The organism is Dyadobacter flavalbus (assembly GCF_006149045.1).
GTDB lineage: Bacteria > Bacteroidota > Bacteroidia > Cytophagales > Spirosomataceae > Dyadobacter > Dyadobacter flavalbus.
In genome coordinates, this window is sequence record NZ_VBSN01000049.1 from 230686 (window position 1) to 288356 (window position 57671).

General features: G+C 48.0%; 41 protein-coding genes (2 of these 41 only partly in view). 21 read left to right on the forward strand and 20 right to left on the reverse strand.

What is annotated here, in order from left to right:
- Together FEM33_RS16820 and FEM33_RS16825 are read left to right on the forward strand one after the other, a co-directional pair.
- On the forward strand, positions 1-745 hold the 3' portion of the coding sequence (locus FEM33_RS16820) for a DUF808 domain-containing protein (RefSeq protein WP_139013159.1). 131 nt of this gene lie to the left of the window's left edge; the window shows 745 of its 876 coding nt (coding positions 132-876); its start codon lies beyond the left edge, outside the window; its stop codon occupies positions 743-745.
- Between the two features lie 278 nt (positions 746-1023).
- Positions 1024-2256: a PQQ-dependent sugar dehydrogenase gene (locus FEM33_RS16825; protein WP_139013160.1), complete on the forward strand. Its 1233-nt coding sequence runs from the start codon at positions 1024-1026 to the stop codon at positions 2254-2256.
- 133 nt (positions 2257-2389) lie between these two features.
- Here FEM33_RS16825 and FEM33_RS16830 read toward each other — a convergent pair whose 3' ends face one another.
- The 4 genes from FEM33_RS16830 to FEM33_RS16845 form a co-directional block, all read right to left on the reverse strand.
- Positions 2390-3109, reverse strand: a complete 720-nt coding sequence (locus FEM33_RS16830; RefSeq protein WP_139013161.1) for a DUF4198 domain-containing protein — start codon at positions 3107-3109, stop codon at positions 2390-2392.
- 46 nt (positions 3110-3155) lie between these two features.
- Positions 3156-4460 carry a PepSY-associated TM helix domain-containing protein gene (locus FEM33_RS16835; protein ID WP_139013162.1) on the reverse strand — a complete coding sequence of 435 codons (1305 nt, stop codon included), beginning with the start codon at positions 4458-4460 and terminating at the stop codon, positions 3156-3158.
- Positions 4461-4573: 113 nt separating this feature from the next.
- Entirely contained in the window at positions 4574-5812 is a 1239-nt protein-coding gene (locus FEM33_RS16840) for a DUF4374 domain-containing protein (protein WP_139013163.1), read from the reverse strand.
- 44 nt (positions 5813-5856) lie between these two features.
- Complete coding sequence (locus FEM33_RS16845; protein WP_139013164.1) at positions 5857-8226, reverse strand: TonB-dependent receptor; 2370 nt, start codon at positions 8224-8226, stop codon at positions 5857-5859.
- Between the two features lie 517 nt (positions 8227-8743).
- Here FEM33_RS16845 and FEM33_RS16850 point away from each other — a divergent pair.
- The 6 genes from FEM33_RS16850 to FEM33_RS16875 all read left to right on the forward strand — a co-directional run bounded on the left by FEM33_RS16850 (position 8744) and on the right by FEM33_RS16875 (position 15961).
- On the forward strand, positions 8744-11743 hold the full coding sequence (locus FEM33_RS16850; protein ID WP_161597167.1) for a CBM96 family carbohydrate-binding protein: 3000 nt from the start codon (positions 8744-8746) through the stop codon (positions 11741-11743).
- A 245-nt stretch (positions 11744-11988) separates the two neighbouring features.
- On the forward strand, positions 11989-12393 hold the full coding sequence (locus FEM33_RS16855; protein WP_139013166.1) for a hypothetical protein: 405 nt from the start codon (positions 11989-11991) through the stop codon (positions 12391-12393).
- A 304-nt stretch (positions 12394-12697) separates the two neighbouring features.
- On the forward strand, positions 12698-13228 hold the full coding sequence (locus tag FEM33_RS16860; protein WP_139013167.1) for a DUF8453 domain-containing protein: 531 nt from the start codon (positions 12698-12700) through the stop codon (positions 13226-13228).
- Positions 13229-13476: 248 nt separating this feature from the next.
- Positions 13477-14058 (forward strand): cupin domain-containing protein, encoded by a 582-nt coding sequence (locus FEM33_RS16865; protein WP_139013168.1) that lies wholly within the window; start codon positions 13477-13479, stop codon positions 14056-14058.
- 54 nt (positions 14059-14112) lie between these two features.
- Positions 14113-15147: a sensor histidine kinase gene (locus FEM33_RS16870; RefSeq protein WP_229214284.1), complete on the forward strand. Its 1035-nt coding sequence runs from the start codon at positions 14113-14115 to the stop codon at positions 15145-15147.
- A gap of 40 nt (positions 15148-15187) precedes the next feature.
- Positions 15188-15961 carry a LytR/AlgR family response regulator transcription factor gene (locus FEM33_RS16875; RefSeq protein WP_139013169.1) on the forward strand — a complete coding sequence of 258 codons (774 nt, stop codon included), beginning with the start codon at positions 15188-15190 and terminating at the stop codon, positions 15959-15961.
- 23 nt (positions 15962-15984) lie between these two features.
- Here FEM33_RS16875 and FEM33_RS16880 read toward each other — a convergent pair whose 3' ends face one another.
- Both FEM33_RS16880 and FEM33_RS16885 read right to left on the reverse strand, forming a co-directional pair.
- Positions 15985-16890 carry a helix-turn-helix domain-containing protein gene (locus tag FEM33_RS16880; RefSeq protein WP_139013170.1) on the reverse strand — a complete coding sequence of 302 codons (906 nt, stop codon included), beginning with the start codon at positions 16888-16890 and terminating at the stop codon, positions 15985-15987.
- Positions 16891-16905: 15 nt separating this feature from the next.
- Positions 16906-17637, reverse strand: coding sequence for an SDR family NAD(P)-dependent oxidoreductase (locus FEM33_RS16885; RefSeq protein ID WP_229214285.1), 732 nt, complete (start codon positions 17635-17637; stop codon positions 16906-16908).
- Positions 17638-17893: 256 nt separating this feature from the next.
- On the opposite strand from FEM33_RS16885, the gene FEM33_RS16890 reads away from it, so the two are divergent.
- From FEM33_RS16890 to FEM33_RS16900, 3 genes are all read left to right on the forward strand, one after another.
- Positions 17894-18814 (forward strand): SDR family oxidoreductase, encoded by a 921-nt coding sequence (locus FEM33_RS16890; RefSeq protein ID WP_139013171.1) that lies wholly within the window; start codon positions 17894-17896, stop codon positions 18812-18814.
- Between the two features lie 86 nt (positions 18815-18900).
- Entirely contained in the window at positions 18901-19824 is a 924-nt protein-coding gene (locus FEM33_RS16895; protein WP_139013510.1) for a helix-turn-helix domain-containing protein, read from the forward strand.
- A gap of 355 nt (positions 19825-20179) precedes the next feature.
- Positions 20180-20407: a DUF1737 domain-containing protein gene (locus tag FEM33_RS16900; RefSeq protein WP_139013172.1), complete on the forward strand. Its 228-nt coding sequence runs from the start codon at positions 20180-20182 to the stop codon at positions 20405-20407.
- 596 nt (positions 20408-21003) lie between these two features.
- Here FEM33_RS16900 and FEM33_RS16905 read toward each other — a convergent pair.
- From FEM33_RS16905 to FEM33_RS16930, 6 genes are all read right to left on the reverse strand, one after another.
- Positions 21004-22482 (reverse strand): DUF1501 domain-containing protein, encoded by a 1479-nt coding sequence (locus tag FEM33_RS16905; RefSeq protein WP_139013173.1) that lies wholly within the window; start codon positions 22480-22482, stop codon positions 21004-21006.
- A gap of 12 nt (positions 22483-22494) precedes the next feature.
- Positions 22495-25758, reverse strand: a complete 3264-nt coding sequence (locus FEM33_RS16910) for a DUF1553 domain-containing protein (protein WP_139013174.1) — start codon at positions 25756-25758, stop codon at positions 22495-22497.
- A gap of 75 nt (positions 25759-25833) precedes the next feature.
- On the reverse strand, positions 25834-27552 hold the full coding sequence (locus tag FEM33_RS16915) for a RagB/SusD family nutrient uptake outer membrane protein (RefSeq protein ID WP_139013175.1): 1719 nt from the start codon (positions 27550-27552) through the stop codon (positions 25834-25836).
- Positions 27553-27563: 11 nt separating this feature from the next.
- Complete coding sequence (locus FEM33_RS16920; RefSeq protein ID WP_229214286.1) at positions 27564-31139, reverse strand: SusC/RagA family TonB-linked outer membrane protein; 3576 nt, start codon at positions 31137-31139, stop codon at positions 27564-27566.
- Between the two features lie 244 nt (positions 31140-31383).
- Positions 31384-32466 carry a FecR family protein gene (locus tag FEM33_RS16925; RefSeq protein WP_139013177.1) on the reverse strand — a complete coding sequence of 361 codons (1083 nt, stop codon included), beginning with the start codon at positions 32464-32466 and terminating at the stop codon, positions 31384-31386.
- Between the two features lie 118 nt (positions 32467-32584).
- Positions 32585-33160, reverse strand: a complete 576-nt coding sequence (locus FEM33_RS16930; protein ID WP_139013178.1) for an RNA polymerase sigma factor — start codon at positions 33158-33160, stop codon at positions 32585-32587.
- Between the two features lie 346 nt (positions 33161-33506).
- On the opposite strand from FEM33_RS16930, the gene FEM33_RS26435 reads away from it, so the two are divergent.
- Positions 33507-33653 carry a hypothetical protein gene (locus FEM33_RS26435; RefSeq protein ID WP_161597168.1) on the forward strand — a complete coding sequence of 49 codons (147 nt, stop codon included), beginning with the start codon at positions 33507-33509 and terminating at the stop codon, positions 33651-33653.
- A gap of 411 nt (positions 33654-34064) precedes the next feature.
- On the opposite strand, the gene FEM33_RS16935 is transcribed toward FEM33_RS26435, so the two are convergent.
- The 4 genes from FEM33_RS16935 to FEM33_RS16950 form a co-directional block, all read right to left on the reverse strand.
- Positions 34065-35681, reverse strand: coding sequence for a RagB/SusD family nutrient uptake outer membrane protein (locus tag FEM33_RS16935; RefSeq protein WP_139013179.1), 1617 nt, complete (start codon positions 35679-35681; stop codon positions 34065-34067).
- 15 nt (positions 35682-35696) lie between these two features.
- Entirely contained in the window at positions 35697-38960 is a 3264-nt protein-coding gene (locus FEM33_RS16940) for a TonB-dependent receptor (protein ID WP_201747777.1), read from the reverse strand.
- Positions 38961-39217: 257 nt separating this feature from the next.
- Positions 39218-40408 carry a FecR family protein gene (locus FEM33_RS16945; protein WP_139013180.1) on the reverse strand — a complete coding sequence of 397 codons (1191 nt, stop codon included), beginning with the start codon at positions 40406-40408 and terminating at the stop codon, positions 39218-39220.
- 150 nt (positions 40409-40558) lie between these two features.
- Positions 40559-41152, reverse strand: coding sequence for an RNA polymerase sigma factor (locus FEM33_RS16950; RefSeq protein ID WP_161597169.1), 594 nt, complete (start codon positions 41150-41152; stop codon positions 40559-40561).
- Positions 41153-41412: 260 nt separating this feature from the next.
- On the opposite strand from FEM33_RS16950, the gene FEM33_RS16955 reads away from it, so the two are divergent.
- Together FEM33_RS16955 and FEM33_RS16960 are read left to right on the forward strand one after the other, a co-directional pair.
- Positions 41413-42498: a Gfo/Idh/MocA family protein gene (locus tag FEM33_RS16955; protein WP_139013182.1), complete on the forward strand. Its 1086-nt coding sequence runs from the start codon at positions 41413-41415 to the stop codon at positions 42496-42498.
- A gap of 43 nt (positions 42499-42541) precedes the next feature.
- The gene (locus tag FEM33_RS16960; protein ID WP_139013183.1) at positions 42542-44233 is read left to right on the forward strand and encodes a GMC oxidoreductase; all 1692 of its coding nucleotides are present in this window, start codon (positions 42542-42544) and stop codon (positions 44231-44233) included.
- 114 nt (positions 44234-44347) lie between these two features.
- Here the strand turns inward: FEM33_RS16960 and FEM33_RS16965 are convergent, their stop codons facing one another.
- Together FEM33_RS16965 and FEM33_RS16970 are read right to left on the reverse strand one after the other, a co-directional pair.
- On the reverse strand, positions 44348-45262 hold the full coding sequence (locus tag FEM33_RS16965; RefSeq protein WP_139013184.1) for a helix-turn-helix domain-containing protein: 915 nt from the start codon (positions 45260-45262) through the stop codon (positions 44348-44350).
- A 76-nt stretch (positions 45263-45338) separates the two neighbouring features.
- Positions 45339-46133: an SDR family oxidoreductase gene (locus tag FEM33_RS16970; protein ID WP_139013185.1), complete on the reverse strand. Its 795-nt coding sequence runs from the start codon at positions 46131-46133 to the stop codon at positions 45339-45341.
- Positions 46134-46454: 321 nt separating this feature from the next.
- Between FEM33_RS16970 and FEM33_RS16975 the strand changes: the two genes are divergently transcribed.
- The 7 genes from FEM33_RS16975 to FEM33_RS17005 all read left to right on the forward strand — a co-directional run bounded on the left by FEM33_RS16975 (position 46455) and on the right by FEM33_RS17005 (position 56457).
- Positions 46455-47453, forward strand: coding sequence for an exonuclease/endonuclease/phosphatase family protein (locus FEM33_RS16975; RefSeq protein WP_201747778.1), 999 nt, complete (start codon positions 46455-46457; stop codon positions 47451-47453).
- 132 nt (positions 47454-47585) lie between these two features.
- Positions 47586-48746, forward strand: coding sequence for a glycosyltransferase (locus FEM33_RS16980; protein WP_139013187.1), 1161 nt, complete (start codon positions 47586-47588; stop codon positions 48744-48746).
- 33 nt (positions 48747-48779) lie between these two features.
- On the forward strand, positions 48780-49760 hold the full coding sequence (locus tag FEM33_RS16985) for a lysylphosphatidylglycerol synthase transmembrane domain-containing protein (protein WP_161597170.1): 981 nt from the start codon (positions 48780-48782) through the stop codon (positions 49758-49760).
- Entirely contained in the window at positions 49760-50935 is a 1176-nt protein-coding gene (locus FEM33_RS16990; protein ID WP_139013189.1) for a glycosyltransferase family 4 protein, read from the forward strand. Before FEM33_RS16985 ends, FEM33_RS16990 begins: the two co-directional genes overlap by 1 nt.
- A gap of 124 nt (positions 50936-51059) precedes the next feature.
- Positions 51060-53690 carry a CBM96 family carbohydrate-binding protein gene (locus FEM33_RS16995; RefSeq protein ID WP_139013190.1) on the forward strand — a complete coding sequence of 877 codons (2631 nt, stop codon included), beginning with the start codon at positions 51060-51062 and terminating at the stop codon, positions 53688-53690.
- Between the two features lie 136 nt (positions 53691-53826).
- Positions 53827-54180: a hypothetical protein gene (locus FEM33_RS17000; RefSeq protein WP_139013191.1), complete on the forward strand. Its 354-nt coding sequence runs from the start codon at positions 53827-53829 to the stop codon at positions 54178-54180.
- A gap of 117 nt (positions 54181-54297) precedes the next feature.
- Positions 54298-56457 (forward strand): CBM96 family carbohydrate-binding protein, encoded by a 2160-nt coding sequence (locus FEM33_RS17005; protein ID WP_139013192.1) that lies wholly within the window; start codon positions 54298-54300, stop codon positions 56455-56457.
- Positions 56458-56687: 230 nt separating this feature from the next.
- On the opposite strand, the gene FEM33_RS17010 is transcribed toward FEM33_RS17005, so the two are convergent.
- Together FEM33_RS17010 and FEM33_RS17015 are read right to left on the reverse strand one after the other, a co-directional pair.
- The gene (locus tag FEM33_RS17010) at positions 56688-57602 is read right to left on the reverse strand and encodes a helix-turn-helix domain-containing protein (protein WP_139013193.1); all 915 of its coding nucleotides are present in this window, start codon (positions 57600-57602) and stop codon (positions 56688-56690) included.
- A 34-nt stretch (positions 57603-57636) separates the two neighbouring features.
- A protein-coding gene (locus FEM33_RS17015; protein ID WP_139013194.1) for an SDR family oxidoreductase crosses the window boundary here: on the reverse strand, positions 57637-57671 show its end. The gene runs 703 nt beyond the window's last position; the window shows 35 of its 738 coding nt (coding positions 704-738); its start codon lies beyond the right edge, outside the window; the stop codon is at positions 57637-57639.

Here is a 57671-nt window from a genome sequence, read left to right on the forward strand (position 1 = left end):
AGCAACCGGTTTTTTGTCCGAGCGGGAATTGCCGGTTTTGTGGGCCATTACAAAAGGCTCACTGCTTAACAAGCTCATTATCGTCCCTTTGGCCTTGCTGCTGAATGTGTTCTTACCGTCGGCCATCACGTACATTCTGCTTTTGGGAGGACTTTATCTGGCCTATGAAGGTGTCGAAAAAATAATCGAGTACTTTTTTCATCATCCCAAAAGCGAACATTCCGTCATAAAAGAAGTGGAACCCGAAACGCAGACGATTGACGTTGATACCGAAAAGGCAAAAATCAAATCGGCCGTAACAACCGACTTTATCCTGTCCATAGAAATCGTGATCATTGCGCTGGGCAGTGTTATAGATGAAAATCTCACCATACAGATTCTGACGGTTTCAGTAGTTGCATTGCTGGCGACCGTTGGCGTTTACGGCATTGTTGCGCTGATTGTAAGATCGGACGATGCCGGCTACAAGCTGATTAAAAAGTCGAACGATAAAGGGTTCTTTTCAAAACTGGGCCATTTACTGGTCAAGGCACTTCCTGTCATGATCAAGGTGCTGGGTGCGGTGGGAACCGTAGCCTTATTGTTGGTGTCAGGCGGAATCTTTGTCCATAATATCGAATATTTTCACCATCTTTTTCCCGGGCTTCCGACTACGATCAAAGAACTGGGAATCGGCATCGTTGCCGGACTGATCGCTTTCGTGGTTATTACGGGTTTCAAGAAACTGGTTTCCCTCGCAAAGTAGAATTGCAGAGTCTTTTTATGAAAACTTTCATGCTGCTGATCCGCGGCTGATGCCTTGTGTATCTGCAGCAAGATTTTTATCCGGTGCGCGCAGGTCTTTTCCTGCTTAACAGCATTGATAATCAATTTTTTTTGCCAGCAGAAATTCATTACTGAATCCCTTAATAATGTGAATTCATTTTTGATACAATAAAACGATTTTTACATTTGCAGGGATGAGGTGTACATGATCATGTACGTATACAACTCAATTTCCAAACCTGTTAACTTCCAAAAACAATGACAAAATATGTTTTGCTGATTGCGGCAGCTGCTGCTTTTTCTCTTGCATCCTGCCAGAAAGAATCATCGGAGACTTCCGAAACTGCACAAAAGGACAGCACCGGTGCACCCGTTGAAACCCAGAAAGCCAATTCGGACTATAAACCCTCATTTGAAGGCCAGACCCGGATCGGAAGTGTGAAATCCGCTACTGCCTACGAAGGCAAAGTCCTGAGCAGCGAACTCCAGAATCCATGGGGCATAACCACTTTACCTGACGGCCGACTGATCATTACCGAAAAAGCCGGAACCATGCGCATTGCGACCACGGACGGGAAAGTCAGTGCGCCCATCACCGGGATTCCTGCCGTAAATTCCGAAGGCCAGGGAGGCTTGCTGGGCATCCGCGTTGATCCCGAATTTGAAAAGAACAGAATGGTTTACTGGGTATTCTCACAGGCGCTGCCCGACGGCAACCTCACGGCCGTAGCCAAGGGCAAGTTATCTGCAGATGAAAAGAAAATAGAAGGCGCCAAGGTTATTTATCAGGCCACGCCGGCATATGCCAGCAATCTTCACTACGGCGGACGTATTCTTTTTGACAAAAATGGCGACCTTATCATTAGTACCGGAGAACGTTCCGACACGGTTACCAGGCCGCAGGCACAGCATCTGAACTCCGCCCTGGGAAAAGTGATCCGGATTACCAAAGAGGGCAAGCCTGTTTCAGGCAATCCGTTTGAAGGAAAATCCGGCGCCAGACCGGAGCTGTATTCTTACGGACACCGCAATGTACAGGGACTCGCTTTTCATCCGGAAACCGGAGATTTGTGGGAAGTGGAATTCGGACCGAGAGGCGGCGATGAACTTAACCGCATTGAGCCGGGAAAAAATTACGGCTGGCCAACAATCACTTACGGTATCGAGTACAGCGGCAAGAAAATCGGTGACTCTATTCAGGTAAAAGAAGGAATGGAACAGCCTGTTTATTACTGGGACCCGGTTATTTCTCCGAGCGGAATCACCTTTTACAGCGGCGACAGCATTCCGGAGTGGAAAAACAATCTGTTCATCGGCGGACTGAGCAGCATGCACATAGCCAGGCTTGTCATCGAAAACAATAAAGTCGTAGGGGAAGAAAGGCTTCTTGCCAGTGAAGGACAACGTTTCCGCGACATCACGGAAGGAAAAGACGGCGCCTTGTATGCCGTTACGGACCAGGGAAGATTATACCGCGTTTACAAAAAGTAAGCAGTTTTTTGGTATAAATAAAAAGCCATTTACTGTAAACAGATCCTGCATGAGAATCTGCTTGCAGTAAATGGCTTTTTTAATCAGAGCGGATCATAACTTTTAAAATTATATAACCATTCAGAAACAGCTGCTACTGCACGTCAATCAGCAAGGTGGCGCTTCTCCAGATGGATTTGTATGGCTTGCCGAAATGATCGCCCTCCGCTTTTTCACTGGCCGAGGCCTCGATTTTGTAAGTACCGGGCCATACCGGTACAAATTCCGCCGCTCCGCCTGCATCCGAACGGACATGCCTGTTCCAGCCGCTCGGAGATGCAATGCTTACCTGCATTTTTTCAGCGGGCTTGTTCTTCAACAGGGTCGTAAGATTTACAGACTGGTTTGTTCTGAACGTTCCGGAGGCATCGGCAAAGACGTTGATCTCGTTTTCATTAAAGGAAGCTTCATTTCCGGTCAGCGATTTTCCTACTTTAACGACGGCACTGGCATTGAACTGGTAAACCGTGGAACCGCCCAGCTCCCTGGCCGCCTTGCTGATCGTCAGGGTATATACGCCGTCCTGTTTCGGAGTAAATTCCGAAGTAAAGTGATCCCCGGCCGCTACGGTCGCCAGCTTTGTCTTTTGCTTGTCGGGCGCAATGAGCCAAAGCTCGAACTCTTTCACATCCGAATACCAGTCACCGATTTTTTCCGGTTTGTCGTCCGGCTCGGCATAAATGATTTTCACCGTCTGCTTCTGTCCGGCTTTTCCAACGGTGTTGGTTTCTATCCAGAGTGCATGGGCAAAAAGGCTGCCGGCACTCGACAGCAATACGATAACAAACACTATCAGATTTTTCAGGGTAGTCATATGTACTGTATTTTTTTAATCAATTGAATTGTAAACAAAACTGGTCTTATGCATTTCCGGGGTTATTTCCCGTCGGAGCTATTTTAGTAAATGCCACCGTATTCTGAACTTTGGGCCTGAAAGCCAGCTTCGCAGCAACAGGTTCATTCAAAGAAACCCCATTGTCCCTACTCCCTTTCTCCTTTCTCCCCTTCTCCCGCTTCTTCTTGCTTTTCCCGAATCCCTTGCGGTTCCACCAGATTATAAAACCGGTTACAGGCAGGCTGGCACCGATCAAAGTAGAGAGAAACGCCAGCACTTTCCCCGGAAACCCCAGGATGCTTCCGACATGAATATCGTAATTCATGCGGCGGAGCTTCGATCCGAAAGCCGCTTCTTCATACGGGCCGCCGAAAACCTTGTCACGCGGAAGTTCTTTTAATGTATGCTGGTCAAAAACATAACCGCGGTTGTTATAGAACTGGCCGCTGTTCGGATAAACCGTTACATATATGGGCGAAGTGGCTTTTGCAGCCTCCGGAAATGTATAGTAAAACCCTTCTGATTTCGGATGTTTGGAAATGACGTGGTTCCAGGCTTTGTCCATGGCCTGCTGCGGCGTATAATATTTGCCGGCCATCAGCGAGTCCGACTTTGTATCACGCGCTCTTCCCGGCAGAGAATCACCGCCGGAAGTAACCCAGTACAGCCCTTCACTGTACCACTGGATGCCGTAAACCATGCCGGTTAAAGCAATAGCCAGCAAAAATAAGAGCGAGTAAAACCCAAGTACATTGTGCAGATCAAGGTTTACACGCTTGAAAGAAGCACCCCATTTGATTTTAAAGCTTTTATCAACCGTACTTTGCGTCCATTTTTTGGGATACCACCAGATCAGCCCGGTAATGAGCAGAATGACAAACACCAGCGTACCGTAATTGACAACCGGACGGCCGATTTCGAAAGGCAGCCACAAGAAGCGGTGTCCGTTCAGCACCCAGCGAAAGAAATTGGTTTCACCTTTCCTGTGCACTTCCCTGCTGATCACTTTTCCGGTATAAGGGTTTATTTTCAGCGTTATGTTCGGCCCGCGCCGCTCGCCGAGGGCCAGATAAATGCTGCGCCCCTGCTGGTAAGTAGCGTACGAAACTTTCATATCCGGGTAGGAAGCAGCGGCTATTTGCATCAGTCGGGACGGCATGATTACGGGTTTATCCTGCCTTTCGATTTTGGTTTCAGGTTCCAGCATCCCGGTGATTTCTTCATTAAAAACCCAGACACAACCGGTGATGCAGACAATAAAAACGATTATTCCGGAAATCAGGCCCAGCCATAAATGAAGCCAGTTATTTACTTTTTTAAATGTTGTCATAAAAGGAACGGCAAATGATCAGAAGATTTAAATACGCGCCATGAAAACAAACTGCTATTATAAAGCCCGTCGCCGGAAAAGCGGAAAGGCTTTATGATGACAATGGCAAATCTTTACTTTACTTTCACAATGGCCGTGATGGCGCCGCCTTCCACTTTAAGGCCCTGCCTGGCCGTTGCAGTAGCAATGTCAATGGCATATACCCAGCTTCCCGCGTCCGTATTTATTCCTACGAATATCGTTTTGCCGTCGGCGCTGACCGTGTTGTTGTTGTAAGATGCCGATCTGGAAGCGATGCTTTCAGGCGTGCCCGTTACCCATGTAAAAGTCTGATTGTATAAATCGGAAATGGCCAGCCTCGTCGGACCGTACTGGTTTGCAGCGTCGGTCAGCATATAAAGCAACGATTTTCCTTTGCCGAGGTACGTTTGCCCGATCACTTTTTTACCGCCCGATTTTTCCTGCACATTGAAGTAATAGCTTTGATCAAACTCTGTTGTGCCTTTTTTGATCCTTACAAAAGCCGACGGTTTGGTACCGGCCGGCTTTCCGCTGCTGGTGGCAACAGCCGGTGAAAATGCATATGTGTCGCCGTTTTCATCTACGAGAAGTCCATTGTTGAAATAAGATCCGATGAAACTGGTGCGGTTGTCTTTGATTACTTTTTCAAGCTGCATGGCCGGGTAAGAGAAAACGGCAATCCAGCTGCTGTCGGGATAAGCCGTTCCGAATACATCCGGTGCCGCTCCTTTGATGCTCATGTAAGGCGCGAATATTTTATCCCCGACTTGCGTAGCCCATGTAAAATGTGCCCGTTCCCCGTTTCCGGCCAGCCTGACGATATTGATCTGTCCTTCGCCCACAATTTTGGACTGGTCTGCATTGATCCGGAACCACGATGCGCTTTCATTGCCGCTTCTCGGCACTTTGATCGTCAGGATGTCATCGCCCGCCGGAGCAAATACCTGTACTGTCTCGCTCTGGAAATCGGATGATTTGACAAGCTCTCCGGCTTCGCTGAGCGTGTAGGTTGTGACTGCGCCGGGATTTCCCTGCCCGTACAACAGACTGAAAAATTTGCCTTTATGCGTTATATAATAACGGTACGAACCGTCCTGCTCAATTCCTTTTCCAACGGTGCTGATGGTGCCCTGCGAAAGGTCGCTCGTCGTCAGCAGGTAATCCGCCACGCCTGACGAACCGACGGGCGCCGAAGCGACTACATACCGGGAAGGAGCTGTTGCGACCGGATCTGTAATGATGGGAGGCTCTATGGTTTTATCATCGCTGCATGCACTTAAAAACAGGCCCGTTCCCAGTACAAAGAACCAGTGTAAATATGGCTTTTTCATAATCTGTTAAAATTGAGTTTTGAACTTATTGAATTGATTGCTGATTACTTGCTGATAAAATACCTGAGCTTGACGTAGAAGCCGCGGCTGGGTTTCTGAAGGCTGAAATTGTCGTAGAGTTTGCTGTCGAGCATATTTTTGCACTCGAACGCCACATTGTATTTCCCGTTGGCCATGGCATATACAACATTGACGTCATGGCTCAGCTGGCGCGGAATATCCAGCTTGTCACTTCCCAGGCTCGGCCAGTACAAATAGTAGGCATGCACGAAGAGCAGGTTGTAGCCGAGTGTCAGCGTGTTTCCTTCCCTGCCGAAATTTTTCAGAAAAAGGGCAGCATCGGCATTGCCGAACATGAAAGGCATATTGGGAATGCGGTCGCGGTACAGCGGGCTTTCGGTCGTGTAACCGTCTTCAAACCGGGTGTTATTCCGAAGGTCCTGATATGTAAGATTTATACCCGCCGTCAGCAATTGCCGGAAAGAATAGCGCACTTCTCCGTCCACCCCGAAGTTGGTAACGTCGGCCAGGTTGTCCATCACCTGTTTGGTCTGGTTTGCATTCAGCCTGGGCCGGATAAATCCTTGGGCATCACGGTACAGGAAATTGGCATCCACGCTGAACCGGTGAACTTTGCTAATACTGCCCTGATAACTGAAACCCAGATTGTAATTGTTGCTCGTTTCCGGATCCAGATCAATATTGCCTTCCAGATTCAGCAGATCGCCGAATAGCTCATCGGTTTCGGGCAAACGGTAACTTTTTTCAAAAGAGCCTTTTAACTGCAGGTTTTTATAAATGAAGTAAGTAGAAGCAACGCCGTATCCCAGTTTGCTGAAATTGTTTTTTTGTTCCAAGTAAGCGACATCGCCGTAGTTCCCGCTCGGGTTGTAGGTGACCGAATACTTGTTGCGCTGCGTAAACTGCTTTACAAAAACGGACGTATTCCAGCGGTCGCTGTAATCAAACTTGTAACCCAGGCCGAGTACATTTTTGGCGTTGATGCGCGGCTGCTCGTATTTGTCTGCATCGGGGTAAAGTTCGTCCCTGCCTTTCCGGTTGAAGGTATTGTAAACATTGTTGATGGTCAGAGCGTGTTTCTCATCAATCTGGTAAGTCAGATTGGCCGTGGCCAGACCGTTGTTGTTGCGGAACTTGTAAAGCGAGCGTTCCCGTTCGCTGCCTGTGCCTTCGTACTGTTTGAACTGCTGAAACCAGTTGTAACGGCGGTAAACGGTATCAATGTTCTGTTCCTGTCCGAGATTGTAGTTGGCAGAAATGTTCAGGTTCAGACCTTTGATCAGCAGATCCTTTTTCTGGTATTTCAGGCTCGGCATGACAATATTCCCTTTGCGGTGCCATTGGCCAAACACGCTGACCATCCGTGCGCCGGTCTGGATTTCGGCCCGGTTCTGGCCGAGTGTGATCCCGATCAGAAGTCGGTCCGCAAACTTTTTGCCCACCAGTCCGACATTTGCAATGAGCGTTTCATTATGGTACGTATCATGAAATCTCCGTAAACGCTGGTTTTTGAAGTACTCGCCCGTGTTAACGTCTGCAACATCCACATCAATCCAGTAATTGTTGTCCGAATAGTTCTGAAAAGCATTGATCTGTGCTGTAAAACCGTTTTTTGCCGTATAGCCCGCATTGATGGCAGTCCGGTGCGTGTTGAAAGAACCGTAGGAATACGATGCGTCCAGGTAACTGTTTTGTCTGGTGTTCGTTACAATGTTCACGGCTCCGCCCAGCGCATCGGAACCCAGTCCGATCGGCACGACGCCTTTGTATACTTCTACCCTTTCGGCCAGATTGATGGGAATATTGTTGAGCTGAAAAGAGGATCCGAAATTATCCATCGGAATGCCGTCCAGAAAGAACTTTACCTGTCTTCCTGTAAAGCCGTTCAGGGAAAAATTCATATTGGAACCCACCCCGCCGCTTTCCCGCACCCTTACCCCCGAAACCCGGTCCAGGGCGTGTGACAGATCAAGCGTTGAATTCTGAAGTTTTTTTGCATCGATGGCTGTGACATTGTAAGCCTGCCGGTTGATTTCCTTCGCTTCGGAACGTCCGATCACAGAAACGGATTCAAGGTCCTGCGTTGCTGGTTTGAGGCTGAAATGCGCGCTGACATTTTCACCCGCTTTTACATTTACTTCTTTTGACTGCGTTTCATATCCGAGAAACGAAACCAGCAGTGTGTACCGTTCCGGATGCAGGTTATCAAGAATAAAATGTCCTTTGAAATCCGAGAAAACACCTTGTGAAGTGCCTGAAAGAGAGACAGAAGCACCGGGGAGCGGTTCGCCGTTCGCTGTTCTGACCGTACCTTTTACAGAAGCATTCTGGGCGAACGATAATAATGTACAGGCACAGAGTATACCTGTAATGAAAATTTTTCTAATTTGCATTACTTTTAATTTTTGACGACTTTAAAAGTACCACACTCCAGTGTGGTTGGCCGTACGGTTGGCGCCGTGCGGCCTTTTTGTTTTATAACGGTTTTTTTAGAAAGACATACGGTAAGGAGGACGAATAAACATACGGCTTATTTAGACTAATTATAATATACCGCAAATGTAGACGGTAAATCTTACAATCCAAACTTTACCGATCTTTAAAGTAACAAAATGGCCGTATCCCTGAAATCCGGCTGGCAGCACGTACCGCCGCGTTGATCCAGAAAAATGGCTGAACATGCGGGCCAGTCCGCCTCCGCACGCCCTCCTTTTGCCCTTTCACAGAACCAGAATTCCGGCTTGTAACATTTCCCGAGTGAATGCTCCGGAAATACCTATTTAGCGGTAAAGTAAATTCATTATCCGCACAACTTATCCCCGTATTGATCGCGCCTGCTCCATGGATCGCACAGTTAGTATGTTCATTTACAGCAAAATATTAATTAATCCTAAAAACCAATCCATGCTTATGAACACTTCTTTACACGCCTTGTCCGACAGCCCGCAACGCTGCCCGGCTCATCGGCTTTCCACATTAGAACAAAAAGCCGGCAGGCTTTCGACGGCTGAAAAACAGCTGGCAAAATGCCCAGTCCTGCTGCTGCTGCTGCTTCAATTTTCATTGAGTACACGGGCACAGCCGGCCATTGAATGGAACAAAACACTCGGCGGCAACCTGAGAGAATATTTATATGCTGTAAAACAAACCGCAGACGGCGGGTATATCGCAGCCGGAAAGTCCAATTCGGCCATCGGCGGCGACAAAACGCAGGCCGGTAATGGAAATGATGATTACTGGGTGGTAAAAGTGGCGCCGGACGGTACCAAGCAGTGGGACCAAACGTACGGAGGAAATGGTGTTGATGAGCTGAAAGAAGTTTTTCAGACTGCTGACGGCGGTTATTTGCTGGCCGGAAATTCCACATCGGATGCGGGCAGTGACAAAAGCCAGAACGACAAAGCCGCGTCCGGAGGTATCCGCGGTGATTACTGGATCGTCAAAACTGATGCGGATGGTGAAATTGAATGGGACAAGACCATTGGCGGTACCAGAGAAGAAATCCTGACAGATGCCAAACAGACTCCGGATGGTGGTTATGTGCTTGTTGGCACATCGAATTCCGGGGTAAGCGGTGACAAGACCAAGGCAGGTACGGAATCATGGGTTGTAAAGTTAAGGGCTGACGGCAGCATTCAGTGGGACAATCCCGTTGAATATATTCATAAAACTAAAATTGACCCTACGCAGGATGGCGGATATATTGTAGGCGGCAATACCGTCAACGTTCCAGGACAGGATTATTCCGACAGTTACATTATTAAACTTTCCCCGAACGGAAGGATTGAATGGGGTACCGTATTCAACCTTCATCAAAGTGAACTCATGGACGTTCACCAGACCCGCGAAGGGCAGTATATTGTGGCTATAAAGACTGAAACGCCTGATTCCGGCATTCCTTATCTGGTTGTCAAACTGGAAAACACAGGCATAGAAATATGGCGCAAGATTTTCACTGCTTCCGCTGCAAACGATGATTTTAAACTCGCCAATATCAGGCAGGTCATTCAGACTGCGGATGGCGGCTTTCTGGCCGGAGGTTACTCGGACTCTCCTGCCGGCGCGGACAAAAGCGAAGATTCAAAAGGAGGAGACGATTACTGGCTGGTAAAAATGGATGCGGATGGCAACAAACAATGGGACAAAACCATCGGCGGACCGGGCTCGGATTTTCTTCAATCCATAGAACTGACGCGTGACGGCGGCTATATACTGGGCGGCAATTCCGATTCACCAACAGGGCAAGACAAGACAGAAGCTTCCAGAGGCGAAGCCGATTTCTGGATTGTGAAGCTGGCTCCGGAATTCAATATCAGGGTGCTCAGCTTTTCAGCCAGTAATCTCGGCTTTACCGTCACTGCGGATTCATCCGCCCCGGCACAGTCCGTTTTGCTTGTGGCAAGCAGCGGTTTGCCTCAGGTTACACTTTCCAAATCGGCCAACAGTTCCTGGCTTACGCTTCCTTCGTCTGCACTGGGAAATTTGTCTTTTAACGTCGATGCAGCCGGCCTGGCACCGGGCACGTACAATGCCACCGTGAATGCAATAGCGCCGGGATATGCCGGTGCAACGCTGAACGTACTGCTGACGGTAGTTCCGGGCAACCAGCTGACAACCGTCCGTATCAATGCCGGCGGGCCGAGTTTTACCACTTCGGACGGGCGCCTGTTCAGCGAAGACCGGTACTTTGGCGGCTTCGACCGGATTTATTACATTCCCGGCCGGGAAATCCTGTATACGACGGATGACGTGCTTTACCGTACCGAGCGAAGCGCGCCTTCTTTCAGCTACGATATTCCGGTTGTCAACGGCGATTATGTTGTCGTGCTGCATTTCGCTGAAATATGGTTTGATTCACCAAAAGGCAACGCAGGCAAACGCTTGTTCAACGTGGATATGGAAGGAAACCGGAAGCTGGAAAACTATGATATTTATGCCAAAGCAGACGATGCACTCGCAGCCTTGGAGGAAGAATTTCAACTGACGGTTACGGACGGCGTTTTAAATATCAATTTTTCAAAAGGCGCTGCCGATCTGCCCACGGTAGCCGCCATTGAGGTCATCCCGAAGTCGGATTTTACCAAATCAACACTTACATTACCCGCTGTTGCAGATGCCTATGTGCATACCTATTTTCCCGATGAAAATTTCGGCACGGAGGATCAGCTGATCGTCAAGTCGGGAGGGATCAACATCAGCCGTCAGACATACCTGAAATTTCTGCTGACCGGCATCAGTGATGTAACCTCGGCCAGGCTCCGGATTTACGGCTATAATGTGGAAAGTACAAGGAAAGTCAATACGTCTGCGTACAGCGTGGACAACGATGCCTGGACTGAAACAGGCATTACTTATAACAACGCCCCGGCAAGCAGTGCTTGGCCCCTGACCCGCAAAGCAGCGGGCAATGTGCCAGAATATCATATTCTGGATGTGACCGCCTTTGTGCAATCGCAGACGGAAGGTGACAAGGTTGTCAGCATCATGCTCAGAAATCCGACGTCCGCCAACAAAAAACTTGTTTTTCACAGCAGGGAAAACCCTTCGGGCATGGCTCCCGAGCTTGTCGTTACAACACAAAAACCTGTTGCTAACAGTTCCCGCCTCAGTGCGAAACCTGAGGTGAAAGATGAATTGTTGCATCAGAAAAGCACTGTATCCTCGGTTTATCCCAATCCGGTAAAAAAACACTTTACACTCAGTCTTTCCAGCAGGCATGAAGGTGCAGTTTCCCTGCAGCTGATTACCCGGTCGGGCAGATCGTATGATGTGAAGGCATCTGAACAAAGTGCGGCTTCCGCCCTGAAGCAGGTTGACCTTTCCGGATTTTCGCTTGACAAAGGAATTTACCTGCTGAAAATACGTTCCGGTACAGCCACAGAAGTTTTGAAAGTCCTCGTGGCCGAATAAACGAGGATGTAAAATCTTGTTTCGCTAACAGCCTTTCAGAAATATAAAAGTTTTTTCCCGCTTCCCGCCCCCGAAAATGCCATATAGGCTTCGGGGGCATTTTTATGAAACGGGCTTGATTAGTACGGGTAACCGTATCCGGTTGTGAAACAAATGTTTGTTGATATTTAACATTCCGGTAACTGCTGTTATGGTGAACAGGGCTAAATTGTCCGGAAAACCTTTCACCTCGCTTTCCAAAGAAAATGTTATCAAAACCAATTCGGAACCTCATTCTTTTACTGATTCTGTTCCTCTTTATAGACATCACCGGATCGTGGATACCCGTGTATTTTATGAACCCGGATCATGCATCGGTTCCTCTGACAATCAGTTCCGTATTTCTGACAATCGGATTTCGTCTGTTTTTTGCCTTGTGGTACTGGATAGCAATTTACTCCGTTTGGATGCTTGCCAACATCGGTATCTTCCTGATTTTCCCCCGGTCTGTAATGAGGTCCGTTGCCGTCAGTTCCGTTATACCGCTTTTTGTCATTTGCACGGTTCCTGATGCCGTTCCTGTGGTTATCTGGTATTGTCTCCTGAGTATTGCTTTCGGTTTTATGTTTCATAAATACGCTGACACTACCGCCCCGGTGAACGGAATGTAGGGTATGGCTGACTGTTGCCTTATTTTAATTTTTTTCGTTTTTCCGAGAATCAATATTTTCAGTTACTCGGGTGCGGGTATTTTCACAGTAATGTAATTCTTGCTGATCTGTGCGGTTGAAGCCGGCTTTCTTCCAGTTCCGGATTACATGCTTTTATTAGAAAAGGTAAAAACCCTTTTAAAGATGCTTTTGTGCATACCGGAAATCCAGTGCAGGCAATGTGAGTTGACAAGAAAGCAGAAACACACTTGCCGGAGCAAGGAAACAGGAATAAAGAAAAATAACGCTACCCTGATAAAAATTCATGGCATCCGAAGAACCCAAGAAAACAGGAAAAATCAATATTGAAGTATTACTCGGCTTATCCGCGACTTTCCTGAGCTTTGCCGCCCTGATCGTTTCTGTATTTCAAACCAAAATTGCACGGGAGCAGCAGCATGCTTCGGTATGGCCATATCTTTCGGCTTCTTTTTCCAATGCAGAACATTCCTATTCATACAATGTCAATAATTTCGGGATCGGGCCGGCCATCATCCGGAATGTAAGCTGGGAAATGGGAGATTCCGTTTATAGCAGCACTTTCGATTTTATCCGCAACGAAATAGGTTTTCCAAAAGGTCTCGGAAGAAGTGAAATGGAAAGCGGCTATGTGGTGCCTGCAAACAATGGTTTATCCCTGATTGAGGTCAATGACAACGATTCTTTGTCCCGGATAATGGAAAAGAAATTAACCAGCAATTCGTTCCGGCTTCGCGTGATCTATTCCGACGTGTACGGAAACTGCTGGGAAATGGGAACGGGCAAGACCAAACCTTTGTCCGAATGTCCGGAATGATGCCTGCTTTATCAAACAGCCAACCGGGTTGAAGGCCTGATATCGATCATTTATTTGCCGGATTCACTCGGGAAACACAAGGATGCCAGGGAAAAACTGACTGGTCACAAAAAATCGGATCGCTTCATTGAACCTCTTTTCCGGTTCAGCCCGTACATATTACGCTTCAAGGCACAACAGGTTTACCGCTGCCGTTTTTCTGCTGAATTTTGATGAGTCAAATCAAAAAAAGATATCAAAAATCAGCCATGAAAACAATTACAAAAATGAACACGCTCGAAAAACCGGCACGGACCATCACCAATCCATTGATGAAAGATGAAGTTGTATTTCTCGAAACCAGCCGTGAAAGTGGCGGCAGGTACACACTGGTAGAAGTAAGCCTGGCAGCGGGAGCCGGCAACCCGCTTCATTATCACGATCATTTTTCAGAAGAATTCACCTGTCTTTCCGGAGAACTGAGCATCGAACTGAATGGAAAAATCATCCGTTTGTCAGCAGGTGAAACCATAATTGCACCGGCCCGCAGCAAACACCGGTTTTTCAACCAGAGCAAATCGGAATGCCGGTTTCAATGCCGCATTGCTCCCGGCTGCCCGGGATTTGAGCAAACTTTACAAATTACCTACGGACTGGCGCACGACGGAAAAACCAATAAACAAGGTGTTCCGCAAAGCCCGCTGATCCTGGGTTACATGTTCCTGATCAGCGGTACCCGGCTTACGGGAATCATGTCGGCAATGGAACCGCTGCTGAGATGGTTTGGCCGGCGCGCAATCGCCAAAGGCATTGCAGCGGAATTACAACGACAATATGTTACAATTCACTGATTACGGGTGTTTCATTGCCGCATCCATTCCGTATATTCGTTTTGTAAATCCTGCATGCGCATCATGAAACAATGGGCCAAGTTTGACCGGTACGACGTCCTGGTTTATCTGCTGAACTCTCCGGCAATCATTATCGTAAATTACATTCTTTTTGGCGGCATGTATTTTCAGAACACCGGCCTGTTTATCAAAGTTACCGTACTGGCCAACTTGTGGGGAGCAATGGTGTTCCTGATGCTGACATTATGGATGAAGTTCATGCGCTACCGCTTCGGCAAACCCGATGATTTCGGTTCGCGGCTGATGTATTCGATGCTCATGTACGTGGCAGTCATGATGGCCATGATGCTGCTGCTGGTTTACTGCTACGGTTTGCTGAAACTGCCCTACAAGCCGGAAAATGTGCTGTGGGTGCTCGTCATAGGCTTCGTGACCAACGTTATTTCGGCGGGCTGTCACGAAGCCATTTTCACCTATTATCAGTTGCAGGCAAGTACAAAGCGTGAATTCGAGCTGAAAGAAATGCATATGCAGCGACAGATGGACGTGCTCAAACAGCAGATCAACCCGCATTTTCTGTTCAACAGCCTTAACTCGCTCATGGCGCTGATCGGTGAGGACGCCGAGCTTGCCGAACGTTTTGTGGAAGAGCTCAGCTCGGTGTACCGTTATGTGCTGCGCGCCAATGAGCAAAACCTGATTAACCTGTCCGACGAGCTGGAATTCATCCGTTCGTACTCCCATTTGCTGGCGACCCGGCATGGCAAGGGCTTTAACCTGACGATTGAAGTGGACCCTGCATGGGCGCATCACCAGCTTCCGCCGTTAACTCTGCAGCTGCTGATCGAGAATGCCGTCAAACACAATATTGTCATGAACGATATGCCGCTGAACGTAAAAATCCATACAGACGATCTGGCGAACCTGCACGTCAGCAATAATCTGCAGAAGAAAAATATACGTGTGGCTTCCAATGGCGTCGGACTGTCCAATATTCTGGCAAGGTACCAGATGCTGGGACAGCCGACACCTGTGATCAGGCAGGAAGCGGGCTGGTTTTTCGTTGCCGTACCGCTGATCTCCGCCTGACAAACAATCTTATTCCGAGCATTATTTTCTTGACTTACCGATGAATGTATTAATAGTAGAAGACGAACAACTGGCGGTTCTTAAGCTCACCAAACTGCTGGCAGAAGTAGCACCGGCATTGAAAGTGGCTGGTACCACGGCAAGTGTCACCGGTACGGTTTCCTATCTTCAGAACAATCCCGCGCCTGACCTTATTTTTATGGATATCGAGCTGGCAGACGGACAAAGCTTCGAGATTTTCGAGCGGATCAGCGTTCCGGCACCGGTCATTTTCACGACTTCGTACGACGAATACGCAATCAAGGCATTCAAGGTCAACAGTATTGATTATTTGCTCAAACCGGTTAAAAAACAGGATCTTGCCGCAAGCCTGCAAAAGCACGGGGAACTCTACGGTGATAAAAAAACAGCATCTTCCCCTATTGCAATTGACTCGCTGATCGAACAGCTCCGCAAGCAGGTACAGCCCACTGAATACCGGTTGCGGTTTCTGGTCCGGCATTTATCCCAATGGCTGCCCGTGAATGTAAGTGAAATTGCATTTTTTTATTCAGAGGAAGGAATGACGCTTTTCCGCACATCAAACAATCAGAAATTTCCGCTCGATTATGCGCTGGACGAACTGGAAAACATGCTCGATCCCAAACTGTTTTTCAGGGCAAACCGGCAATTTCTGGTCAATGTCTCCGCCGTGCAGCAAATCCACTCCTACTTCAACAACAAACTTAAACTGACGCTCAAACCCGCATCCGACGACGAAGTGCTGGTCAGCAGGGAAAGAGCTACGGATTTCAAGAAATGGATGGGCAAGTAAGTGCACCCGTCAATATGTTATCCTCAGTTCAGGCTGCGGAATTCAACGGGCGTTTTTCCGGTTTTCTGCTTGAAAAGTTTATTGAAATACTGCGGATACTCAAATCCAAGAACATAGGCAATTTCGCCAACGGACTTGTCCGTACCGAGCAGCAGATTCTTGGCTTCCTCAATCAGGTAATAATGGATATAGTCCTGCGCGTTCCTGCCGGTTTCTTTTTTAAGCAGATCACTCAGATAGCCCGGCGACAAGAATACCTGCTCCGCCAGATCCCTGACCGTAGGCAGGCGTTTTTCGGCACGGTCCTGAAAATAGGAAGCCAGCAATTTTTCAATCTGCGTGACGACTCCGTTGCCCGAGTGCTTGCGGGTAATAAACTGCCGGCTGTAAAAACGGGTGCAGTAATTGAGCAGCAGTTCAATTTGTGAAACGATGATAGGCTGGCTGTGTTCGTCTATGTTCTCATGCAGTTCCGCTTCTATTTTTGACACGCAATCTTTTAGAATCTGATTCTCCTTATCCGACAGATGCAGCGCCTCCGCAATTTCGTACGTAAAAAAGCTGTAATCCTTCATTTTTTCAAATAACGAAGTTGCCCTGATCAGGTCCGGATGAAAGAATAAGCCCCAGCCGCTTATGACCGCACCGGGGTCAAAGTCGTTATCCAGTTCCATGACCTGATTGGGCGCCATGCAGATCAGACTGCCATCCTGAAAATCGACGACTTTACGGCCGTACCTGACGTTGTTGCGGTTATAGCTTTTGCAGATCAGCGAATAGAAATCACAGGAAAGCAAGGTCTTTTCCGTAATATCTTCCCGGACTTTGCCGAAATCAATCACGGCCGCCAGCGGGTGCTGCACAGCCTGTTCCAGCCGAAAGAACCGGAACAGGTCTGAAATGCCTTGTAAATGGAGGAACGCGCTCATTACTGTAAATATAACTTAAATCCCGAACTGCGATTTCATACCGGCCATAAACGTGGCATCATCGGTTTCCCTGCGCTGCGCAATAATGGCTTTGGCATCTTCGCCTGCCGTATAACGCAGCTGGTCTGTGCCGTCCGTTGCCGCTTCGAATACCACATCCGCAACCACACTCGCCGGAGATGCATTTCTGAAAAATTCCGGCATTCCGGTCATCACTTGCTGGACAATATGCTGGTATTCGGCCATACTTTCATCATTGCTGAAATCCAGCGAACGGCCGCCAAAATCCGTAGCAATGGCACCCGGCTCAACGATCTTTACTTGCCCGCCAAACTGTTCCACTTCAAAGCGCAGCGATTCTGAAATGCCTTCCACCGCGAATTTCGTTCCGTGATACAAGGTTCCAAGGGGAAAAGTCATCTTGCCGCCGATGGAGGAAATATTGATGATGATCCCGCTTTTGTTTTCACGAAAATGCGGCAATACGGCCCTGGTCACATCCAGTAACCCGATGACATTGGTATTAAACTGACGGATAATCTGCTCCCTGCTGAAAGATTCCAGAATCCCGTAAGCGCCGTAACCGGCATTGTTGAGCAGTACATCGATCCGGCCGAATTTGCGAATACCTTCCTTTACGGCATTTTCAATGGATACCGGATCCTGTACATCAAGCCTTGTCACCAGGGTTTGTTCCGAATTAATCAAGGCAGTTTCCTTTTCAGGATTGCGCATGGTAGCCACCACATTCCAGCCTTTACTTAAAAATAACTGCGCAGTAGCGCGCCGATCCCGCTGCTGGCGCCTGTAATCAAAATGGTCTTTTTCATTTTTTCAGTTGTTTAATGATGCATCAAAGGTCCCTTTAAAAGCAGGCTGGCGGGTAATACAAATGCAGGATGTTTGTATGCTTTTTACGGTTTTGGCTAAATCAAACGCGGATTTGGATAAATCCAGCCGGTAAAAGCCTCCGATCTTTGCACAAACAAAAGAAAAATCAATCATGCATGTATTTGTAACAGGAGCCACAGGCTTCATCGGTACTGCCATTGTGCAGGAATTACTCAGCGCAGGCCATCAGGTATCGGGCTTGGCGCGTTCGGATGCATCTGCCCGAAAACTGATCGATGCGGGTGCAGCCGTTCACCGCGGCGATCTGGAAGATCTGGAAAGCCTGCGCAGCGGCGCAGCGTCTGCCGACGCCGTGATCCATGCGGGGTTCATTCACGACTTTACCCGGTTCCCGGAGGTTTGCCGGGTGGATCAAACAGCCATCGAAACCATCGGTAAAGTATTGGCCGGATCTGACCGCCCGTTTGTAGTGACTTCGGGTACGGCGCTGGTCAGCCCGGGAAAACTGGCTACCGAAGATATTATTCCTTCGTTCAATCCGGCCTGGCCACGCGCTTCCGAACAGGCAGCGGATGCCGTTGCGGCAACGGGCGTCCGGACATCCGTCATCCGCTTGTCACCATCGGTGCACGGCGATGGGGACCAGTACGGATTTATACCCATTCTGGTCAATATCGCGCGTGAAAAAGGCGTTTCGGCTTACGTCGGTGAAGGTCTTAATCAATGGAGTGCTGTACACCGGCTGGATGCTGCGCGTTTGTACAGACTGGCTCTGGAAAATACGGCATCGGATGACCTTGCATCGAACACAGCTATACAAAGTGCCCGTTTTCACGGTTCGGCCGAAAAAGCCATTACAGTCAGAAAGATTGCGGAAGCCATTGGCAGACAACTTCATATTCCAACCGTTTCGGTAGCGCCGGAAGCGGCCGCTGAACATTTTGGCTGGTTCGCACACATGGCAGCGATTGACTGTCCGGCATCGAGCAGCCGGACGCAGGAACAGTTAAGCTGGCACCCGGCGCATGCCGCTTTGCTGGACGATATTGAAAGCGGCATTTATACCCGGTAAAAAGCTGTGAAAGCCGCGGCGGGTCAGCAGATCTGGTGAAAGGCGGCTTCGGCTTATCATAAAAAATAACGAACTTTATGAGTGCTATGAACAATCACCCGCTTCACCGTTTCCATACCATTACGGAATATCACCGGGCCGCGGGCCTGCCCAAGCCGGCACACCCGCTGGTCAGTCTGGTGCATATGGACGAACTGAACAGGCCGCTATACGAAGGCCCGTTCAGTCTGATCTATGATTTTTATTCGATATCATTGAAAAAGGCAAAAAACACCAAATACAGATATGGCCAGCAGGCCAGCGATTTTGATGAAGGCGTTTTGTTTTTTATGGCACCCGGACAGGTTTTTGGCGTGGAAACTGATAAAGGCAACGTCCTGCACCGACCGGAAGGCTGGATGATCCTGATCCACCCGGATTTCTTATGGAACACGCCGCTGGCCAAAACCATCAAGCAGTATGAATTCTTCAGTTACTCGGTTTATGAAGCGCTTTACTTGTCGGACAAGGAAGAAACGATGCTGACAACCCTGGCACAAAACATCGAGCAGGAGTATCATGCCAATATTGACAGATTCAGTCAGAATGTGATTATTGCACAGCTGGAACTGATGCTGACCTACTCGGAACGGTTTTACCAGCGCCAGTTTATCACGCGCAAGATCGCCAGCCATGAAATCCTGGCCAAACTGGAAGATTTGCTCACCCGTTACTTCCACAGCGGCGAACTGGCCCAGAAAGGATTGCCAAGTGTTACTTACATTGCTGAAAACCTGAACATCTCGCCCGGTTACCTGAGCAGCCTGCTCAAATCCCTGACCGGACAGAACACCCAGCAGCATCTTCACAACAAACTGATTGAACTGGCCAAGGAAAAACTCACAACTACCAATCTGTCTGTCAGCGAAATTGCCTATGAACTGGGTTTTGAACACCTGCAATCTTTCAGTAAACTTTTCAAGACCAAGACCAGCGTCTCACCAATGGAATTCCGGCAGTCATTTAACTGAAAAGTTAAACCGCCGGGATTTTTTACAGGGTCAGGAAATGCGTTTTATAATCTGACAAGTATTCATTTCCCGGCTCTTTGCCTGCGATCCGGATTTTAAAATGAAATGGCATTTCCGGCAAGATTACATACATTGCCACGTTTACTTGCTGTATATATTCCGGTAAAAATTCACTACTTTCCACCTGGGTGTATAAGGCGGTTTTTTTACCACATCAGAACGGCCGTCCCAGCATCATACGCATCCGTATAAAACAAGTTGTTTGTATTAAAGAAGTCAGGGCTGACGTAAGTAATTGCCGGTTTATATTTTAAATACGCTTTATTCAACGTGTAATTTACATCCGATCCAGACTATGAAATTAAAATATAACATCAGTAGTACAGATGCCGGGGATGACGTCAAATACCTTATTATTGAATCCAATGATATGAGTAAACTGGCTGTAATCGTAAATGATTATATCAAAAAAGGCTGGCTGCCCTCAGGAAGTGTTGTAGTTAATCAGAACTCGGAACTTGCTTCAAAAGAATACACACAGGCCATGACTAAAATGGAGGATACGCCCCGGAAATCATCCTGAACTTATTGAAATTTATCACCTGCTCCATTTCGCCCTGATTGCATATCAGCTGTATATATAAAGTTAATTTTCAAACAATTGTGCATTTATTTCAGAACCTAATTCGTTCAGTCGGACAAGATTGAAATCCGGCTGTAATCACAAAAAAATGAACAGGTATGACCTGCTCATTTTTCATTTACTCCTCAGTTAATTTATATATGGGAATCAATATACTAAGTCTGCAAATGCCAACTCTATATACCATAACTGGACTCTATGACGATGCAAAACTAGACAAAAACAAAGCTGGCACTGTTTCCTTACGGTTAAGCAATGGTTAAATGATCTCACAAAAAAAGGAGCAGATAATCCCCGCTCCAAGCTAAACTTCAACATTATTCACCAATCAAAAAACCGGAACAAACCCCCGACAACTATAAATAACAATCCATTACTACAAATCATTATTCATAACTATAAATAACAACACATGACTAAAAATCATTATTCATAACTATAAATGACAATCCATGACTATAAATGACAATTCATAACTATAACTGACAACCCACGACTACAAATCATTATTCATAACTATAAATGACAACCCATAATCACGTCAGTATCGGCTTTACAACCTTGCCCGCCACATCTGTAAGGCGATAGCGGCGGCCCTGATGCTTGAACACAAGCTGCTCATGGTCCACGCCGAGCAAATGCATAACAGTAGCCTGAAAATCATGTACATGCACCGGATCTTTGATGACATTGTACCCGAATTCGTCTGTTTCTCCAAACACAAAACCCTTCTTGACGCCGGCTCCCGCCATCCAGATCGTAAAGCTTCTCGGATGGTGATCGCGGCCGTAATTATCTTTGGTGAGCTTGCCCTGGGAGTAAGCGCCGCGGCCAAACTCTCCGCCCCAGATCACCAGCGTTTCGTCCAGTAAACCACGCTGTTTCAAGTCTTTGATCAGTGCAGCGGATGCTTGGTCCACACTTTTGGCCATGGTTTTGATGTCATCCGGCAGGTTGCCATGCTGGTCCCAGCCCTGATGATAAAGCTGCACGAATTTTACGTCCTTTTCAATAAGTTTCCTTGCCAGCAGGCAGTTGGCGGCGAATGTACCGGGCTTGCGCGATTCTTCACCGTACAAGTCGAAAATGTAATCCGGTTCTTTGGAAATGTCCATCGTTTCGGGCACGGCGGTTTGCATGCGGTAAGCCATTTCGTACTGCGCCATGCGGTAATTGATTTCCGGATCAAGGATTTTCTCAAACTGCGCCTGCTGCAACTTTGCCAGCGAATTCAGCATTCTTCTGCGGCTGGTTTTATCAATGCCGTCCGGATTGTTCAGGTAAAAAACCGGGTCCGGGCCCGAGCGGAAAACAACGCCCTGATGTACGGAAGGCAGAAAACCATTGCTCCACAATTTGGCATAAAGCGGCTGGTCGCCGCTCCGTCCCTTGGAAAGCAGCACGACAAAAGACGGCATATTCTGGTTGTCGGAACCAAGCCCGTAACTGATCCACGAGCCCCATGACGGACGGCCGCCCTGCTGGCTTCCGGTCTGAAAAAAAGTCACTGCCGGGTCATGGTTAATGGCTTCCGTATGCATGCTGCGAATGAATGTCACATCATCCACAATGCTGGATGTAAACGGCATCAGTTCGCTGATCATCATATCATTGCTGCCGTGCCTTGCAAACTTGTATTTGGATGCCGCCAGCGGAAAACTGCTTTGTCCGGCCGTCATACCCGTCAGCCGCTGTCCTTTCCTGACCGATTCGGGCAGATCCTGGCCCCACATCTGTTCCAGTTTCGGCTTGTAATCGAACAGTTCCAGCTGCGAAGGCGCACCGCTTTGAAACAGATAAATGATCCGCTTTGCCTTGGGCGCAAAATGTGGTTTTCCCAATGGCAGCGAGGCGCCTTCCGGTGTTCCAGCGGTTATTTTCTTGGCCATCGAATCATCTGCATTCAGCAAGGAGGCCATGGCGGCAGCTCCCAGTCCGAGGCTTGTTTTTGACAGGAAATTTCGCCGGCTCAACTGCTCGTGCACATGATTTTCAAGTTCTCTGTAAAAGCTCATAACTGTTTTCCTTTATCTCTTGATCAAAAATTCATCAAAATTCATTACCGTACTCGCCACGATGGTGCCTGCGGCTACTTGTGCAGGATTAAGCATTTTGTCTGCCGGATATTCCCCTACACCCAGTATTTCCTTGACACGTTTCGGGTTCCTGCTGAAATCGGAATATTCCTCTTCGTACAGCTCTTTCAGAATCGACATTTCCCTGTTGTTCGGCGGCCTGCTCGTAAGCGCCGTAAAGGCATAGGAAATCTGTTCGTCCAGCGTTTTGCCTTTCCTGAACATCTGCTGCGCCAGTACTCGGGATGCTTCTACAAACTGCGGATCATTCATGACCACCAGCGCCTGCAGCGGCGTACTGGTTTTTTGTCTTTTGGTAATACAGAAATGCCTTTCCGCAGCATCAAAATTCAGCATCATCGGCGGCGGCGAGCTGCGTTTCCAGACCGTATACAAGCTTCGTCTGTACAAACTGTCGCCGTGCTGCTGCTTGTAAACCACTTCGTTCCGGGTTGCCAGTGCTTCCCACAGTCCGCTGGGCTGGTACGGATAAGCGCTTTTGCCTCCGATCCGCTGCGTGAGCAGGCTGCTGGAAGCCAGTGCATTGTCACGGATCTGCTCGGCACTCATGCGGTAACTCGGGCCGCGTGCGTAAAGCCGGTTATCCGGATCGCTTTCACGCATTTCCTGCGTTCCGTTCGAAGACTGCCGGTAAGTGGCACTCATCACGATCATTTTCTGCATTGCTTTTACATTCCATTTGGACTGCCGGAATGTTGCCGACAGATAATCAAGCAGTTGCGGATGCGTAGGCAGTTCGCCCTGATTACCGAAATCGTCGCTGGAAACCACAAGCCCTTTTCCGAAATACATCATCCAGAAACGGTTCACCGTTACGCGCGTAAAAAGCGGATGATCTTCGTGCAACAGCCATTTGGCCAGTCCAAGCCTGTTTTTGGGATAATTTTCGGGTATTTTAAAAAAGCTGTCGGGCGTATCCGGATTGACCGCCTTGCCCGGCGCATCATAGGCACCGCGGTTCAGGATGAATGACTTGCGCGGAAACCTGCGCTCTTTCATCACCATGACATCAATTTCCTTGTCCAGAATCTCGGTTTCCTCCCCGATCAGTTTCCGTCTTTCCGCAAGGTGTTTTGCATACTCAGGGTCCATGTTGCTGAAGTAATATTCTTTCAATGCATTCAGCTGAGCCGGTGTGCGGGATGCTGCGGGTGTTTTTATCGCTGCGGCCAGCTCGTTTTTCAATGTGTAAAGTCCTAGCATTTCCATGCTTGTGAGCGGACGGGTATAAATTTTCAGTTCGTCCACTTCGAAATTTTTCGTCCGCTGATCCGATAACCGGCCGATATTCAGCTTGTCTACGTACCAGTTCGTTTTATTCTTTCCGTAGAGAATGCTTTCTGTCAGGTTGTCGTTGTATACCACCACTTTTGCAGGCAGGCCATTGATGTACAATTTCAGACCGCTCGCTTTGCTCAATCCGTCGTAAGAAAACCCGATCTGTGTCCATTTGTTCATCGGGAATTTCTCAACGGTTTGTACTTCAATGGCGTTTTCAGGCCATACATGGCTCATGGTCAGTTTGATGCGGCCATCTTTTTCGCGGAAAATATTCCAGCCGCGGTAACCGTTCATGACACCGTTCGATTTGTGAATAAGCGAGCCGCTGACTGCCGGATCATGCAGATTAAGCCAGATGCTGATGCTGAAAGGCTGGTTCCGTTCGAAAAAAGCAAATTTATCCCCGAACCCTACCGCATTCTCGCCGTACATATACCGTGCTTTCCCGATTTTTCCGGGACGGGATGCCACGTTGGACAAGCTGTCGTCGCCTTCTGAAATGGCTTTGTGTTTGGGATCAGCAAGATTCCGGAACGCTTTGCCTTTCGGCTCATCGAATGTAAAATGCCCCAGCAAATCTTTCGAGTCCGGAAGCAATGCTTTTTCAGGGTGAACCTCGGCGGCAGCAAGCCATTTCCTGAAATCCTGATCACCGCCTGCAACGCGCTGCTGTCCTTCCGTGCTTGCTTTATTGAGACTGGTATGGATGAATTTCAGCCTGGCCTCGGCTTCCGGCGTTGGCAAAGTAATACTCGGGCTCGCCTCGCCATTGTACGGAATCTGCCCGTTTTCATTGTTGTTGTTGAAATACGAATACAGCGAATAGTAATCCTTGTGGCTGATCGGGTCGTATTTATGGTCGTGGCAGCGCGCGCATTCTACGGTAATGCCCAGGAATGTTTTTCCAAAAGTATCCACCCGGTCTGTAACATAAGCCGTTCTGTATTCCTCGGGAATAATCCCGCCTTCCTGACTTTGCTGGTGCATGCGGTTGAATCCGGTTGCTACCATCTGGTCGCGCGTTGGATTCGGCAACATATCGCCTGCAAGCTGCCAGGTTACAAACTGGTCGTAAGGCTGGTTCCGGTTAAAGGACTTGATTACCCAGTCGCGGAACGGCCAGGCTGTGCGCATGCCGTCGTCCTGATAGCCGTGCGTATCCGCATAACGTGCCGCATCGAGCCAGGCAACCGCCATGTGTTCACCGTAATGCGGCGAAGCAAGCAGTTTGTCAATTACCTTTTCATATGCTTTGGGAGACTGGTCGGCCAGAAATGCGGTTACTTCTTCCGGCGTTGGCGGCAGGCCTGTAAGGTCAAGGTAAGCGCGGCGGAGCAATGTGGTTTTATCCGCTTCGGGTGCGGGACTGATGTTTTTTTCTTCCAGCTTGTTCAGGATAAACCGGTCAATGTCATTTCTGACCCAGCTTTCATTTTTGACTTCCGGAAGTTTCGGTTTTTCCACTTTTGTAAAAGCCCAGTGCGGCTTGTACTCCGCTCCCTCTTCGACCCATTTTACCAGAATTGCTTTTTCACGCGCGGTAAGGGACAAATGCGATTCCGGCGTTGGCATCATTACTTCCGGGTCGTTTGACAATATGCGATGCACGAGTTCACTTTTACCGGGCTTGCCGGGCAGAATGGCTTTCAGGCCGCTTTCCGTTTCCTTCTCGTAAGCCACTTTTGCAATGTCGAGCCGCAGGCCTGCTTTCTGATGGTTGGCATCGGGGCCGTGACATGCAAAGCACCGGTCGGAAAGAATGGGTTTCACGTCATAGGTATAGTCGATCGGCTGCGCCAAAGTGGACATTTCCGCAGCGACGTCATCCGGCAGATCAACCTTGCCGCCGCAGGAAGCCAGTACGGCTCCTGCAAGCGGCAATAAAAGGCCGTATGTAAACAAGCTTTTGAACATCAATGAGTTATTTAAATTCATCACTTACAAAACAAAACCAAATATTTGAATATTCGGTTCTTTGTTGTCATTTTTTTAATATCCCGGGTTTTGCTGCAAGGTTGCCTGGCCGTTTTTTGTACTGTATACAATGGCCTGCTGCGGAATAGGATAATACTGGTGCTTTTCTTCAAATTTAGCTCCGCTGAGGTATGTTCGCAATGTTTTTTCCTTATCCAGATACTTGTTCAGAACGGTGACTGCAATGCCCCATCGCACCAGATCAAAAAACCGGTGGCCTTCCATGGCAAACTCGAGTCTGTTCTCAAAACGAACCGCTTCCCTCGCATCTGCCGCGCTGGTCCAGGGATTCGTGTAAAGACCCACTACATAATTGGCGGCCGGCTTGCCTGCATCCGTTTTTACAAACCCGTCCGGATTCGCCGCACGTTTTCGGATCATGTTCACATATTCACGCGCCTTTTCAAGGTTTCCCAATTCCACTTCACATTCTGCCAGCCAGAGTAACACATGGTCGTAGCGAATCAGGCGGTAATTGTTTGTGCTTTGTCTCGGGTTACCGGTTTTGCCGGATTCGGCTTTGCTGACGATCTGTTTTTTGGAAGAATAAGGTCCTGCATAGGATTGGTCGCGAATCCAGAAACGTCCCGGATGTACTCCCCAGTCAATAAACGGAATGCCGCGGCGTCCAACGGTCCAGTCGAGCCGGGCATCGAGCCTGCCCGTATAAGGTTCAAACGGCGCCGACGAAAGCAGCCCTTCATCATTTTTCACATCCACATCATTGAAGGTCTTGATCAAAGGCAATCCTTTTTCATCCGTTTTATAGGCATTGACCAGATTCTGCGAAGCCTGATAAAATCCGCAGCAGCCGCCCGGGCCGTTGGGATACATATAAGTAAGCTCATCGCCCTGATTGCCGCCCGAACCGTCCGCTGCCGTTACGGAATACTGCACCTCGAAAACAGATTCGGGATTGTTGCGGGTTTCGGCAGCAAAGTTGTCGTGAAAATGATCGACCAAACGGTATTTACCGCTGTTGACCACCTGAACAAGTGCCGCTTTTGCCGCAGTAAGATGCGCAATATCGGGCTGGCCTTTCGGAAATCCCTGATGCATGTGGCATTTGCCGAGGTAAGCCAGCGCCGACCATTTTGTGGGCCTTCCGGCCTGCGCCTGGGTTTCGGGCAGGTTTTCGGCAGCAAACTGAAAATCAGCTTCAATCTTGGGCCATGCATCTTCCGTGTTGGGAACCTGCACGCTCGCCGGGTCGCTCGTATCCCAAAGCTGCTCGTCAATGTAAGAAATGTTTCCCCACATTTTTTTAGCCTCGAAATGATAATGTCCGCGCAGAAAACGCGCTTCTGCCTGAATCTGAATTTTGCGGGCGTCGTCAAGGCCGGTCACTTCCGGCAACGTTTTCAGCACGTCGTTAGAGCGTGCCACACCGTCATACAAAGTCCGCCATTTGCCGTAAATGTGCGTGTTGGTCGTAAGCCATACATACCGTTCCATGAACGTCTGCTCCGGCTGGTCGCCCGCGTCGGAACCTTTATACGCATCGTCGGATACCACGCTGCCGAAAATCCAGTTGGAAGCCGCGCCGTGCCACGAAGTCACACCGCTGGTTCCGATGCCGTCCAGCAAGGCGTAAGCGCCGGTAAGCGCGCCCTCAATGCCGGATGCGGTTTTGATAATGTCCGGACTGTATTGTCCCAAAGGCTTTTTTTCCAGAAAGCTGTCGCCGCACGAAGTTGCTATAAGTAAAGAAATAAATAGGAATATCTTTTTCATGTCAGTTCTGTTTAGAATCCAAGACTAAGCCCTACGATAATTGATTTCGGAGTGGGATAAACACCTTCATCCACGCCGATCTGACGGTCGGAGCCGCTGTTGAAATTTCTCAGGTTCACTTCCGGATCAAGGCCGGAGTATTTGGTAAAAGTGAACAGGTTCTGCGCCTGCACATACACTTTCAAATGATCGGTGCCGATTTTGTTCAGAACGGATTTCGGCAGTGTGTAGCCCAGCTGAATGTTCTTGAACCGCAGATAGGAACCGTTTTCAACGAAATAAGTGGAAGGTTCTCCGCTTTGCGCGTCGTTGGCATCCAGAATCGGCAGCTTGGCATCCGGATTGTCCGGGCGCCACGATTCATAGAGCATCCGCTTGGTCCGGTTACCCTGAAAAACCTCGAAGTCAGTCCAGTAACGAACATGGTTAAAGATTTCATTGCCCTGTACGCCTTGCGCAAAAATGGTCAGGTCAAAGTTTTTAAAAGCGACATTGGCATTGATTCCATACGTAAAATCCGGGTGCGGACTGCCGATGTAAGTCTGGTCGTTTGCATTGATTATGCCGTCATTATTGATATCCCGATAGTCAAATTTGCCTACGCCCTGCGTTTTTTTGCCATTGATATAAATGTTGGAATCGTAATATCCGGGAAACTTCGCATGTGCGGCAACCTCTTCTTCATTCTGCAGAATGCCGTCGATAATGTAACCGTAAAATGACGAGATCGGGCGGCCCGCAATGGAACGCGTCACGGCCGGCGTGCGTAGGGAAAATCCGGGCAGGAAGTCGTTCGGGTTTTGCGGATCGAGCGCCAGGATTTTGTTGCGGTAAGTTGAAAAGTTGACGCCGATGCTGTAAGTCAGCTGTCCGTCCATCACCGCATCATTGTAATTCAGGCCGAGGTCTATGCCCCGGTTTTGCAGCGAAGCGATGTTCTGGGCAGGAATGGCTGCGTCTCCAAGCCGCGGATCGTATGCCTTTGTATAAAGTAAATCTTTGGTCTGCCGGTCGTAAACATCCAGGCTGAGATCGAATTTTCCTTTGAACAGATTGGCATCAAGGCCCACATTGACCGTCGTTGTGGTTTCCCATTTCGCATTGGGATTGCCGAACCGGGCCAGATCAAAGCCCTGCACATAACCGATCGGTGCGCCCCCTATTCCGTAACCGCTGCTGTTCGGGTTGCTCTGGTAGGTTGAATAAGCATTGAAGTCGCCTATTTCCTGATTGCCCGTCTGGCCCCAGCCCGCCCTCAGTTTCAGATCCGTAATAAAGCCGACATTGGCCAGAAAAGCTTCTTTCGAAAGCCGCCAGCCGACGCTTGCTGCCGGAAAAGTAGCATAGCGGGAAGCTGCCTGAAAACGGGAGGACGCATCCCGCCTGACCGTTCCCTGAAGCAGATACTTGTCCTGAAATGCGTAATCGACTCTTCCAAAATAAGAAAACAGTGACCATGACGAGGTCGCGTAACCGCTGTTGGTGGAAGTGGACGGGTTACCGGCATCAATATATCGGAGATCTTCCACATTGGAAAAAAATCCCTGACGGTATGCGTTGACAAAGTTCCCGTATGAATCAATAGATTCCAGACCGGCGAAAACATTCAGATGGTGACCGCCGAATGTTTTGTCATAGGTCAATGAATTGGTCCAGGTCCATGCGTAGCTGTAACTTCTGTTTTCGCTCAGGCTGTTCACATTTGTACCATGCGCAAGCTCGATTTCCACCGGCGTGAAATAGGTTCCTGCAGAAACCGTAGCATCCATTCCGAAGCTGGTTTTTGCCGTCAGGTTTTTGAGAATGTCCACTTCCGCGTATGCATTGCCGAAGATCCGGAGATCCTTATAACCATTGTTTTTGTTTCGGACCAATTGCCCCACGGGATTGTTGGCATTGCCGAGATTACTGCCCAAAGTTCCTGCGAAGTTCCCGCCGATGTCGTAAACCGGAATGATCGGCTGTGCGCGGTACGTGTTGGAAACCTGGCTTGTCTCGCTGTTATTGCCGTAATTCCCCTGCCGCTGGCCGTATGCAACCTGCAGGTTTTCTCCGATCCTCAGTCTTTTCCTGATCGTAAATTCCGTGTTGGCACGAACCGAATAGCGTTTGTACCCATTGTAGATCAGAATGCCCTGCTGATTGAAATAATTTGTTGAAAAGGCATACCTGCTTTTTTCCGAACCGCCCGAAACGCCAAGCTGGTAATTCTGGATCGGTGCCGGGTCAAAAACCTCGTTCTGCCAGTCGGTTCCTCCCTTGTTTGCTTTGGTGATGGAGAATTTGGTTTTGCCAAACTGCGGATCATTATACCGGTTGAAACTGTAATTGGCAGGGTTTACGCGCGGATCGTCTGCAGAAGCGCCGTCCGGGATAATGTAGTCGGGAATCACCGGCTCGGCGCCGCGGCCAAACTGTGCATGCTCGGGATTGCCTGTGGTCGGGTTTACGACATTGGCATTTCTTTTACTTTGCCAGAGGTACTGGCCATATTCGGCCGTATTAAGCAGATCCATCGTTCTGGCAAGCCGCTGCACACCGTAATAGGCATCAAAAGTGAATTTCGGAACACCTGTTTTCCCTCTTTTTGTCGTAATGATCACCACGCCGTTTGCTGCACGTGAACCGTAAATGGACGCGGAGGAAGCATCTTTCAGGATCTGTATGGACTCAATGTCATTCTGGTTAATTGTGTTCAGGCTGCCCTTCGTCGGCACACCGTCGATCACGTATAAAGGATCATTGTTTCCCAGTGTGCCGTAGCCGCGCACACGCACTGCTACGCCTCCGCCGGGCGTATTGTCGGTCCCTACGGTAACGCCTGCCGCGCGTCCCTGCAACTGCTGTGCAAGGTTGGTGGCCGGAACTGCCAGCAGCTTATCCGCATCGATCACACTGACAGAACCTGTAATATCCCTCCGCGACTGGGTTGTGTAACCGGTTACAACCACTTCGCTCAACGCCTTGATGTCGGCTTCCAGCGTAACATGGATCAATGACCGGTTGGCAACCTGTATTTCCTGTGATACGTAACCGACAAAGCTGAAAACCAGAACAGCACTTTCGTCCGGCACCACCAGGCTGTACGATCCGTCGCCGCTTGTGATCGCTCCCTGCTGTGTACCTTTTACAACCACGCTAACGCCCGGCAGCGGTTCTTTGCTGTCGCTTGCCGTTACCTTGCCTTTTATGGTCAGATCCGCCTGGTCCGTGTAAGGCAGCGGCGCCAGTAATCCCTGCTGCCTGGCTGCATCAGGCGTTTCTTCTTTCTTTTTGTTTAAAATAATATAATCACCCGAAACCGAAAACCGGATCTGCAGCGGAACAAGCAGCTCCTTTAACACTACTTTAAGCGTCTGGTTGGTTGCGGAAAAAGTAACTTTCTGATTTTTAATCAAGGACGGAACGTATGAAAATTTCACATTGGCGGATTTTTCGATACTGGCCAGAACGCTCTTCAGTTCCTGCTGATCTGCCTGTATGCTGACTTCGCGGTTCAGGAGTTCCTGCGCCAGTCCGCTGCTTGCAAAGGACAGATTCGTGCAGATCAGCGAAACAAGAAATGGAATGCATGTGAATTTTATCACAGTTACCAGAATTTTAAATGGTATACTATTTTTTTTCATAATACTTGCATTGGTTTAGGTGTAAACGAACGGCAATACCCTCCCTCCATCGTCCGGAAGGAACTTGAAATAATGGATTAAACGGAACGGAGCATTCGAGCCGGCAACGCTTGGGTCTGTTGCCCGCCTGTTCTTGATTCAGACGCAGGATTTAGTCATAGGAAGTCGGTTTAAAAGATTATATACAGGTCAGGAATATCAGGTTTTACTCGCACCCTTCGCTGGAAACAATAACCTGCCCGTCGCTGATGCGGTAACTGGCACCGATTGTCTGGCTGATGATGTCGAGTTTTGTAAAAAAGGGTTCGTTGTCCAGTTCCACGTGCAGTGCGCATTTCTCCATCAGCAGGCTGTCGTAGACGATGGGAATGCCGTACACTTTTTGGAGCGTGGCAAAAACCTTGTGAATGGGCTGGTCCCGGAACGCAAAACCGCTCTGCGTTTCTGGCTTGATGAGTTCCAGCGGCATGCTTGATATGGACTTTGAAATCAGGTGATCCCGGGTTGAGAAAATGGCCTGCTGGTTTGGTGTAAGCAGCAGCTCGGTGTTGCGGTCGCGCTGGTTATCCATGTCCTTCATGGCCAGAACGGAAACCCGGCCGCTGTGTACCAGCACTTCTACTTTTGATGCCGTGGTTTTTACAAGAAAACGGGTCCCGACAACGCGTGTGACCAGCCCGTGTGCGTATACAAAGAACGGATTGGAAGCATCTTTCTTTACATCAAAAAACGCTTCACCGGACAAATACACTTCTCTTTTCCTGTTGCGGATGAATTGGGCAGCATAACTGATGCGGCCGGCAGGCGAAAGCGAAACCACGCTGCCGTCGGGCAGGCTGATCTTCATTTTCCGGTCCGACCTGTTGACCACTTCTTTCATGGGAACGGCCGCTGCGGTCACATACTGGCTGTAATCGGAAGCGGGCTGTTTGCGCTGCATTTTCCGGGAAACGGTCCAGCCAAGGCCGATTATGATGATGAATAAAGCGGCAACGGAAATCCAGGTCTGGGTAAATGTGAAGGCAAAGGGATGTTTTGAGGAAGTTTCGGTGCTGTGAAGAATGCGTGTAACCTGCTGTTCCAGGTCATCATCAGTAAGTTCCGAACGGGCCTGGTTCCAGGTCAGCAGCAATTCGCGGGCCTGCTGCATGATCAACTTTTTGTCCGGATACTGCCTTCCGAGCTCCGTCCAGAATTCATCGGAAGCGGGTTCAGGCTGCACGGCCCAAAGTCTGAACTGCTCATCCAGCAGAAAGTCTTCCAGTTTGTAATTTTCATAATATTTCATAACCAAGTACCATCATTGCGGCACTTACACAGGCATAATCCGGAAGCCAGTAAAAAATCATGGAAAAAGTTGAATTATTTTTTGAATTTTCTTTTCAACTTCAATAATGTCCTGTAAATCAGAGAGAAGCTATAAAAAGAACAACGGTGTGCAGAAGCGTTTCCCATTTTTCGCGGAACAGCCTGAGCGTAGCGTGCAGCAAATTGGCAACGGCCGGACGGCTGATTGCAAGTACGGTTGCGATCTGGTCATTTGTGAGATTTTCGTAAAATTTGAGGTAAATAATTTCCTGCTGCCGGGGCGTCAGCGTATGCAGCACATAGCCGATCTGCTTTTTCTTTTCCTCCGTGTACTCCGAGGTGATGATCTTTGATTCAATGTCTTCTTCGTTCAGGAACAGCTCATCGTCATTATCAATAAAAATAAATTGATTGCTGCGCTGCTTTTCCTTGATGATGCGGTTCCGTAAACTTTTAAGCAGATAAGGCTTGATCTGGTCCGTACTTCCCAGAAACTGGTGCCGCTCCCAAAGCGAAGTGAAAAGGTCGTGAATGCAGTCGGTGAGCGCATCGCGGTCTGAAAGGAATTTTTTGCCATAATCAAACAAGGTGCGGTAATGTTCCCTGATAATCAATTCAAATACAGCCCGGTCGCCGTTTCTAAATTTTTGCCATAGCAGCAAATCCTTTTCCATTTTTTGGCAGGTGAATGAAAGCTAAGTTCGCATCTTCTTTATTAAGTATAATTATAACCTTTATTACTGCAAATATTCACATAAATGCACATCTTGTAATTTAATCCGTATCCAGGCAAAGCTTGTCATTATTCGCTATCCGGTAAACTGCCTAAACGTATACCTGTATACGGCGACATTACCTTAAATTTCAACATTCCTGTCCATTTCAACAGCAAAACCCAAAGGCTGCAAGGCAGTTTTCCGGTTCATAAATTGGCATTTTACCGTACGCCGGCTTTACTGTTGACGGCAACCTAATCAGAAATTCAGTTGAATCGTATGCATAATTTTCAGCTGAATTTGTATGGTTTCTTTCAATCCCGCCAATTTGATAAAGGATAACGGCGGCACCCAGTTCAACCTGAAAATCGCAGTCGGTTTTGACACCATGCGTGTGAAAAGCAGGCTTGCAAAGAAAATGCAGCGCCTATTTTCAGTTCCTGATAAATGAACGGCTTTTTTCCTGACTGCTTTTCTTCAAACCCGGTTGCAAGCACTAGGTTTTTACGAGGCCAACTAGTTCAGCACTCTGCAAAAATCCGACTTTAATCGACTATACGATATGGACAACCGTTCAGAACAGAAGTACTGTTCTAAACTGATAAATTGTAAATTAATCTTGCTATTCATGCCACGTCTGATAAAGCTTTCAGGAAACTGATTCCCGGGCACTGATTTCTTGTTCCGTACCGAGTTCGGTATAACGGCTGATAAAATCAGGTTTGCTGAATGCTTTCGGGATAAGAAACATTATAAAATGCTTTATGCTTATGACAAAAGCCAGGCAACCTTTCGGATCGCCTGGCTTTTTCGGGGTACTCAACGTGGCAGCAGAATCAGATTAAAACCGGAATCCGATGCATCAGTAACCGGGATTTTGCACCAGCAGCGGGTTCAGCTGCAGGGCAACTCTCGGGATCGGGAAAATACGGTGGTTCACATCCGAATCGGTTTTGAAGCCCCATTTGCCTTCATATTTCCCAAACCGGATCATGTCATTTCTTCGCCATCCTTCCCATGCAAATTCACGCGCTCTTTCAGCGTAAATGAATTCAAGGTCAACAGCAGACAAAGGCGCCGAAGTTGTTCGCTGTGCTCTCAGCTGGTTTACAAGCGACAATGCTGTCTGGCCCATCGTTGGTGCTCCGCCCCGCAAGATTGCTTCCGCTTTCATCAAAATAACGTCCGAATACCTGAAAATCGGGATGTCATTGTTCTGGTTCCGGTTCAGCGAAGTGGCGTCCGGATAAAATTTCATGTTGCGGTAACCCATGTGCCAGGCGATTTCATCATTACCCGCATCAAAAGCCGATACGCTTTGACGAAGTACAACGTCCGGCGTCAGATTGACCTGATAAGTCTTCGGGGCCGAAGGGCTGTCGCCGCTATAAAACTGATCGTATCCGATGTTGGTCGTTGTAACCATTACCGGGGTAACGCCATCGTTCATAAACTGCAGGCCGGTAAGCCACTGCCCGTTCCGGATGTCCCCTTTGTCATTGAAATTGGCGTAATATTCCGGCAATGTGCTTGCGCTTCCCGCCGGCGTGAACGGCAGACCGAACTTTTTGACCTCACTTCTTGGAATGTCGTAACGGGAACGGTTGTTGACACTGCGGAAAGGAAACGTGTTGGTTTGCGCCGGATCGTAAGGGATTGCAAAAATAAACTCTTTCATCTGCGGCCCGTTCGTCGGGTAAAACATGCTCAGGTAACTGCTTCTTGGTTCCAGCGCATACAATCCTGACGCCATAATCTTGTCGCAGGCGGCAATACAATCATCGTAGCGCTTTGTGCCGGTGTAATACTCGGCGTTCAGGTACATTTTAGCCAGCAAGGCATAGGCAGTCCATTTATTGGCCCGGCCGTAAGTGGAAACACCCGATACTTCACTCAGATTCGGCAATGCTTCCTGTATTTCTTTTTCAATGAAATTGAAAACTTCCAGCCGGGTCGAGTTTGGCTTCGGTGAAAAATCACCGTATTCCGTATAAATGGGCACATTTCCGAAGGCATCCATCATCATGAAATAGGCAAATGCACGCACCATTTTGATCTCGGAAATGTTGGTGTTTTTCGCTGCTCCTTCCGGTTGCTTGTCTTCCAGAATGGAAATCGTCTGGTTTGCAACGCCGATAATCGTCGAGAGCCACGACCAGTGCCCGTTGAGGTACGTGTTGTCCACCGTCCAGGTATGGTAATGGAGCGTCTGGTTTTGTCCGCCGTCGTACCAGTTTCCGCCTCTTGCGGGCATAATGCCTTCATCGGTACTGTACGATGCGATCTGAAATGCTTCTGCTCCGAAATTTCCTCTCAAGGCAACGTAAACAGGTCCCGAAGCTGAAATGAACTGCTCGTCCGTACTCGGAAATACGTCGGTGGTCAGTTCGGTGGTTACCGGTACATCCAGGTCATGACAAGAAGCCATGGCGGCCATCACCAGCGTGGAAAGGAATATATTTTTGTATGATTTTTTCATAGTTGTTTCAAAAAATTAGATAGATATATTCAGGCCAAAAAGAATCGTGCGGGTCTTCGGGTAGAAATTGTTGTAATCCACTCCCGGCGCAATGCCGCCCTGATTTACTTCCGGATCAATGCCTGTGTATTTGGTAATGACAAACAGGTTATTCACGGAAGTATAAACCCGCAGGTTTTTGACAAATGGCCCCAGTTTCCTGAAATTATACGCCAGCGTGGCATTGTCAAGCCGGATAAAACTTCCGTTTTCCAGAAAGCGCGAGGAATAAACGTATGCATTGAAATCTTTGACAGACTCCTCGGCAGCGTCCACAAGGATGTTGCTGTACTGCGCTGTGCTCGGCCTGAACAGATCGGCACGCGTTGCATTGAAGATTTTGTTCCCGAATGCGCCTCTGATGAATACATTCAGATCAAAGTTCCCGTATCTCAGGCTGTTGTTCCAGCCCATCAGCAATTTGGGCTGCGAGCTTCCGAGATAATGATAATCCTTTCCAACGACCGGCGTGGTGGTGAGGCTTCCGTCGGCGGCCACAAACTGCGATACACCGCTTTCATCTTTTCCTGCATAAAGAAAGGCAAAGTACTGCCCCAAAGGACGGCCCGATTTCAGGATCTGCAAGGATCTTCCGGACTGGCCGCCGCCCTCCGGACGTGACAACAACACCGAATCTCCGCCTGCAAATAACGGGTTGGTCAGGCTTGTGATCACGTTTTTGTTATGCGCAAGATTGACGCCGCTTGTCCAGCTGAAATTAGTCTTGTCAACCATTTTTGCGCTCAGATTGAATTCAATTCCCTTGTTGTTAACGCTTCCGCCATTGGCCACAATGCTGCCGGACGGAACAATAATGCGGTCCACGGTATAGGAATAAATCATGCCAGTCGTGTTCTTTTCATACAGTTCCAGTGATCCGTTGATCCTGCTTCCAAATACTGAAAAGTCCAGACCGATGTTGGAAGTAGCCGTTTTTTCCCATTTCAGATCCGGGTTTTCGGATTTTGTAGGGCCGAAAGCACCTGTAAGTGCGCCGTTGTAATAGTACGTTCCCAAACTTCCGGATATAAACTGTGCGGTGTAAGCATTAAAGCCGGTCGCATTTCCGGTAACGCCGTAGCTTGCTCTCAGTTTCAGGTCGCTGAGCACATGCTGGTTTTCCATGAAACTTTCCTGACTGATCCGCCATGCAGCGCCGACCGACGGAAAATACCCCCACTGGTTATTGGCCCCGAAAACCGAGCTGCCGTCTCTCCGGATCGAGCCCTGCAGTAAATACTTGCTTTTGTAATTGTAATTGAATCTTGCAAAATCCGAAATCAGCTGGGTTTCCTGATAAATACCATCGGGCCCGAAACTGATCTGATAGCCCGCCGTTCCGTAAGGATTGCTCAGCGCCAGGTTGTTGTAAGTGATATTGTCGACAGGCAGGTTGCTTGTAGTTACCTGAAACCCTTCGCCGATCCTATTATTTTGCCAGGAATAACCAATTACCGCGTTCAGGGAATGATCACCGAACTCCTTGTTCCAGGTCAGGTACGTTTCCAGGATCTTGTTGGTATTCTGATAAGAACTTCTGCTTGCCTGACCGTTTTTCCCGAACGACTGCACGGCATGAAAACCAAGGCCCGGATCGGGATTGTCGTACATGTTATTGTAGTTGTTCGTAAAATATTTGTTGTAATACGAACCCTGCAATGCGGTTGAATTGAGGTAGGAAATATCCAGGTTGTAAGTAAGCCCGAAAGGCAGTTCCAGCTGTGTTTTGAAGCTTCCGATGAGATTGTTCGTCTTGGTGTTCATCTCACTGTTGTTGATCATCGCCACCGGATTGTAGTAATTCGTATTCTGGAAATTTTCGAAATAGGAACCGTCTTCATTTTTGACCGGCGAAACTGGCAGATAGGAAGCCGACTGAAGCAGCACGGTATTGCAGTACGGAATATCGTCGGCATTGCTCTGGGAATTCGTAACAGAAAAGCCGAATTTCAGCTTGTCTTTCAAGGCACGCTGTTCGATGGACAGACGCCCGATAAACCTGCTCAGCGAACTGTTGAGCAAAATACCGTCCTTCCTGACATAATTCAGACTGGCACTGTAGGTCGTGTGCTCGCCTCCGCCGTTGAAAGACAGGTTATGGTTTGTTGAAATGGCTGTTTTTTTCTGAATGGACGATTGCCAGTCGGTATTGGCACCTTTGTCGTCGGCGGGCGAGAAGCCCACATCATTTTTTTCCAGAAAAGACCTTAACTGATCGGCCGACATCATATCGAGCTTGCTGGAAACTTTTTCAATGCCGATGTATGAATTATACGAAATCTGCATCTGGCCTGCTTTTCCTTTTTTGGTTGTGACCATAATCACGCCGTTTGCTGCACGGTTTCCGTATATGGCCGTGGCAGCCGCATCCTTTAATACGTCAATGGAAGCGATGTCGTCCGGCGCAATGGTGGAAATGTCCGCACCGGGCACGCCGTCAATCACGTAAAACGGACCCTGCGCACTGTTGATTGTGGATGCACCGCGCATGACGACTGCTGCGGGCCGGTTCGGGTCACCGCTTGCCGTAATGTTCAGGCCCGGCACTTTGCCCTGAAGCAGCTGGCCTACGTCCGTGATCGCTCCGCGGTTAAGCTCTTCAGTTTTGATGGTGCTTACCGCGCTCGTCAGGTTTTTGCGGGATTGCTGGCCGTAACCCACAACGGCTACTTCGTTCAGTGTCGTATTACTTTCCGAAAGTGTAACGGAAATAGTGCTTTGCTTGCCAACCGGAATTTCCCTGGTATCAAACCCGATGTAGGAAAAAACAAGTACGTCCGTTTCAGCGGCATTCACGGAGAAATTACCTTCCATGTCCGTCGTCGTTCCCAGTTTGCTGGCTTTCACGATGACCGTCACGCCGATCAGCGGCTTTCCGTCGGAGCCGAGCACCTGACCTTTGATGATTTCGAGGAGCTGCTTTACAGGCGCTATGACCTTTGTTTCCTTTCTGGCCTGCAAAACCACGGTCTGGTCTACAATAGAATATTCCATCGGCTGGTTTTTCAATACTTTTGAAAGCGCATTTTCCAGATCGCTGTCCTTGATGGAAACCGTGATCTTTCCGGCCTTCAGCATCAGCTCCGATTTGTACCAGAACGAATAGCCGCTCTGCCTTTCTATGTCTTTCAAAACCCTTTCCAGCGGTGCATTCTGCGCAACCAGCGTAATTTTCTGGGCTGCGGTGTTGGCACTCACCTGCATGCAGAAAGCAAGGCAAAAAATAAAGATCAGTTTCATTACCAAAAATGTTCTGGTGGCCCGGAGACTCCGATAACAGTCTGCTATACATGACAGTCCGTGTCTCTTTTGGATAAGAGAGTTGTGATTCATACTTTTGTTTTGAGTTGGTACTAAACGGTTTGCGAATAATTGTTGGGTAATGCCGGCTCTTTACAGGCGGGAGCGGTTGCAACGTTCCCGTTCTTTTTTCAGAGACAGCACCTGTTTTTTTGGGTTTCTGCGGGTGTCTATGCTGTCATATTGGCTGCCTTGGTTTACGGGGTTACGATAATTGATTTTCCTTCAATTCTGAATTTCACGCCGCTGAGCGAGAGTATTTTCAATACGCGGGAAACATTGCCGCAGCGGGGCAGCTTTCCTGTAAAGGTTTCCTTGCCCGGATTACCTTCGTAAGTCACCTCCACATCGTACCATCTGGAAATCTGCCGCATGATATTTTCAAGATTATCGTCTTCAAACTGGAAATAACCGTTTTTCCAGGCCATTTCCTTTTCCGTGTCTACGCCGCTGGCCACCACGATACGGTCCGAAACAGCTGTTACACGCGCCTGCTGACCGGGAGCCAGCATGGCCGATTTTCCTGCACGGCTTACTTTTACGGAACCTTCCATCAAAGTGGTTTTGATCGCCTTTTCATCTGCATAAGCCATTACGTTGAAGTGCGTTCCGAGGACGGCAATCCTAGTTTCACCCGCTTTTACAAAAAATGGCATTTTCGCATTGTGCGCCACTTCAAAATACACCTCGCCGGTGATTTCAACGCTCCGCTCCTTTCCGCTGAACGCAGTCGGGAATTTCAGACTGGAGGCGGCATTGAGCCAAACCCTGGAACCGTCCGGCAAAACAATGTGATACTGGCCGCCTTTGGGCGTTGTAATGGTGTTGAAGACAGCGGCTTTGTCAGCATTTCCGGAAATGTTGTAAACCAGTTCCCCGGCTGCGGACTTTGTAATGCTGGTATTGCCCTGACTGGCCAGACTGCCGTTTTTGGCGCTGTCGAGCATAATGCTGGAACCGTCGCCCAGCGTAAGCATGGCCTTGTTTCCGCCGGGCGGAATGTCGGCCAGTTCAGGCTTTGGAACCGGTTGCTGCGCAAGCCGGTTCTGATCCCCGCGTGACCACCAGTATAACCCGATGGTTAAAATGATCACGGCCGCCGCAGCCATTTTCGGCCAGAGGTAACGACGTACAGGCGTATCGTTTTCAGCTGTTTCCTCCGAAGTTTCTTCCGGAACGGCAGGGATAATGTTGCCCAGAATCCTGTCAGAAACCTGCACGGGCATTTTGGTTTCACTTTCAAACCCGTTCCATTCTTTTTCGAGCGCCTCTGTGATCACCTCGTCCGGGTTCTGCTTTATCCATACTGCCAGTTCCTGCTTTTCAGCTTCACTGCAGTTTCCGGCAAAGAATTTCCCCGTCAGATATTTTATCCTTTCTGTATACATAAATAATATTTCTATTCCGTGGAAGCAGTTGAATTCTATTTCGCCTTTTGCTAATCAGGCAAACGTTTATGATGCAGAAATCAGCTATGACCAAATAAAAGACAAACGGGAACGACGCAGGGACTAGCCGTATGTAAAAAAAATCTGAAATTATTTTCTGAGGAAGGCTGCAAGCGCCAGAAAAAGGAATGTATCGGAGTGCCGCCGAAGCTGCGTACGAATGGTCGACATGGCCTGTACGATGTGGTTTTTAACGGTATTCGGAGAAATTTTCAGCAATTCCGCGATCTCTTCATGGCTCCTGCCCTCCTGCCGGCTGAGCTGGTAAATCGTCTTTTGCTGCGCGGGAAGTTTGTCAATAATCGCACTGAGCAGCTTTTCGGTTTCATTCAGAGCAACCAGATCTTCCGTTGCATTGTGCGAGGGATCGGCCTGGAACAGTTCAGAAATCAGCAGCGTTTCGTGAGACATTCTCCGAAAATGATTGATCGCATGGTTTTTGGACATCCGGAACAGGTAACTTCCGAAATTGTCAATGCCAGCAAGTGACGCATGCTCGTTCCACAACTTCATGAAAACGTCCTGAACAATGTCTTCGGCAAGCATTTCCGATTCCGTAAGCCGGAGCACATACGCGTATAACTTGTTTTTATACAGATGAAAAAGCAAAGTAAAAGCGCTTTCGTCACCTGTTGATGACAGAGTCAGTAATGCTTTCTCGGAACCTGCAGGCTGTTCGGACACTTGGCTTCTTACAATATTTTATTCAATTATATATTAAAAATAAGACAATTATATATTTTACAACGGATAAAAACACATATAATATTTGAATACGCTTCACCACTTGCCCGACTGCTCCGGCTCCGTGCCTGATACCAAAACCAGGAATGCCATTGAAAAAGAATCCGGCGGGGTTCCGGTGGCAAGTCAGCAATGAACTGGGTGCATTTATGAAATATCTTGAAAACATACTAAATTGAGCAAATTGAAAATCTTTACTGATGCAAAAAACCAAAATCACCATACTGGGTGCCGGTTTCATTTCCGATATCCATCTTGAAAGTTATCACCGGTTTGTACCCGAGGCAGAAGTCGTGGCCGTGTATACCCGCGATCCTGAAAAAGCGAAGGCGTTTTCGGAAAAGCACCAGATCGGCCAGTGGTATGATGATATGGAACGGGCGATCAGCGAATCGGGATGCGACATTGTGGATATCTGTCTTCCCAATTTCCTGCATGCCCAAGCAACCCTGCTCGCTGCCAAAGCCGGAAAGCACATCATTATCGAAAAGCCGCTGGCCGTTACGCTGGAAGAGGCCGACCAGATGCTGGCTGCCTGCCGCAATGCAGGCGTGAAACTGATGTATGCCGAAGAATTATGCTTTGCGCCCAAATACGAGCGTGTCCGTCAGCTGGTGACAGAAGGAGCCGTAGGGCAGATTTACATGATGAAACAATCCGAAAAGCATTCCGGGCCGCATTCCGACTGGTTTTATGACATCAATCTGTCCGGGGGCGGGGTACTGATGGATATGGGATGCCATGCGCTGGCGTGGTTCCGGTGGATGCTGGGCAATAATCCGGCCGTAAGCGTTTATGCAACCATGAAAACGGTTCTGCATCAAGGCCGTACGCTCGGCGAGGATAATTCCGTAGTGATCGTCGAGTTTGAGAATGGCGTGACGGCCGTGGCCGAAGACAGCTGGGCCAAACACGGCGGCATGGACGACAAATGCGAAGTACATGGCCTGGGCGGTGTCGTTTATGCAGATTTGTTTATGGGCAATGCAGCCGTGGCATACAGCCGCGAAGGTTACGGCTATGCCATGGAAAAAGCCGACACGACAAAGGGATGGAGCTATGCGGTTTTTGAAGAAGCTTTTAACCAGGGTTATCCGCAGGAGCTGAAACATTTTGTGGATTGTGTACGCCATGATCAAGAGCCTCTGGTAACCGGAGAAGACGGACGGGCCGTACTGGAACTGATTTACGCAGCGTATGCATCGGCAGGAACAGGCAGGAAAGTAACGCTTCCGTTTGCACCGAAAGTAGAAAAGCCGGTCGATCTCTGGCTGTCGCACCGGTAATTTTCAGCTTCATCGTTTTTAGTTTTAAAATACAAAATTCAGGATGCAGGAAAATACATTTGATGCGATTGTGATCGGTTCGGGCATCAGCGGCGGATGGGCTGCCAAGGAACTTTGTGAAAAAGGAATGAAAACCCTCGTTCTGGAAAGAGGAAGAAACATCGTACACAATCAGGATTATCCCACCGCCCACAAAGCGCCTTGGGAACTGGAACACCGGGGACGTATGCCGCGCCGGTTTCTGGATGAAAATCCGCTGATTTCCAAAGCAGCTGGCTTCGAAGAAGCGACTGCGCATTTTTTTATCAGAGACAAAGACCATCCGTATGTTCAGGAAAAGCCTTTTGACTGGATTCGCGGCTATCAGGTTGGAGGCAAGTCACTGACATGGGGCCGGGCAACGCAGCGGTGGAGCGATTTCGAGTTTTCGGCCCCGGCGCGTTTCGGGTACGGGCTTGACTGGCCGATCCGGTATGCCGACGTTGCGCCGTGGTACTCACACGTGGAGAAATTCATCGGCATTTGCGGCAGCAAAGATGGCATTGAAGCCATGCCGGACGGCGAATTCCTTCCGCCTTTTGATTTCAACTGCGTCGAATCCGCCATTCAGCAATCCATCCGAAAAAACTATCCCGACCGGTTTATGGTGCATGCCCGCTGGGCACATCTGACGCAGCCAAAAGAGATTCATCTCAAACAGGGACGCGGACAATGTCAGGCGCGCAACATGTGCATGCGCGGATGTCCGTATGGCGGCTATTTCAGTTCGGTTTCCTCCACTTTGCCCTGGGCACAAAATACCGGCAACCTCACGGTCCGGCCTCATTCCGTGGTGCATTCCATTATGTATGATGAAAAAGCAGGCAAGGCCAAAGGTGTCCGGATTATCGATGCCGAAACGCATGAAGCGACCGAATTTTTTGCCAAGATCGTTTTTGTAAATGCGTCCGCGCTGAACTCCAACCTGATCCTGCTGAACTCCACTTCCGCAAGGTTTCCGGACGGACTGGGCAACGACAACGGCCTGCTGGGCAAATACATCTGTTTTCACAATTACCGCGGGTCGGTCAGTGCGGGTATGGACGGGTTTCTGGATAAATACTATTACGGACGCAACCCAACGGAACCGATTATTGCCAATTACCGGAACCTTCATAAACAGGAAACGGACTATTTTGGCGGTTTTACCACATTCACAGGCGCTTACCGCGCGCGCCAGAATGCCGGGTCAACCGAAGTGCCTTTCGGACAGGAACTGAAAGAAGCTTTTACCAGACCGGGAGGCTGGCGGACGTACATGTACATGCAGGGCGAGACCGTTCCCAAAGCGGAAAACCACGTCAGGCTAAGCGCCGACAAAGTCGATGAATGGGGAATTCCGCTGCTGGTTACTTCCGTTGGCTACGACGATAATGACGAAAGAATGCTGAAAGACTTCCTGAAAGAAAGTACGGAAATGCTGGAAAAAGCAGGCTGCAAGGATATAGAAGCGCATGACAGCAAACAGCCTCCCGGCTTGGACATTCATGAAATGGGCGGTGTAAGGATGGGAAAAGATCCGAAAACTTCGCTTCTTAACGAATGGAACCAGCTGCACCATTGCAAAAACGTATTTGTAACGGACGGCGCCTGCATGACCAGCACAGGAAACCAGAGCCCTTCCATCCTTTACATGGCGCTTACGGCAAGGGCTGTGGATCATGCAGCCGGTGAATTAAGAAAAGGAAATCTGTAGTACTTCGACAACATTAATTCCGGTTAAACCATAAGCATATGATTGTGGAATTTGCTTTATGGAATCCTGTATACAGCGGATCTAAAAATTTTAATAACGCTCTATTACAATGATTCAATTAAAACTGGCTCTGAATTCCAGCGGAGATAACTGTGTCTTGGACTTGAAAAACTTATTGAACGACTGCGGATGCTCGAAGCCCAGCTGATACGCAATTTCTCCGACCGTAAGATTGCTGATCGTCAGGTTTTCTTTCGCTTTTTCAATCAGCCGCATATGAATGTGCTGCTGTGTATTGTGGCCTGTCAGCGTCCGCAGCAGGTCACCCAAATATTTTGGCGAAATATTCAGCTGCCCGGCAAGAAACTGCACCGTCGGCAAGCCTTTCAGCAATGCGGTCTGATCATCAAAATAGGCATCCAGTATTTTGTCCAGCTTTTCGAGTAATGCGTTGTTCAGGGGTTTTCGGGTAATAAATTGTCGCTTATAAAATCGCTGACTGTAACTCAGCAGCAATTCAATCTGCGAAATCAGCACGTCCTGACTCACGTCATCTATGGCCGTTTCCAGTTCGTCGTCAATGTTCCTTCCGATTGTGCTGATGATGGCTCTTTCCCTGCCGGCAAGATGCAGCGACTCATTGACAGCATAACCAAAAAAACCGTACGTTTTGATTTTGGCATCCAGCGGATAATTCCGCAGAAAATCGGGGTGAACGAGCAAGGTAAAACCCGAACCGGCAGCAGCCGTTTCCAGGCCCGTCAGCGGCTGACCGGGCGACGTAAAGAACATGCCGCCTTCTTCAAAATCGTAAGTCGTCTGCCCGTACCGCATCCGGCAGCCCGCCGATTCATTATAGGTAATGTTGTAGAAATCCATGACAAACGGAAGTGCCAGCATCTCACGCGTAATTTCCACTTTACTGTAATCCAGCATGCTGATCAGCGGATGCAAAGGACGCGGCAACCCGAAAGCGAGCTGCATTTCTGCAATAGAATGAAAAACCCGGATTTTATTTCTCTGTTCCATAATAGGATTTTATAGATGCCGGAAAATATGGAAATGATTTTACCGGCATGTCATCATGGTGTTCGAATGTAATTAATTATGCAAGCATTTTTTTCATTGTCTCCCTGAACGCCTCGTCACCTCCGGCAAGCCGCTGCGCATACAGGCTTTTTGCATCTTCGCCGCATACATAACGCAGGGTATTCCGGCCATCGGTCGCCGCGCCATATACGACTTCTGCAATCTGTTCTGCAGTGGTTACGTTTTCGCCATATGCGATCAGTGCCATAAACCGGTTCATCAAATTTTCGTAGGCAGGATGGGAAACAGTCACCGACCGGTCCCCGATTTCCGTTGCAACCAGGCCGGGTTCAATCGTTTTGATGCCGATGCCCACTTCGTTTAACTCGTATGACAGGCTTTCGCTCCATCCTTCCAGTGCCCATTTGCTTGCATCATACATGGAACTTACGGGAAATCCCATCAGCCCCGCCGATGATCCCGTCGTGATGAAAAGCCCGTAGCCTTTTTCACGGAAATAAGGAATAAAAGCCTGTGTTACCCGCACCACACCGAAGAAGTTCGTTTCCATCTGTGCCACCAGCTGCTCGTCGGCCATGGCTTCCAGCACGCCCAGCAGCGCATATCCTGCATTGTTGAAGACCACATCTATGTCATTTTGTGCCAGCGCCTGCTGCACGGTTTCCCTGATTTGCGCCGGATTGTTTACATCCAGCGGCAGCAGGGTTACATTTTCAAGCAGATTCAGTTCTTTCTCGTTTTCCGGCTTACGCATGGTAGCGATTACATTCCAGCCTTTTGCAGCAAAAAGTTTTGCAGTTGCCTTACCTATTCCGGCCGATGCGCCTGTAATAAAAATGGTCTTTTTCATTTCTGTTTATCTGATATTGAGATGCAAATCTCCTTAAATAACGCAGGTTGTTTGTAGCGAAACCGGAGTATATTGTAGCCAAAATGATAAGCTGAACCTTTCTTCTGAAATCTTTTTAACTGCTCCCGCCTTAAAGCAGCGGACAACAGGAATAAGTTCCGCCCTGCATTCGATGCATGTGAATTCCGTAACGTGCGGCGGGTAGATTCCTGGCTGAAACCAAATCGGGCCATTCGGGCATTATTTAACAATTCATTAATAATCCGGAACCATCCGGGTGATATCTGAATGCTAATTTTGGCCAAACCTAAACATAAAGGAATGCCGGCCTCAACAATCAGAATCAGGTACAACAAGCTTGCTGCATGGTCTTTGTTCATTTTACTTATATTATGGTCCGGCACGGAATCGACCAACGGCTCGGGCATTCCAGGTTTCCTGAAACCCGAAAATGCATCCGGCCTGAAAGTAGCAGAAGCCGGTGAATTCTCCGTCATCACGTATAACATTGCCGGTTTGCCCGCCATTATTTCCAGCGCTGCAACAGAAAGATCATCCAGCATTGCCGAAATCGGGCTGCGGTTAAACCGTTTTGACATTGTCCATGTTCAGGAGGACTTCAACTATCATGAAAATCTGTACGCTCAGGGAAACACCCATGCTTTCCGCACCGAAACCAAAGGCGGCGTGCCGCTCGGGGATGGCCTGAATACCCTTTCCAGATACCCGGTCCGGGATCTGCGCCGGATTACGTGGAATGATTGCACCGGAGCCGACTGCCTCACGCCGAAAGGTTTTACGTTCAGCCGTATAGAAGTGGCAAAAAATGTATTCATTGACTTTTACAACATTCATGCAAATGCCTATAATGATCTGCCGGCAGCTGCGGCAAGAAGAAAAAACATGGCGCAGTTTTCGGAGTATATCAAAATTCACTCCCATGACAATGCAGTAATTGTCATGGGCGATCTTAACGGGCATTACAGTTATTTTTATGACAATATCAAACTGCTCAATACAGAAAACAAACTGGAAGATGTATGGACATCATTCGTGCATAAAAACAGGTTTCCTCCGGTTCATAAAGATTTGCCCGTCAGCAACATTCTTTCCATAAATGAAAGCAGTGAAACGATTGACAAAATCCTTTTCCGCAGCAGCAGACTGCTTGAAATTCATGTAAGTGATTATCAATTGCAAAATTTGCTTTTCCTGAATCAGGACGGCATTCCATTGTCCGATCATCACCCGGTCAGCGCGCAGTTCAGCTGGAATCTGAAAAAGAATACCGGGAAAGAAAAAGAAACAAGCAAGCCCTGACAAGCCTTCAATTGACAAACACGGTAATCAGAGAACCGAATTCAATTGTCCGGCTGGCTGCATTCAGGTTCCGCTTAAACCATTGCCGCCTTATCAACATTTCAAAGGATTTTCCAGGCATTATTCCAGCGTATGAAAAAAATCAAAATTGCCTTTTTTGCAGAAATACTGATTGAAGACTTTGACGGAGCATCGCGTACCATGTTTCAGATCATTAAAAGAATTCCAGACGAACAGTTCGAATTTCTGTTTATATGCGGCAAGGGACCTGAAAAGATTTCCGGCTTTGATTGCATTGCAGTTCCGACAGTAACTTTGCCCGTTAACCATCATTACACGATGGCGCTGCCTTATCTGGCAGAAGAAAAACTAAACCGGAAACTGGCCGGTTTTGGTCCGGATATCATTCACATTGCAACGCCGTCGCTGCTTGGCAGTTTTGCATTGAAATACGCACGTGAAAATCATTTGCCGGTCCTCACCATTTACCATACCCATTTTATTTCCTATCTGGATTATTACCTCAGCAAAACACCGTTTCTGATAAACTTTGCAAAATCAAAAATGATTTCAACACAGAGAAATTTTTATAATTACTGCGACATCATCTATGTGCCTTCTGAAAGTATTGCCTTTGAAATGCAGCATATGGGCATAGAACAACACAGAATAAAAATATGGAAGCGCGGCATCGATACAACGCTTTTCTCACCCCATAAACGCAATGTCGGTTCATTAAGGCTTTTAACAAAAAATAACCGCATCAATATCTTATTTGCGAGCAGGCTGGTCTGGGAAAAAAACCTGGAAACCCTGATCAGGATTTATGATTATTGTGAAAGCAAAAACCTGGATTTCAACTTTATCATTGCCGGCAGCGGAACTGCAATGAAAGCCTGCCGGCAGCGCATGAAAAATGCTTTTTTCACAGGCAGTCTTTCGCATGAAAAACTGTCGGAACTGTATGCGTCAGCCGATATTTTCCTTTTCACATCTGTAACCGAGACTTACGGCAACGTTGTTCTGGAAGCGATGGCGTCGGGCCTGCCCTGCGTAATTGCAGACGGCGGCGGTTCTCAGGACTTTATCAATCAGGGCATTAACGGATTCAAATGCCAGCCGGAGAATGAAGCGGATTATGTTGAGAAAATCCAGACGCTGATCCGGAATAATGCATTGAGGGAAATGATCTCGGATAACGGACGCCGGTACAGTCTTGGATTCGACTGGAACAAACTGACGAATATTTACTTTGATGAGCTGCATAATCTGGCCGGAATCCTGCATGCCTGATTAACGGAAAGTATGAAACCTGGAAAGAGAATTTTGAAGATTGTTATTACAATTGCAATACTGATTTCATTTGCCGTTCTTATTAAAACAACAGATCTGCATAAAGTAATTTCATCGATCCGTCTGATCGGTTTTCGCTTTACTTTACTGTTGCTTTTAACGTTTGTTGCGTACCTGTTTGCTGCAATCGGCTGGAAATACTGTTTCAGAAAAGAAGCCAGAATTCTGGCAGTCCGTGATTTGTTTATCATTCGGCACATCGGCGAAATGCTGAGCCTTGTCAATCCGGCCAGTGTCATCGGCGGAGAAGCAATGAAGATTTACATGCTTCAGAATAAAGGCATTGAAAAGACCGATATTGTTGCTTCCGTTCTGATTGCAAGAGTCATGATGGCCCTAACGCAGGTTGCGGTTTTTCTGGTTTCACTTGCAGTTGTTTATTCATCCAATACGCCGTTATTTGATTTTTTTCCAACTGCCGGATTACAGCCTGCTGCTGTATTTATAGTATTAACGATGCTGATTGTCCTTTCTGGTAACCGTATATACATGCAGCCATTGTATAAAAATTCCGGACTTTATTCCTTCATGAAAAACCTTGTCCGGAAATGGGAAATAAAGCAGATCATAAAAGCCATGAACCACTTTTTCCGGAACGATTCAAAAGGGCTTGCATGCTGCACCTTATTCTTTTTCATGCACTGGATAATCGGCTCGCTGGAAATATATTTTATTTTGCTTTTTCTCGGTATAAAAGCGGGCATATTTCAGATTATTCTTGTGGATATGGGTATTGTGCTGTTTAAAGCTGCCGGCGCTTTCATTCCGGGGCAAATCGGAGTGGAAGAAATAGGAAATAAAATCATGCTCGGGTTTATCGGCATTACGGATTATGAAATCTGGATTACGGTTTCCATTCTGAGACGGACACGCCAGCTTTTCTGGATCGTAACCGGATTAACGGCGTACATGATTTACAGTAAAAAACCCGGAAACCTGCCGGATCTTTCCTGATGGAAATATTATTTGTAAGCCATAAATTCCCTCCGTCTGTTGGCGGAATGGAAAAGCAAAGTTTTGAACTTGTTAACGGAATGAAACAGTTTGCAACCGTACATTCCATTGTTTACAGCGGGCAGGAAAGCAGGGCTGTTTTCTTTTTTTCCCTTGAAAGAAGGATTCTGGAAACGCTCCGGAAATTTCCTTCCATTTCCGTTATCCATTTTAATGATGCGCTGATAGCTTCCTTTTGTTTACGGCATAAAAGTTACAATCATTTGTTCCGGGCGGTCACTGTACACGGTCTGGATGTCGTATTTCCAAGTGCCATTTACCAGAAGTTTATACTTCCGGCATTTAACCGGTTTGATCTGATCATTGCTGTAAGCCAGGCATGTGCGTCGGCCTGCATTGCTCGCGGAATTGCACCGGAAAAAGTAGCGGTTATCCCCAACGGCGCAGACCATTCCCTTCTGAACACAAAACAGAATGAAAATTTCCATGAAACCTTCAGGCAGGAATATGGCATTGATCTTGATGGAAAAACCATACTGACTGCGCTCGGAAGGCCGGTTAAAAGAAAAGGGTTTTCATGGTTTATTCAGCATGTCCTGCCGCAGCTGAAAGGAAATTTCGTATTCCTGCTCATTGGTCCATTTGAAAAAACAAGATCCTGGAGCGACCGCCTTTTTTACTGCCTTCCTGAAATTGTACGTTCAAAAGTGGAGTTGTTTCTGGGTTATCCTTCGGATGAAAACCGGATCCGGAATCTTTTGCACAGAAAAACGGATAGCAAAGTATTTCACCTGGGGAAGCTTTCCCATGAAGGTTTACATCAGGTTCTGGCAGCAACCGATGCATTTGTAATGCCGAATATTCGGGTTGCAGGCGATATGGAAGGGTTCGGTCTGGTTTGTCTGGAAGCAAGCTTGTGCGGTGCATGGGTATTTGCATCGCGGATTGACGGCATTCCGGATGCGGTTCATCATTCCAAAAACGGCACTTTGATCAACCCGGGAAATGCTCCGGACTGGGCTGCCGCGCTGAATGCCTTCATCAGCGATCCGGCCGGATTCAACAGCCAGTCACAGACAGCAAGGACTTACACAGCAGAAAATTTCGGATGGACAAAAATGGTGGAATGCTACCTGAAGTTTTTTCAGGATTTGAATTCTGGCCAGAAAGGATAAGCATTTAGAGGCTGATCCTGCGTCTGGACGCAGCAGATTTACCGTTAAATAAGTTTGTATTGCCGGTAGCATGATTTTTCTAATTTACATTCTGTAACTATGAATCTACTTAACCGACAATCAGATGAAGAATCCTTTACTTCGTAACCATCTTATCAAATCCCTGCTTGCCTTCGTCGTCTTTGCTCAGGCAAGCGTTTTTGCGCAGCCGGTAATTCAATGGGACAAAACCATTGGCAGCAACGGTTACGATGATCTCAAATCGATTATGCAGGATGCTAACGGTGAATACTTGCTGACTGGTACCGGCGCATGGGCACAAATCAGCGGTGACCGCACGGAGGCCGGCCTTGAGGAAGATCCCTGGATCGTTAAACTCAGGCCCGACGGGACAAAGAAATGGGATGATATTGTTACGCCGCTCTCCGGCCCGGACTGGGTTTACATGGCAGTAAGGACGAGTGACGGCGGACTGGCAATTGCCGGCAGCACGGAAACGGCCTATTTTATACGAAAGCTCGACTACCAGCGAAACGTACAATGGGCTAAATACTTTTCTTCAGATTCCGATGCCGGGATTGAAATTGGTTTTGGTGAAATTCATGAAACGGCAGACGGAGGCATTATCGTGGGCATGAGCAGTACAGGCGGGGCAAAGCCGGCGCAGGGAAAAGACGAAGCAAGTGTTGGCGGTTATGATTACTGGATTATCAAGTTTTCAGCGGACGGCCAGGTTCAATGGAACAACACGATCGGAGGAACCGGATCGGATATCTGCAGAACGGTCCGGCAAACAACGGATGGTGGCTACATTGTGGGCGGCTCCTCCAATTCCGGAATAGGCTTTGACAAAACAGAAGCACCCGTTACCGGCAGTGATATGTGGATTGTGAAACTGGATGCCAACGGAGTGGTTAGCTGGGACAAGACAATCGGTGGTCCCGCTCCTACCAGCCTTATACAAACCGCTGATGGCGGATACGTTGCGGGGGGTTATTCATCGGCAAATGCCGGCGGTGACAAATCCGAGAATTCAAAGGGCGGGGTTGACATGTGGATCGTCAAACTTACTTCGTACGGGTCAGTTATCTGGGACCGGACTATAGGCGGTACCGGCGATGACTACTGTCTTGCAGTAATCGAACAGCCCGATGGCAGCATCATTGCAAGCGGCCAGACGGGATCAGGAGCCGGCGCTGACAAGACAGAGGCAAGCTGGGGCTTAACGGACCTGTGGGTTGTAAAATTGAGCGGAAGCGGAGTAAAAGTTTGGGACAAGACATTAGGCGGATCGCTGATAGACCGCGCAGAAAGAAATTCGCTGATTTCAACTTTGGACGGCGGGTTTATTGTCGGAGGAACGTCAGGCTCCAATGCCAGCGGAAACAAAACGGAAAATTCAAGAGGAGGTGATGACTACTGGGTTGTAAAATTTGCTCCAGAACCGTCACTTGCTGCAAGCCCAATCCGGATCAATGCCGGCGGACAGGCATTTACTACCGCTACCAAAAAACTGTTCATTGCTGATCAGTACTACGCCGGCCTGGACCGCACCAGTTCCATTGCAAGCGGCGATATTTTGAACACAAGCAATGACGTATTGTACCGTTCAGCCCGCTGTTCTCCATCATTCAGCTATAACATTCCGGTTCCTAATGGTGAAGTAAGTGTATACCTGCATTTTGCCGAAACGTACTATGGCGCTCCGGGCAAAAAAGGCGGAAAAGGCAGCAGACAGTTTCACGTCAACATGGAAGGCAGCCGGAAGCTGACCAACTACGATATCTTTGCCAAAGCTGGCGGAGCCATGCTTGCCACAGCAGAAACCTTTACCGTCAACGTCACAGACGGCATGCTCAACATCGACTTTCTGACCGGAGCTGCGGATCTGCCTAGGGTTTCAGCCATTGAAGTCCTGCCTTCCCCGCAGCGCACGCTGACCTTTACTCCTCAGGCTGATGCCACCGTCCGCGATGGAATTTACCAGAATCAGAACTTTGGTTCAGATCCCTTGCTTGGTACCAAAGGTTATGTCGGCACACCCCGTGACCTTCAGCGGGTAAGTTACTTGAAATTTGCCATACCCGGAATTACTAATGTCAAGTCGGCAAAACTTCGGGTATATGGGAAAAATCACGAGAACATGGAAGGAATAACGCTGGTTGCCGGGGGGGTTTTGGATGACTCCTGGACCGAAAACGGAATTACCAAGGCGAATGCTCCTTCCTATTTAGATCCAACTGCAGAAGCAAGGGTGCTGGTCAACGGTGAATTGAAATACCGGGATCTGGATGTAACTGAATTTGTCAGAATGCAAGCGACCGGTGACAAAGTTGTGAGCCTGGCATTGGCTACGCGTTCCATCCGGCTATTGAATTTTCACAGCAAAGAGAATCCATCCGGCTTTGTGCCGCAGCTGGTGATTGTGACGGATAACACGATCAATCAGGTTACACGGTTAGGAAATGAAATTGAAGCTGAACCGAAGGCCGAAGATGCCCTGAGCTCTGTCATATACCCCAACCCTGCCAAAGACCACATCATGCTGGAAGTCTCTTCCGGCCACAAGAGCGAAGTGGATCTGGAATTAACAAACTTGGCAGGCAGCCGGTTCCGGTTGCAGCGCCCTGAGATCGAAGCCAATTCATCCAGACTGAAAGTTGGCCTGCCCGCCCAATTGCCAGCAGGTATGTATCTTTTGAAAGTCCGGTCCAAGGAGTTTTCGGAAGTGCTTAAAGTGCTCGTAAAGGAGTAGTATGGCCTAAAAGACATAGTTTATGAGAAAGCCGCCTGTCCTTGTGGATGCACCAAGTAACTTTTACTTTGAAAGATTCCGGAATACTCCTGACATTATTAAGTTGTAACTACGAATTTACCTAACCAAATATCTAATGAAAAATAATATACGTTTTAAGCGTCTTATCAAGTTTCTGCTTGCATTAATTGTCTTCGCTCATGCAAGTGTTCTTGCCCAGCCTGCTATTCAGTGGCAGAAAACGATTGGAGGGAACCAGTATGATCAGGTCAATGCGATTATTTCAACTTCTGATGGCGGGTATATTCTTGGAGGGTATTCAAATTCTCTAATTAGCGGTGATAAAAGTGAAGAAATCCCTTATGGTCAATCCTACTGGATTGTTAAAGTTACTGCTGATGGTATCAAAGAGTGGGACAAAACCATAGGACAAGGTAACAATGGTGATGATCAATTAACCAGCGTTTTGGAAACCGATGACGGAGGTTAACTTTTAGGAGGAGCATCAAATTACAGTGCCTGGGTTGTAAAACTTGACCATAACAAGGAAAAGCAATGGGAGAAATTTCTTTCTGGCCCGGAAGGAACCGGAACCGGCTTTGCTTCTATGCAAAAAACCACTGACGGTGGCTATATTCTGGGATTAAGTTCAGACGGTGATAAAAGTTCAACAAAAAGTGAGGATAATATAGGTGGCTATGGTGATTATGATTACTGGGTAGTTAAGCTTAGCGTAGATGGAAACGTTGAATGGGATAATACTATCGGAGGCATCAATAATGAGCGGTTAGTAAATATTCAGCAAACCTCTGATGGTGGGTATATACTGGGTGGATGGTCAGTTTCAGGAATCAGTGGTGATAAATCAGAAGCATCCAAAGGGAACTCCGATTATTGGATAGTAAAACTTAACCAACGTGGAACAGCTGAGTGGAATAAAACGATTGGAGGAAGTGGATATGATGATTATGGTTTAATTCTTAATGCATCTGATGGTGGGTACATTATTGCAGGCAATTCTGATTCTCCCGTAAGTGGAAATAAAACAAAAGATGCTGTGGGATATTGGGTCGTTAAAGTGTCTGTAAATGGCCAGGTTGAATGGGATCAGGTTTTAACTGGCGGTACTTTTTTGAATTCGTTTATTAATACGTTGGATGGAGGCTATATACTTGGCGGTTATGCTAAGGGAGCTGCTTTTGGAGATAGATCCCAGGGAACACAAGGCGATTTTGATATGTGGATTATCAAAATATCGGCTAATGGAACAAAGATCTGGGACAAAACAATAGGTGGCAGCAGTACAGACATGCTACCAACAATCTTGCAAACCCCAGATGGAGGTTATTTGCTGGGAGGTACTTCCAATTCAAATGTAAGCGGGGAGAAGACTGAAAGTTCTAAAGGTGAATACGACTACTGGATTGTAAAACTTGCTCCCGAAAACCCAACACTCCCATCAACCCCGATCCGCATCAACGCAGGTGGTCCTGCTTTTACAACTGCCACAAAAAAGCTGTTCATAGCCGATAAATATTACGCCGGCATCGATCGTGTCAGCTCCATTGCAACCAGCGATATTACAAATACAAGCAATGACATACTGTATCAGTCCGCACGGTGTTCGCCTTCGTTCAGCTACAATATACCGGTTCCCAATGGCGAGGTAAGCGTATACTTACACTTTGCTGAAACGTACTTCGGGGCTCCGGGCAAAAAAGGCGGAAAAGGCAGCAGACAGTTTCATGTCAACATGGAAGGCGTCCGCAAGCTGACCAACTATGACATCTTTGCCAAAGCAGGCGGAGCCATGCTTGCCACGGCAGAAACCTTCACCGTCAACGTTACAGACGGCATGCTCAACATCGACTTTCTGAGCGGAGCTGCGGATCTGCCACGGGTTTCAGCCATTGAAGTCCTGCCTTCCCCGCAGCGTACCCTGACTTTTACCCCTGAGGCCGATGCCACCGTCCGCAATGGAATTTACCAGAATCAGAACTTTGGTTCAGACCCCTTGCTGGGTACCAAAAGCTTTATCGGTTCACCCCGTGACTCCCGGGACCTTGAGCGGGTAAGTTATTTGAAATTTGCTATACCCGGGATTACTAATGTCAAGTCGGCAAAACTTCGGGTATATGGAAATAATCATGAGAACATGCAAGGGATAACGCTGGTTGCCGGGGGTGTTTTGGATGACTCATGGACTGAAAATGGAATTACCAAGGCAAATGCTCCTTCTTATCTGAACCCAGCTACGGAGACAAGGGTGCAAGTCAACAGTGAATTAAAATACCGGGATTTGGACGTAACTGAATTTGTCAGATCTCAGGCATCTGGCGACAAAGTTGTGAGCTTGGCAATGGCTACGCGTTCCATGCGGCTATTGAATTTTCACAGCAAAGAAAACCCGTCCGGCTTTGCGCCGCAGCTGGTGATTGTAACGGATAACACGATCAATCAGGTTACACGGTTAGGAAATGAAATTGAAGCTGAACCGAAGGCCGAAGATGCCCTGAGCTCTGTCATATACCCCAACCCTGCCAAAGACCACATCATGCTGGAAATTTCTTCCGCCCACAAGAGCGAAGTGGATCTGGAATTAACAAACTTGGCAGGCAGCCGGTTCCGGTTGCAGTGCCCTGAGATCGAAGCCAATTCATCCAGACTGAAAGTTGGCCTGCCCGGCCAGTTGCCAGCGGGTATGTATCTTTTGAAAGTTCGGTCCAAAGAGTTTTCAGAAGTGCTTAAAGTGCTTGTAACGGAGTAGCCAGACGCTAAATGCAGCATAAACAAAAAAGCCGCCGATCCTGATGGATGAGCGGCTTTTTTGTAGCTGTTTATTTCGCAAAGAAAGTAGTTTTCGTAAGTACAGGAAGCTGCTATTTATTACTTATTAAGTAAAAAATCTATTCACATCCGTTAACCAATATATTCAGAAGCGACAAGGGAAACAATCAAATTTTTTGTGACTGAACAATGCGTCATTAAGCGCAAAACTCAGTTGAAGGATTGCCGGAAAGCCAGCGGAGAAAAATTTGTTTTTGTTTTGAACAGACGGCTGAAAGACTGCGGATAATCAAAACCCAGTTCAAATGCGATTTCAGAAACCGACAAGTTTGAAGTAGACAATTTCTCCTTGGCTTTCTCCACAAGCTTTTCGTGGATATGATGCAAAGCATTTTCTCCGGTCAGCGAACGCAGCATGTCGCTCAGATAACTGGCGGACATGCCCAGCTTTTCTGCCAGAAATTGCACAGTCGGAATTCCGTTTTCGGATGACTTTCCGCTATTCATATAGTCATCCAAAACAGCTTCCATTCTTTGCAGCAGGTCATTGGCGGCGGGTTTTCTGGTGATGAACTGACGCCCGTAAAAACGGTTGCTGTAATGGAGCAGCAGTTCAATCTGGGATATAAGCACGTCCTGACTGAAATGGTCAATCCTGCTGTTAAGCTCTTCTTCGATGATATTGAAAACAGAAAATACAACCGTCCGTTCTTTGTCAGAAAGATGCAATGCTTCATTGGCTGCATAGGTAAAGAAACTGTACTGCCTGATTGTCCCGGCAAGCGGGTAAGACAGGAAAAAGTCGGGATGAACAAGCAGGATATAGCCTGAACTTGCCTGACCGCCGGGACTTTCAAAAATCTGACCGGGTGCTGTAAATACAAGCCCGCCTTCGCCGAAGTCATAATAATTTTGTCCGTATCTGGCTTTGCCGCACAGGCTGGTTTTGTAGGCAATCTTGTAAAACGGCAGAACAATCGACGGAGGTAACGCATCCGGACTGATCGTCATGTCCTCAATCTTTATAAAACTGACCATCGGATGAACGGGCTTCGGCAGCCCGAACACACGGTGGAAATCATTCAGTGATTCAAATCTGTATAAGGCCGGAACTTCTGTTTTCATGACGTAAATATACTGAACTTTAAGCTGATATAACTCACCAGGGCGTTACGCCTGTCTCCGGGTTATATT

Excerpts from the sequence above, each read along its gene's own strand:
- FEM33_RS16825 (WP_139013160.1), top strand. The coding sequence starts at position 1,024 with ATGACAAAATATGTTTTGCTGATTGCGGCAGCTGCTGCTTTTTCTCTT.
- FEM33_RS16830 (WP_139013161.1), bottom strand. The coding sequence starts at position 3,109 with ATGACTACCCTGAAAAATCTGATAGTGTTTGTTATCGTATTGCTGTCG.
- FEM33_RS16835 (WP_139013162.1), bottom strand. The coding sequence starts at position 4,460 with ATGACAACATTTAAAAAAGTAAATAACTGGCTTCATTTATGGCTGGGC.
- FEM33_RS16840 (WP_139013163.1), bottom strand. The coding sequence starts at position 5,812 with ATGAAAAAGCCATATTTACACTGGTTCTTTGTACTGGGAACGGGCCTG.
- FEM33_RS16845 (WP_139013164.1), bottom strand. The coding sequence starts at position 8,226 with ATGCAAATTAGAAAAATTTTCATTACAGGTATACTCTGTGCCTGTACA.
- FEM33_RS16850 (WP_161597167.1), top strand. The coding sequence starts at position 8,744 with ATGAACACTTCTTTACACGCCTTGTCCGACAGCCCGCAACGCTGCCCG.
- FEM33_RS16855 (WP_139013166.1), top strand. The coding sequence starts at position 11,989 with ATGTTATCAAAACCAATTCGGAACCTCATTCTTTTACTGATTCTGTTC.
- FEM33_RS16860 (WP_139013167.1), top strand. The coding sequence starts at position 12,698 with ATGGCATCCGAAGAACCCAAGAAAACAGGAAAAATCAATATTGAAGTA.
- FEM33_RS16865 (WP_139013168.1), top strand. The coding sequence starts at position 13,477 with ATGAAAACAATTACAAAAATGAACACGCTCGAAAAACCGGCACGGACC.
- FEM33_RS16870 (WP_229214284.1), top strand. The coding sequence starts at position 14,113 with ATGCGCATCATGAAACAATGGGCCAAGTTTGACCGGTACGACGTCCTG.
- FEM33_RS16875 (WP_139013169.1), top strand. The coding sequence starts at position 15,188 with ATGAATGTATTAATAGTAGAAGACGAACAACTGGCGGTTCTTAAGCTC.
- FEM33_RS16880 (WP_139013170.1), bottom strand. The coding sequence starts at position 16,890 with ATGAGCGCGTTCCTCCATTTACAAGGCATTTCAGACCTGTTCCGGTTC.
- FEM33_RS16890 (WP_139013171.1), top strand. The coding sequence starts at position 17,894 with ATGCATGTATTTGTAACAGGAGCCACAGGCTTCATCGGTACTGCCATT.
- FEM33_RS16895 (WP_139013510.1), top strand. The coding sequence starts at position 18,901 with ATGAACAATCACCCGCTTCACCGTTTCCATACCATTACGGAATATCAC.
- FEM33_RS16900 (WP_139013172.1), top strand. The coding sequence starts at position 20,180 with ATGAAATTAAAATATAACATCAGTAGTACAGATGCCGGGGATGACGTC.
- FEM33_RS16905 (WP_139013173.1), bottom strand. The coding sequence starts at position 22,482 with ATGAGCTTTTACAGAGAACTTGAAAATCATGTGCACGAGCAGTTGAGC.
- FEM33_RS16910 (WP_139013174.1), bottom strand. The coding sequence starts at position 25,758 with ATGTTCAAAAGCTTGTTTACATACGGCCTTTTATTGCCGCTTGCAGGA.
- FEM33_RS16915 (WP_139013175.1), bottom strand. The coding sequence starts at position 27,552 with ATGAAAAAGATATTCCTATTTATTTCTTTACTTATAGCAACTTCGTGC.
- FEM33_RS16925 (WP_139013177.1), bottom strand. The coding sequence starts at position 32,466 with ATGAAATATTATGAAAATTACAAACTGGAAGACTTTCTGCTGGATGAG.
- FEM33_RS16930 (WP_139013178.1), bottom strand. The coding sequence starts at position 33,160 with ATGGAAAAGGATTTGCTGCTATGGCAAAAATTTAGAAACGGCGACCGG.
- FEM33_RS26435 (WP_161597168.1), top strand. The coding sequence starts at position 33,507 with ATGGTTTCTTTCAATCCCGCCAATTTGATAAAGGATAACGGCGGCACC.
- FEM33_RS16935 (WP_139013179.1), bottom strand. The coding sequence starts at position 35,681 with ATGAAAAAATCATACAAAAATATATTCCTTTCCACGCTGGTGATGGCC.
- FEM33_RS16940 (WP_201747777.1), bottom strand. The coding sequence starts at position 38,960 with ATGAAACTGATCTTTATTTTTTGCCTTGCTTTCTGCATGCAGGTGAGT.
- FEM33_RS16945 (WP_139013180.1), bottom strand. The coding sequence starts at position 40,408 with ATGTATACAGAAAGGATAAAATATCTGACGGGGAAATTCTTTGCCGGA.
- FEM33_RS16955 (WP_139013182.1), top strand. The coding sequence starts at position 41,413 with ATGCAAAAAACCAAAATCACCATACTGGGTGCCGGTTTCATTTCCGAT.
- FEM33_RS16960 (WP_139013183.1), top strand. The coding sequence starts at position 42,542 with ATGCAGGAAAATACATTTGATGCGATTGTGATCGGTTCGGGCATCAGC.
- FEM33_RS16965 (WP_139013184.1), bottom strand. The coding sequence starts at position 45,262 with ATGGAACAGAGAAATAAAATCCGGGTTTTTCATTCTATTGCAGAAATG.
- FEM33_RS16970 (WP_139013185.1), bottom strand. The coding sequence starts at position 46,133 with ATGAAAAAGACCATTTTTATTACAGGCGCATCGGCCGGAATAGGTAAG.
- FEM33_RS16975 (WP_201747778.1), top strand. The coding sequence starts at position 46,455 with ATGCCGGCCTCAACAATCAGAATCAGGTACAACAAGCTTGCTGCATGG.
- FEM33_RS16980 (WP_139013187.1), top strand. The coding sequence starts at position 47,586 with ATGAAAAAAATCAAAATTGCCTTTTTTGCAGAAATACTGATTGAAGAC.
- FEM33_RS16990 (WP_139013189.1), top strand. The coding sequence starts at position 49,760 with ATGGAAATATTATTTGTAAGCCATAAATTCCCTCCGTCTGTTGGCGGA.
- FEM33_RS16995 (WP_139013190.1), top strand. The coding sequence starts at position 51,060 with ATGAAGAATCCTTTACTTCGTAACCATCTTATCAAATCCCTGCTTGCC.
- FEM33_RS17000 (WP_139013191.1), top strand. The coding sequence starts at position 53,827 with ATGAAAAATAATATACGTTTTAAGCGTCTTATCAAGTTTCTGCTTGCA.
- FEM33_RS17005 (WP_139013192.1), top strand. The coding sequence starts at position 54,298 with ATGCAAAAAACCACTGACGGTGGCTATATTCTGGGATTAAGTTCAGAC.
- FEM33_RS17010 (WP_139013193.1), bottom strand. The coding sequence starts at position 57,602 with ATGAAAACAGAAGTTCCGGCCTTATACAGATTTGAATCACTGAATGAT.